The 57,427-nt window shown below is 63.8% G+C and carries 46 protein-coding genes and 3 pseudogenes (1 of these 49 only partly in view); 23 read left to right on the top strand and 26 right to left on the bottom strand.

Going from position 1 to position 57,427, the window contains the following annotated elements; genetic code table 11:
- Positions 1 to 7 precede the first annotated feature (7 nt).
- Both ACD578_RS24885 and ACD578_RS24890 read left to right on the top strand, forming a co-directional pair.
- Positions 8 to 2,178: pseudogene (locus tag ACD578_RS24885) on the top strand (TRAP transporter permease).
- Between the two features lie 284 nt (positions 2,179 to 2,462).
- Positions 2,463 to 3,158 (top strand): tellurite resistance TerB family protein, encoded by a 696-nt coding sequence (locus ACD578_RS24890; protein WP_404289429.1) that lies wholly within the window; start codon positions 2,463 to 2,465, stop codon positions 3,156 to 3,158.
- A gap of 87 nt (positions 3,159 to 3,245) precedes the next feature.
- Here the strand turns inward: ACD578_RS24890 and ACD578_RS24895 are convergent, their stop codons facing one another.
- Positions 3,246 to 3,845 carry a hypothetical protein gene (locus ACD578_RS24895; protein ID WP_404289431.1) on the bottom strand — a complete coding sequence of 200 codons (600 nt, stop codon included), beginning with the start codon at positions 3,843 to 3,845 and terminating at the stop codon, positions 3,246 to 3,248.
- Between the two features lie 237 nt (positions 3,846 to 4,082).
- Here ACD578_RS24895 and ACD578_RS24900 point away from each other — a divergent pair, with 237 nt between their 5' ends.
- The 5 genes from ACD578_RS24900 (at position 4,083) to ACD578_RS24920 (ending at position 11,430) form a co-directional block, all read left to right on the top strand.
- A complete protein-coding gene (locus tag ACD578_RS24900) occupies positions 4,083 to 5,891 on the top strand; it encodes an IlvD/Edd family dehydratase (RefSeq protein ID WP_404289433.1) in 1,809 nt (602 codons plus the stop codon).
- Between the two features lie 26 nt (positions 5,892 to 5,917).
- Positions 5,918 to 6,661, top strand: a complete 744-nt coding sequence (locus ACD578_RS24905; RefSeq protein ID WP_404289435.1) for an SDR family oxidoreductase — start codon at positions 5,918 to 5,920, stop codon at positions 6,659 to 6,661.
- 822 nt (positions 6,662 to 7,483) lie between these two features.
- Positions 7,484 to 8,422, top strand: coding sequence for an AraC family transcriptional regulator (locus ACD578_RS24910; protein ID WP_404294034.1), 939 nt, complete (start codon positions 7,484 to 7,486; stop codon positions 8,420 to 8,422).
- A 538-nt stretch (positions 8,423 to 8,960) separates the two neighbouring features.
- Positions 8,961 to 10,028 carry an AraC family transcriptional regulator gene (locus ACD578_RS24915; RefSeq protein ID WP_404289437.1) on the top strand — a complete coding sequence of 356 codons (1,068 nt, stop codon included), beginning with the start codon at positions 8,961 to 8,963 and terminating at the stop codon, positions 10,026 to 10,028.
- A 376-nt stretch (positions 10,029 to 10,404) separates the two neighbouring features.
- Positions 10,405 to 11,430, top strand: coding sequence for an AraC family transcriptional regulator (locus ACD578_RS24920; protein WP_404289439.1), 1,026 nt, complete (start codon positions 10,405 to 10,407; stop codon positions 11,428 to 11,430).
- 43 nt (positions 11,431 to 11,473) lie between these two features.
- Here ACD578_RS24920 and ACD578_RS24925 read toward each other — a convergent pair whose 3' ends face one another.
- The 8 genes from ACD578_RS24925 to ACD578_RS24960 form a co-directional block, all read right to left on the bottom strand.
- Complete coding sequence (locus ACD578_RS24925) at positions 11,474 to 12,439, bottom strand: 2-hydroxyacid dehydrogenase (protein WP_404289441.1); 966 nt, start codon at positions 12,437 to 12,439, stop codon at positions 11,474 to 11,476.
- Between the two features lie 24 nt (positions 12,440 to 12,463).
- On the bottom strand, positions 12,464 to 12,766 hold the full coding sequence (locus ACD578_RS24930) for a TfoX/Sxy family protein (RefSeq protein WP_404289443.1): 303 nt from the start codon (positions 12,764 to 12,766) through the stop codon (positions 12,464 to 12,466).
- Entirely contained in the window at positions 12,763 to 13,686 is a 924-nt protein-coding gene (locus ACD578_RS24935) for a DMT family transporter (protein WP_404289445.1), read from the bottom strand. The genes ACD578_RS24930 and ACD578_RS24935 overlap by 4 nt, the downstream gene beginning before the upstream one ends.
- Before the next feature lie 82 nt (positions 13,687 to 13,768).
- Positions 13,769 to 14,299 (bottom strand): MarR family winged helix-turn-helix transcriptional regulator, encoded by a 531-nt coding sequence (locus ACD578_RS24940; protein WP_404289447.1) that lies wholly within the window; start codon positions 14,297 to 14,299, stop codon positions 13,769 to 13,771.
- A gap of 102 nt (positions 14,300 to 14,401) precedes the next feature.
- Positions 14,402 to 15,244 (bottom strand): ABC transporter permease, encoded by an 843-nt coding sequence (locus tag ACD578_RS24945; protein ID WP_404289449.1) that lies wholly within the window; start codon positions 15,242 to 15,244, stop codon positions 14,402 to 14,404.
- Entirely contained in the window at positions 15,244 to 16,023 is a 780-nt protein-coding gene (locus ACD578_RS24950; RefSeq protein WP_404289451.1) for an ABC transporter ATP-binding protein, read from the bottom strand. The genes ACD578_RS24945 and ACD578_RS24950 overlap by 1 nt, the downstream gene beginning before the upstream one ends.
- A 36-nt stretch (positions 16,024 to 16,059) precedes the next feature.
- Entirely contained in the window at positions 16,060 to 17,064 is a 1,005-nt protein-coding gene (locus ACD578_RS24955) for an ABC transporter substrate-binding protein (RefSeq protein WP_404289453.1), read from the bottom strand.
- 1,202 nt (positions 17,065 to 18,266) lie between these two features.
- On the bottom strand, positions 18,267 to 19,838 hold the full coding sequence (locus tag ACD578_RS24960; RefSeq protein WP_404289455.1) for a glucan biosynthesis protein: 1,572 nt from the start codon (positions 19,836 to 19,838) through the stop codon (positions 18,267 to 18,269).
- 644 nt (positions 19,839 to 20,482) lie between these two features.
- On the opposite strand from ACD578_RS24960, the gene ACD578_RS24965 reads away from it, so the two are divergent.
- Together ACD578_RS24965 and ACD578_RS24970 are read left to right on the top strand one after the other, a co-directional pair.
- The gene (locus ACD578_RS24965; protein WP_152710397.1) at positions 20,483 to 21,637 is read left to right on the top strand and encodes a type III PLP-dependent enzyme; all 1,155 of its coding nucleotides are present in this window, start codon (positions 20,483 to 20,485) and stop codon (positions 21,635 to 21,637) included.
- 183 nt (positions 21,638 to 21,820) lie between these two features.
- Positions 21,821 to 22,393, top strand: a complete 573-nt coding sequence (locus tag ACD578_RS24970; RefSeq protein ID WP_404289457.1) for a GNAT family N-acetyltransferase — start codon at positions 21,821 to 21,823, stop codon at positions 22,391 to 22,393.
- A 6-nt stretch (positions 22,394 to 22,399) separates the two neighbouring features.
- Here the strand turns inward: ACD578_RS24970 and ACD578_RS24975 are convergent, their stop codons facing one another.
- On the bottom strand, positions 22,400 to 23,629 hold the full coding sequence (locus ACD578_RS24975; RefSeq protein WP_404289459.1) for a nitrate/nitrite transporter: 1,230 nt from the start codon (positions 23,627 to 23,629) through the stop codon (positions 22,400 to 22,402).
- 266 nt (positions 23,630 to 23,895) lie between these two features.
- Here ACD578_RS24975 and ACD578_RS24980 point away from each other — a divergent pair, with 266 nt between their 5' ends.
- Together ACD578_RS24980 and ACD578_RS24985 are read left to right on the top strand one after the other, a co-directional pair.
- Positions 23,896 to 25,323: a homospermidine synthase gene (locus tag ACD578_RS24980; RefSeq protein WP_404289461.1), complete on the top strand. Its 1,428-nt coding sequence runs from the start codon at positions 23,896 to 23,898 to the stop codon at positions 25,321 to 25,323.
- Positions 25,324 to 25,435: 112 nt separating this feature from the next.
- Complete coding sequence (locus tag ACD578_RS24985; RefSeq protein WP_404289463.1) at positions 25,436 to 25,774, top strand: hypothetical protein; 339 nt, start codon at positions 25,436 to 25,438, stop codon at positions 25,772 to 25,774.
- Positions 25,775 to 25,917: 143 nt separating this feature from the next.
- Here the strand turns inward: ACD578_RS24985 and ACD578_RS24990 are convergent, their stop codons facing one another.
- Genes ACD578_RS24990 through ACD578_RS25000 form a run of 3 tightly spaced genes read right to left on the bottom strand, consistent with a single transcriptional unit; the run spans position 25,918 to position 27,746 of the window.
- Complete coding sequence (locus tag ACD578_RS24990) at positions 25,918 to 26,439, bottom strand: DUF2937 family protein (protein WP_404289465.1); 522 nt, start codon at positions 26,437 to 26,439, stop codon at positions 25,918 to 25,920.
- 12 nt (positions 26,440 to 26,451) lie between these two features.
- Positions 26,452 to 26,730 (bottom strand): hypothetical protein, encoded by a 279-nt coding sequence (locus ACD578_RS24995; RefSeq protein WP_404289467.1) that lies wholly within the window; start codon positions 26,728 to 26,730, stop codon positions 26,452 to 26,454.
- A gap of 8 nt (positions 26,731 to 26,738) precedes the next feature.
- Positions 26,739 to 27,746, bottom strand: coding sequence for a WD40 repeat domain-containing protein (locus ACD578_RS25000; protein WP_404289469.1), 1,008 nt, complete (start codon positions 27,744 to 27,746; stop codon positions 26,739 to 26,741).
- A 287-nt stretch (positions 27,747 to 28,033) separates the two neighbouring features.
- Between ACD578_RS25000 and ACD578_RS25005 the strand changes: the two genes are divergently transcribed.
- Complete coding sequence (locus tag ACD578_RS25005) at positions 28,034 to 28,288, top strand: hypothetical protein (RefSeq protein WP_404289471.1); 255 nt, start codon at positions 28,034 to 28,036, stop codon at positions 28,286 to 28,288.
- Between the two features lie 23 nt (positions 28,289 to 28,311).
- Here ACD578_RS25005 and ACD578_RS25010 read toward each other — a convergent pair whose 3' ends face one another.
- From ACD578_RS25010 to ACD578_RS25035, 6 genes are all read right to left on the bottom strand, one after another.
- Entirely contained in the window at positions 28,312 to 29,274 is a 963-nt protein-coding gene (locus ACD578_RS25010) for a CobW family GTP-binding protein (RefSeq protein WP_404289473.1), read from the bottom strand.
- Between the two features lie 152 nt (positions 29,275 to 29,426).
- A complete protein-coding gene (locus ACD578_RS25015; RefSeq protein ID WP_404289475.1) occupies positions 29,427 to 30,356 on the bottom strand; it encodes a metal ABC transporter substrate-binding protein in 930 nt (309 codons plus the stop codon).
- Between the two features lie 24 nt (positions 30,357 to 30,380).
- Entirely contained in the window at positions 30,381 to 31,247 is an 867-nt protein-coding gene (locus ACD578_RS25020; protein ID WP_404289477.1) for a metal ABC transporter permease, read from the bottom strand.
- 12 nt (positions 31,248 to 31,259) lie between these two features.
- Positions 31,260 to 32,006 carry a zinc ABC transporter ATP-binding protein AztA gene (aztA, locus tag ACD578_RS25025; protein ID WP_404289479.1) on the bottom strand — a complete coding sequence of 249 codons (747 nt, stop codon included), beginning with the start codon at positions 32,004 to 32,006 and terminating at the stop codon, positions 31,260 to 31,262.
- A gap of 3 nt (positions 32,007 to 32,009) precedes the next feature.
- Positions 32,010 to 32,168, bottom strand: a complete 159-nt coding sequence (locus ACD578_RS25030; RefSeq protein ID WP_404289481.1) for a hypothetical protein — start codon at positions 32,166 to 32,168, stop codon at positions 32,010 to 32,012.
- 92 nt (positions 32,169 to 32,260) lie between these two features.
- Positions 32,261 to 33,838 carry a glucan biosynthesis protein gene (locus ACD578_RS25035; protein ID WP_404289483.1) on the bottom strand — a complete coding sequence of 526 codons (1,578 nt, stop codon included), beginning with the start codon at positions 33,836 to 33,838 and terminating at the stop codon, positions 32,261 to 32,263.
- 170 nt (positions 33,839 to 34,008) lie between these two features.
- On the opposite strand from ACD578_RS25035, the gene ACD578_RS25040 reads away from it, so the two are divergent.
- The 3 genes from ACD578_RS25040 to ACD578_RS25050 all read left to right on the top strand — a co-directional run bounded on the left by ACD578_RS25040 (position 34,009) and on the right by ACD578_RS25050 (position 37,716).
- On the top strand, positions 34,009 to 34,962 hold the full coding sequence (locus ACD578_RS25040; RefSeq protein ID WP_404294037.1) for a TAXI family TRAP transporter solute-binding subunit: 954 nt from the start codon (positions 34,009 to 34,011) through the stop codon (positions 34,960 to 34,962).
- Positions 34,963 to 35,056: 94 nt separating this feature from the next.
- Positions 35,057 to 37,351, top strand: coding sequence for a TRAP transporter permease (locus ACD578_RS25045; RefSeq protein WP_404289485.1), 2,295 nt, complete (start codon positions 35,057 to 35,059; stop codon positions 37,349 to 37,351).
- A complete protein-coding gene (locus ACD578_RS25050) occupies positions 37,348 to 37,716 on the top strand; it encodes a DUF1850 domain-containing protein (RefSeq protein WP_404289487.1) in 369 nt (122 codons plus the stop codon). The genes ACD578_RS25045 and ACD578_RS25050 overlap by 4 nt, the downstream gene beginning before the upstream one ends.
- Here ACD578_RS25050 and ACD578_RS25055 read toward each other — a convergent pair.
- Positions 37,713 to 37,910, bottom strand: a complete 198-nt coding sequence (locus ACD578_RS25055; protein ID WP_404294040.1) for a hypothetical protein — start codon at positions 37,908 to 37,910, stop codon at positions 37,713 to 37,715. The genes ACD578_RS25050 and ACD578_RS25055 overlap by 4 nt on opposite strands.
- 279 nt (positions 37,911 to 38,189) lie before the next feature.
- Here ACD578_RS25055 and ACD578_RS25060 point away from each other — a divergent pair.
- Positions 38,190 to 39,784 (top strand): annotated as a pseudogene (locus ACD578_RS25060) (gamma-glutamyltransferase family protein).
- Here the strand turns inward: ACD578_RS25060 and ACD578_RS25065 are convergent.
- Positions 39,781 to 40,797, bottom strand: coding sequence for a nickel/cobalt transporter (locus tag ACD578_RS25065; RefSeq protein WP_404289489.1), 1,017 nt, complete (start codon positions 40,795 to 40,797; stop codon positions 39,781 to 39,783). The pseudogene ACD578_RS25060 and the gene ACD578_RS25065 overlap by 4 nt on opposite strands.
- Complete coding sequence (locus ACD578_RS25070) at positions 40,788 to 41,438, bottom strand: DUF1007 family protein (protein WP_404289491.1); 651 nt, start codon at positions 41,436 to 41,438, stop codon at positions 40,788 to 40,790. Before ACD578_RS25070 ends, ACD578_RS25065 begins: the two co-directional genes overlap by 10 nt.
- A gap of 225 nt (positions 41,439 to 41,663) precedes the next feature.
- On the opposite strand from ACD578_RS25070, the gene ACD578_RS25075 reads away from it, so the two are divergent.
- Positions 41,664 to 45,149: an indolepyruvate ferredoxin oxidoreductase family protein gene (locus ACD578_RS25075; RefSeq protein ID WP_404294042.1), complete on the top strand. Its 3,486-nt coding sequence runs from the start codon at positions 41,664 to 41,666 to the stop codon at positions 45,147 to 45,149.
- 124 nt (positions 45,150 to 45,273) lie between these two features.
- On the opposite strand, the gene ACD578_RS25080 is transcribed toward ACD578_RS25075, so the two are convergent.
- Entirely contained in the window at positions 45,274 to 46,479 is a 1,206-nt protein-coding gene (locus ACD578_RS25080) for an aromatic amino acid transaminase (RefSeq protein ID WP_404289493.1), read from the bottom strand.
- A gap of 103 nt (positions 46,480 to 46,582) precedes the next feature.
- A complete protein-coding gene (ung, locus tag ACD578_RS25085) occupies positions 46,583 to 47,290 on the bottom strand; it encodes a uracil-DNA glycosylase (RefSeq protein ID WP_404289495.1) in 708 nt (235 codons plus the stop codon).
- A gap of 305 nt (positions 47,291 to 47,595) precedes the next feature.
- Between ung and ACD578_RS25090 the strand changes: the two genes are divergently transcribed.
- From ACD578_RS25090 to ACD578_RS25110, 5 genes are all read left to right on the top strand, one after another.
- A complete protein-coding gene (locus tag ACD578_RS25090; protein WP_404289497.1) occupies positions 47,596 to 49,107 on the top strand; it encodes a bifunctional metallophosphatase/5'-nucleotidase in 1,512 nt (503 codons plus the stop codon).
- Between the two features lie 245 nt (positions 49,108 to 49,352).
- Positions 49,353 to 51,548, top strand: coding sequence for a sensor histidine kinase (locus ACD578_RS25095; RefSeq protein WP_404289499.1), 2,196 nt, complete (start codon positions 49,353 to 49,355; stop codon positions 51,546 to 51,548).
- A 142-nt stretch (positions 51,549 to 51,690) separates the two neighbouring features.
- The gene (hemH, locus tag ACD578_RS25100; protein WP_404289501.1) at positions 51,691 to 52,752 is read left to right on the top strand and encodes a ferrochelatase; all 1,062 of its coding nucleotides are present in this window, start codon (positions 51,691 to 51,693) and stop codon (positions 52,750 to 52,752) included.
- A 59-nt stretch (positions 52,753 to 52,811) separates the two neighbouring features.
- Positions 52,812 to 53,798, top strand: a complete 987-nt coding sequence (locus ACD578_RS25105) for an SPFH domain-containing protein (RefSeq protein ID WP_152710378.1) — start codon at positions 52,812 to 52,814, stop codon at positions 53,796 to 53,798.
- Complete coding sequence (locus tag ACD578_RS25110; RefSeq protein ID WP_404289504.1) at positions 53,795 to 54,244, top strand: NfeD family protein; 450 nt, start codon at positions 53,795 to 53,797, stop codon at positions 54,242 to 54,244. The genes ACD578_RS25105 and ACD578_RS25110 overlap by 4 nt, the downstream gene beginning before the upstream one ends.
- Before the next feature lie 60 nt (positions 54,245 to 54,304).
- On the opposite strand, the gene ACD578_RS25115 is transcribed toward ACD578_RS25110, so the two are convergent.
- Both ACD578_RS25115 and galU read right to left on the bottom strand, forming a co-directional pair.
- Entirely contained in the window at positions 54,305 to 55,300 is a 996-nt protein-coding gene (locus ACD578_RS25115; RefSeq protein ID WP_404289506.1) for an SIS domain-containing protein, read from the bottom strand.
- Positions 55,301 to 55,364: 64 nt separating this feature from the next.
- Positions 55,365 to 56,231 (bottom strand): UTP--glucose-1-phosphate uridylyltransferase GalU, encoded by an 867-nt coding sequence (gene galU / locus ACD578_RS25120; RefSeq protein WP_404294044.1) that lies wholly within the window; start codon positions 56,229 to 56,231, stop codon positions 55,365 to 55,367.
- 333 nt (positions 56,232 to 56,564) lie between these two features.
- Here galU and ACD578_RS25125 point away from each other — a divergent pair.
- Positions 56,565 to 57,427, top strand: a pseudogene (locus ACD578_RS25125) (lytic transglycosylase domain-containing protein) (its annotated part continues 60 nt past the right edge of the window); the annotation flags it as partial.

Consider the following 57,427-nt stretch of genomic DNA (forward strand, 5'->3'; position numbering starts at 1 on the left):
GCCCGCCATGTCCTCACCCGATGCCAATGTAATCATCGAGAACCGCAGTCTCGAGGAAAAATTCGATCCCGAGATGCGCTTCCGCCCCCTGCCTCCGACGACCGCCTGGCTCGTTGCGGGCCTGCTGCTGGCGCTCTCGTTCTTCCACTACTACACGGCAGGATTCGGATTGTTGCGGGAGGCTACCCATCGTGGCATCCACATGGCCTTCGTGCTGGGCCTGATCTTTCTCGTCTTCTCGGCCTTCAAGAGTGATCAGGAGCGGATCGCCCCATCGACCTGGTGGCGTCCGGGCAGCATTTCCGTGATCGACTGGGCTCTGGCCATCGCGGCCGCCGTCTCAAGCCTCTATGTGCCATGGATCTTCAGCGAGCTCGCCTTCCGGGTCGGCAATCCGTCGCCGACGGATGTGCTCATGGGGACGATCCTGATCGTGGTGCTGCTCGAGGCGACGCGCCGCTCCGTGGGCTGGCCGCTTCCGGTCATCGCCATCGGTGTGATGCTCTATGCCCATTTCGGGCCCTCCATGCCGGGCATTCTCCAGCATCCCGGCGCTTCCTGGTCGAACATCGTCAACCATCTCTACCTCACGAGCCAGGGCATCTATGGTATCGCTCTGGGAGTCGTCGCCACGTACGTCTTCCACTATGTGCTCTTCGGCGTGCTTGCGACCCGGGTCGGTCTCGGCAAACTCTTCATCGATCTCGCCACCTGCGTGGCGGGCCGCTATGCGGGCGGGCCGGCCAAGGTCTCGATCTTCGGCTCGGCCCTGTTCGGCATGATCTCGGGCTCCTCCATCGCCAATACGGTCACGGTCGGGTCCCTCACGATTCCGGCAATGATCCGCGTCGGCTATCAGCGCCATTTCGCGGCGGCGGTGGAGTCGGCGGCGTCGACCGGCGGGCAGATCACTCCGCCGATCATGGGCGCCGCCGCCTTCCTGATGGTCGAATTCCTGAACGTCCCCTATCAGACGGTGATCCTGGCGGCGATCGTTCCCGCATGCATGCATTTCTTCGGGGTGTTCATGCAGGTCCATCTCGAGGCCAGGCGCGCCGGGCTGAAGGGGCTGCCTGCCGAGGAGCTGCCCAAAGCCGCCAAGGTCATCCGCGAGGGATGGCAGACGATCATGCCGCTTGCCGTGCTGCTGATCGTGCTGTTCTCCGGCTTCACCCCTATCTCGCCGCCTTCTGGGGCATCACGGCCTGCCTTGTGGTGGGGGCCTCGCGCGTTCCCGCCATCACGCTCGGGTTCCTGGCCGCCATCGTGGCGGCGGTCGCCACGGGCATGCTCACGCATTTGGTCTTCGTCGCGCCGCTCCTCGGGCTGGTGCTGGCGCTTCTGATCACCACGTTCTTCAAGAGCGACGCCGGCAAGGCGCTCGTGCTCGACCTCGTCGATGCCTTCGTCGTCGGTGCCAAATACGCCATCGGCGTGGGGGCCGCCGCTGCAACGGTCGGCATCATCGTCGGCATCGTCACGCTCACCGGCGTCGGCTTCAAGATCTCCTTCATCGTCACGTCGTTTGCCGCTCAACTGGCGCAAAGCGTCATGGATCTCGTGCCGGCGGGCCTCTCCGACATGAAGGCCATGACGCTGTTCTTCACCCTGCTGATGACGGCCATCGTCTGCATCCTGCTGGGATGCGGTGTTCCGACGACGGCGAACTACATCATCATGGTCACCGTCGCCGCGCCGGCGCTCGGGCTTCTCGGCGTTCAGCCCCTCGTCGCGCATTTCTTCGTGTTCTATTACGGGGTGCTCGCCGACATCACGCCGCCCGTGGCATTGGCGGCCTATGCGGGGGCCAGCATGGCGGGGGCCGATCCGTTCAGGACAGGAAACACGGCCTTCCGGCTGGGCTTGGGCAAGGCGCTCGTGCCGTTCGTCTTCGTGTACGGTCCGGCCATGCTCATCGTCACGCCGGAATTCACCTGGCCGAGCTTCCTCTTCGTCACCACGGGAGCCGTCATCGGAATCATGTTCCTGTCGGCGGCCTTCGCCGGGTACGGGCTGACGCCGATGCGGGCCTGGGAGCGCTGGCTCATCGGGCTCGCCTCCCTGCCGATCATCGCACCCGATGTGGAGACCACTCTGATCGGATTGGTGATGGCAAGTCCCGTTGTCGTGTCGCAGCTTTTCAGGGCACGCTCCGCCATGGTGCCGAAGCCTGCCTGACGCTCGAGCATTGCTTCCAGTTGTGGAGGCCGGTTTCGGAGTCGGACCCGATGCTCACGTTCCTGAACAGCCCATCGTTCGGCTCCGCACGGTGCGCCGGCAGGACAACCTGAACCATTCTGCGGCCCTCCCGTTGTTCTTTGCTGGATTAAAGACAACGGGAGAGCCTTATGGTCGATTACAGGAAGCTTTTGGACGCATTCGTTGGAGCCATCGGCCGTCCTGATCATCGGAGCTCCGGCCAGTCCAGCCAGGGAGGTATGAGGCAGCAGGCCGAGAAGAGCGTGACACAGGTCACGGGCCAGTCGCCCGATCAGCTCCTGCAGAAAGCCAAGGATTTCGCCACCCAGCATCCGGGGCTGACCCAAACGGCCCTTGTCGGCCTGGCAGGCCTTCTGTTCAAAGGGCGCAAGAAGGGCAAGCTGACCGGCAATCTTGTCAAGCTCGGCGGTCTCGCCGTGATCGGTGGGCTGGCCTACAAGGCTTATCAGAATCAGCAAGCGGCCAAGGCGCCGGCCGGAGGCGGGACCAATGCGTCCGCCGTTCCGGCAACCGGCTCCGACGAGGCCGTCGCCCAATCGGCGCTGAGCCTGCCGGAAACGTCGCGCTTCCACCCGGTTTCTCAGACGGAGGACGATGCGCTCCTCTTCCTCCGCACCATGGTGGCGGCGGCCGCTGCCGACGGGCATATCGATCAAGCCGAGCGGGCGCGCATCGTCCGGGGCCTGACCGAGGCCGGCATCGATCCTGAAGCGAGCCGTTGGCTAGAAACTGAAATGGCCTCGCCCGCAGATGTCGAGGAGCTTGCCGCCAACGTCAACGATCCGGACAAGGCGGCACAGGTCTATGCGGCCGCCCGCATCGCCATCGATCCCGACACGATCCAGGAGCGCGAATTCCTGCATCAGCTGGCCGAGGCGCTGGACCTCGATCCGGCGCTGCGCTCGCAGATCGACGATACGGTCGGTGGCTTGAGCTAAAGCGCGGTCTTCATTCGGGCGTATCGTGCGGAACCGAAGGTCCGCGTCAGCGAAAAGTGGATTCGGTTTTCCGCTGCAAACGATGCACTAGAGTGGAGAAACCCGCCCCAGCGGCTTGATGCTCTGGTACTTGATGGTGGTCTGCGTGCCGCCCTTCTCCTCGTAACGCTTCGCCAGAACGAAGCCGAGCTCGGGCGAGTAGAGGTCCGTGTGTTCGGAAGTCATCTTGCCGTCCGCGTTGAGGAAGCGGTTGCGCACCACCAGGACGTTGTAGGAGCAGGAGCCGAGCTGGAGCTGCTCCTGACCGGTCACCGCCAGTTCCAGTGAGATCAGGGCGCCCACCTTGCCCGGCTGGGCCGGGGCATAGGTCAGGGCCCGGCGGGCCTTTGGTTCGAGTGGAAAGACGGTTCGCAGATCGGAGACGGGAATGTTGATGCTCCGGGCTGTGTCGTCGAAACGGCTGATCGGGAAGAAACCCCGATAATAGATCACGTCCTGTTTTTTCCCGCCGGGATACGAGTTCACCACATGGACGAAGTGATCCGAAGCGGGGCGGACCTCCGCAATCGTTCCTTGACGCTCCAGAACGAAACCCAGCTTCGCAGTCTGTACCGTTGGGCAATCGTCGCCGAAGGCAGGAGATGCAAGGAGAGCCGTTGCGGCGAAAGGAACAACGTGTCGAAACATGGCAGGGCCGCCCGGCGTTATCAGATGAAGAAGAGGCGTCGGGGCAAATCTCGGCGCTGAAATTGTATAACAGGTCATCGGCCGAAGTGGAAAGCGGATCTTGGATCGCTGCCGAACCCAGGCACCGTTTCCGCCCATCGAAAGGCAGCTACTTTAGTCAGGGGACGGTTGATCTTATCCCCTGTCCTGGATCAAATACCGCCACTGCGTTTACGGATGCCCGAAAGGATATGAAGAATGGCTGAGAGGCCTCACCGTCGCACTCCCGATCAGCTTCGCTCACGGCTCTGGTTCGACAACCCCGACAATCCCGGCATGACGGCGCTCTACCTGGAGCGCTACCTGAATTTCGGCCTGACGAGCAAGGAGCTGCAGGGCAAGAAGCCGATCATCGGCATTGCGCAGACGGGATCCGATCTGTCTCCCTGCAACCGGCATCACCTCGAGCTCGCCAAGCGCGTGCGTGACGGCATCACGGCCGCGGGCGGCGTACCGTTCGAGTTCCCGTGCCATCCGATTCAGGAGACGGGAAAGCGCCCCACCGCCTGCCTCGACCGCAATCTCGCTTATCTCTCCCTCGTCGAGGTTCTCTATGGCTATCCGCTCGACGGCGTCGTGCTGCTGACCGGCTGCGACAAGACCATGCCGGCCTGCATCATGGCGGCTGCTACCGTGAACATTCCGGCGATCTCGCTCAATGTCGGTCCCATGCTCAACGGCTGGCACCATGGCGAGCGCACGGGCTCGGGCACCGTCGTCTGGAAGGCGCGCGAGCGCCATGCTGCGGGCGATATCGATTACCAACAATTCATCGACATCGTCGGCTCGTCCGCACCGTCCGTCGGCCATTGCAACACCATGGGCACGGCCTCCACGATGAATGCGCTGGCGGAAGCGCTCGGCATGTCCCTGCCAGGCTCCGCAGCCGTGCCTGCGCCTTATCGCGAGCGCGGACAGATGGCCTATGAGACCGGCCTGCGCATCGTCGACATGGTGTGGGAGGATCTGAAGCCCTCCGACATCATGACCCGCGAGGCGTTCGAGAACGCCATCGTGGCCAATGCGGCGATCGGTGGCTCCACCAACGCGCCGATCCATATCAATGCGATCGCCAAGCATATCGGCGTGCCGCTCGATTGCGACGATTGGGAGCGTATCGGCTTCGAGATCCCGCTTCTCGTGAATGTGCAGCCGGCGGGCGAATATCTCGGCGAGGAGTATTTCCGCGCCGGCGGTCTGCCGGCCGTGCTGGCCGAGCTGATCGGCGCCGGAAAGATCCATGAGAATGCGCTGACCTGTACCGGCACCACCATCGGTGAGAACTGCAAGGGCAAGTTCACCTGGGATCGCGACGTGATCCGCTCCTACGACAATCCGCTGAAGGAGAAGGCGGGCTTCCTGAATCTCAAGGGAACGCTCTTCGATTCCGCGATCATGAAAACGAGCGTGATCAGTCCGGAATTCCAGGAGCGCTATCTCAACAATCCGGAGGATCCGAACGCGTTCGAGGGACGTGTCGTGGTGTTCGACGGACCGGAGGATTATCACCACCGCATCGATGATCCGTCGCTCAACATCGACGAGCACACGATCCTCATCATGCGCGGCGCTGGCCCGATCGGTTATCCCGGTGCCGCCGAGGTGGTGAACATGCAGCCGCCGGGTGCGCTCATCAAGCGGGGCGTTCTCTCGCTGCCGTGCATCGGAGACGGACGCCAGTCCGGCACGTCGGGCACGCCGTCGATCCTCAACGCTTCGCCGGAGGCGGCCGTGGGCGGCGGTCTGGCGCTGCTGCAGACGGGCGACCGCATCCGCGTCGATCTCAACAAGCGCAGCGCTGACATTCTTCTGGCGCCGGAAGAGCTTGAGAGGCGGCGCGCCGATCTCGAGGCCAAGGGCGGCTATGCCTACCCGGCGAGCCAGACGCCCTGGCAGGAGATCCAGCGCTCCATGGTGGATCAGCTCTCCGAGGGCATGACCCTGAAGCCGGCGGTGAAGTACCAGAAGGTCGCGCAGACTTTCGGCGTGCCGCGCGACAATCACTGATCTGCAAAAAGGGAACGGGGGCTGGCATGAACAGACTTCAAGGAAAGACAGCCCTCGTCACGGCGGCAGGGCAGGGGATCGGACGCGCCATCGCGGAGGCTTTCCTTCGCGAAGGCGCGAAGGTCTGGGCGACGGATCTCGATGTTGCGAAGCTGGAGGGTCTTGAGGGTGCCGAGAAGCGCAGGCTCGATGTTCTCTCAAGCGCGGATGTCGAGCAACTCGTCGCCGAGGCCGGATCCTTCGACGTTCTCGTCAATGCCGCGGGCTTCGTGCATCACGGCACGATTCTCGAATGCTCCGACAAGGACTGGGATTTCTCGTTCGACCTGAACGTGAGATCCATGCACCGAACCATCAAGGCCGCGCTGCCGGGCATGCTGGAGAAGGGCCGGGGCTCGATCGTCAACATCGCGTCCGGCGCCTCCTCCGTGCGCGGCATCCCGAACCGCTATGTCTATGGGACGTCCAAGGCGGCGGTGATTGGCCTGACCAAGGCGGTCGCGGCCGATTTCATCAAGCGTGGTGTCCGTGCCAACGCCATCTGCCCCGGCACGATCCAGTCGCCCTCGCTCGACGAGCGGATCGCGGCGCTTGCCGCGAGTTCCGGTCAGAGCCTGGAGACCGTGCGCCAAGCCTTCGTCGATCGCCAGCCGATGGGCCGGCTCGGCACGGCCGAGGAGGTGGCCGCGCTCGCCGTCTATCTCGCCTCCGACGAGGCAAGCTACACGACGGGCCATATCCACCTCGTCGATGGCGGGTTTGCGCTTTAAGCGATTGCCCTGGTGCCTGAGATCGGAAAGATAAGCCCGTGCGATGGGCGATCACCGCCCTGGTTTTTAAGGCTCATCGACCAAAGAAAAAAGGCAGGCTGTAAAGCCTGCCTTTTCAGTTTGCCGTGGTTTTGATGAAAAGCGGATTGTTCCTTGTTCCCTATCGGCTTTACCCCCGCGCGTCTCTGCTGTTGGCGCGCTCTGCTTTGGCAATCCATGCCGCCGCCCCACGGTGCCTCCAATCCATCCGCAATACCAAACTAAAGTCTCGGATGGAGCCGTTATACTGGCTGAGGCCATACAATACGATTCCACGAACAAAATAGAACTTCACCAAAAACGTCGTCAAAGAGGTTGCTCTTGGGTTGTAGCGAGATACCACGTGGACATTTTCACCGAGCATCAAGTCCATAAGACTGAGCATGACTGACTGTCTGGTACTTGTGGTTGTAGTAGCCATTTGACGCCTCAAGTGAAAGTAGTAACGCGGTCTTTGGGTGAAAAGTGTTTTTCTTCTGCTTTGACTTGTTGAAGTCGCCTTTAATTTCTCACAGGGATTACCTTGCGGAAATCGGAGGAGCGCAAGGCTTGTCGGAAAAACGCAGACATCGTACTTTTCCGAGACATCGAACACTTTGGGAAAAGCATCGATAGACCCAAACGGCCCCTGGGACGGCTGTCGAGACGGGCACGATCATGACGAATGCCTATCCGGAGATGGAGAAGACGCCTCCTAAAGAGGGTGATGGCTCCGGCGCAAAGCCTGCCGGTCACGCTGGATCCGTGGTCGACCTTGTGATCAGGTCGACTGAGCTCGATGAGATGGAGGATCTTACAAATTCGCTGATCTCATCCCACAGGTTGAGGCCTTTAACGAGCGATGGTGTCTTCGACAGTACCTTGCAGATTCACGGGGTGCAGGATTTTTGTGGGTTTACGATCTCCTATGGACGTTCAGTGGAGGGCCGTCTCGAAGATGTGTCACCCGATGAGCGGATGGCGTTTGTCATGGCACCCAAGGGAAGAGGCCAACTCACCCTGAACCGGCAGGAGTTCGGTATGTCCGGCGAGCGTGGCGTGGTGTTCCCCACCGGCCCTCTCAAAATACTGAACCACAGCGACGATTGCGAGATTTCCGTTCTCCTGATGAACCGGCACAAGGCCGCAGAGCAATGTGCGAGGCTGCTGGCTCGCGATCTCGACCAGGATCTCCAGTTCGACACCGGCTTCGATCTGAACAGCGCCAACGGACAAAGCTGGGTCCGGCTGTTCCAGTATGCCACCGCAGAGCTCGCCAACCCGCATTCCCTGTTCCGAACCATGGCCGCCGCCCGTCAGCAGCTGGAGCAGACGGTGCTGGCGGGCTTTCTGCTCAGTCAGACGCACACCTACTCGGACGCGCTGCTTCGACCGCAATCCGCTGCAGCGCCTTTCTACGTCAGGCGGGCCGAAGCCTTCATCGAGGCGCATTTTCCCGAGCCCCTGTCCCTGGCCGACATTGCCGCGCAGGCTGGCGTGAGCGCGCGAAGCCTGCAGAACGGTTTCCAGAACTTCCGCAACATGACGCCGATGGCCTTCCTTCGTTCGGTCCGGCTGCAGCGGGTGCATCGTGTGTTGCTGACAGCTGACCCGGGCACCGCGAGGGTGACCGAGATCGCGCTTGCCTGCGGGTTCAATCATATGGGCGAGTTCGCGTCGGCCTACCGGCGCACCTTCGGCGAGACACCCCGCGAGACTCTGGTGCGGGCACGAGCCCGCTAGAACGTCACAGAGAGTCCCGGGAGAGCAGGACTTCGGACATCGTGGTGCGCTTCTCCTTTCGCGACGATGAAGTTTCAGACATGGGCGTCGATAGCGCCGTACCACGACCTGCAACATATGGTTGCTGGAAGCGAAGCTCCTCAATCATCAGGCGTGCGTAACGCGGGTGTAGCGGAAGCCTCGGTGCTTCATGTCGATCATGGTCTGCCGCAGGATCCGCCTCTTTCCCTATCGCGCCGTGGAATCGCGAGCGTGGCGAGTGCCAACACACCCGTCAGCACCTGCTCGTCCCGAGCAATTCCCCCAGCATATTGATCATAACATGATTATATTGCATAAACCGGGAGCGTACAGAATGTCGAGATTCCGCGGGAATCGGTTCCAGAACGTTGAGATTCGGACGGCTATCACATGGAGCAGGGCAAAAAAATCTGCGGATTGAATGCGGTGCTTCAGCTCCGATTGCCGATCCCTGTTGCGCCTTCCGCAGGATCGTCGAACTTGTCTCAAGGCAGACCCTGTCCGGGGCGGTATAGCCATGGCAGGTGCCTTGAAGCGCAATCCACGGAGAGGCCTGTCACCGCCCGCGCAGGAGCAGACCCGTGACAGGAAGGAGCGCAGCGGGCCGGTCCTCGAGCATTCCTATCGTTCTTCGAAGATCGATGAGATCGAGCATGTGGTCAGCACGCAGATTACGCCCCACAAGCTCGTTCCCTTAAGCCGCGACAGATCTGTCGACAGCGCCTTCCATTTTCACGGAGCGAAAAACCTCGCGGTTTTCGACATTCGCTACGGCAGTCGGATCGCCGTCGAGTTCGAGCATTACGAAGCCGGCGACCTTCTGGGCTTCGTCATGGCGAACGAGGGAACGGGCAGAGTCCGGTTGGACCGCGAGGAGTTCGGAATCTCGCAGAGTGAAGGCGTGATGATCACTTCAGGACCCCGCGAAACTCTCCAATACGCAGAGGATTGTGAAACGCGCGTGCTGCTGATGAACCGCAGCAGAATTGCGGAATATTGTGCGAAGCTGCTCGGGCGGGAGGTCGGGAAACCAGTCGATTTCCAGGCGCATTTCTCCCTCGAGTCCGCGTCCGGACAGAGTTGGCTGCGCCTAACGCAATATGTCGCCTCCGAGTTGCAGGAGCCGCATTCGATGCTGAAGCTTCTGCCGGCAGCCCAGCAACAGCTCGAGCAGACCCTGATCACCTCGCTTCTCCTCGCCCATCGCCACACCTATTCCGATGCATTGCTGAAGCCCCAATCCCCTGCGGCGCCGTTTTACGTCAAACGGGCGGAAGCCTTCATCGAAGCCCATTTCAGCGAGCCGCTGTCCCTCGCCGACATCGCCGCGCAGGCCGGGGTGAGCGCCAGAAGCCTGCAGAACGGTTTTCAGAGTTTCCGCGGGATGACCCCTATGGCGTTTCTCCGGTTGGTGCGGTTGAGGCGGGCGCAAGAGGCTCTCCTCCGGGCGGATCCAGCCTGCACGACAGTGACGGAGATTGCGATCAGCTGTGGCTTCGGCCACATGGGCGAGTTCGCCAGCCTCTACAGGCGCACTTTTGGCGAGACGCCCAAGCAGGCCTTGGGAAAGACGGTTTATCGCTGAGGCTCTCCGTGATCCGGTTTGCGGCGAGAAATCCATCGCAGCCAGGACGCGTAAGAGTGTTCAGTCCGTGGAAGGTCGTGAATGTCGACTTAATCCCTACGGCTTCAACGATGTTCTGTTCGAAGGGCCCTTTTGCAAAGTCGTCAGGGTGTTCCAGACGCCTGGGCCACAACAAAGGCCGTTAACACTGACCATTTGGATGCATGGCATGTGCAAACAGGCCCACTGCGCAAGCAGCATGCACGCACGTTGCTGAAGACGCCATTCCGCTGTGGCAAGAGAAAAAGCCTATGACTTGTCAAGTTTACTTGGAAAATCTACCGTTTTGAAATTCTTCAGGAAGATACCCCAAGAATAGGCAACAGAGTATCCGAGCATGGTCGACGAAAGTTCTGTGGCCAAGCCTGCTGTCCAAAGCAATGGTGCTGTCGGCTTCTCGTTGCAATCGCCCCGTCTCGATGAGATCGAGGACCTCTGCAACAGATTCGTCACCCCTCACAGGCTCACCCGTGCATCCCGGATCCAGGAGGCGGACAGTAAGCTCAGCGTTCATGGCATAAAGGATCTGGGGATCTTCACCGTCGCCTATGGGGCAGAGCTGACGGCGCAAGTTTATCCGACTGATATGGACGACCGGTTGGCATTCGTCATCGCGGAGAGTGGCGCCGGGCATGCAAAGATGGAGGGGCAGGAATACGCTTTCACGGCCGAGCAGGCAGCCATCCTCCCTTCCGGCCCGGAACTGTTGATGCACTACCAGGACAATTGCGAAACGCTGACGATCTTGCTCAGCCGTGGCAAGCTCGCGGAGCAATGCGCAAAGCTGCTGGGTCACGAGATCGAACGGCCCCTTGAGTTCAACCGACAGACTCTCTTGCAGGGCGGCGCCGGACAAAGCTGGCGGCGCCTCGGGAGCTACGTCGCTGGTGAATTAAGCGATCCCTTCTCCATGACCCAGCAGGTATCGGCTGTTGCGCAGCAGCTCGAGCAGATGGTCAGCACGGCCTTCCTGCTCGGACACTCCCATACCTATTCGGACGCGCTGCTGCGGCCGCAATCCGCTGCCGTGCCCTTTTACGTCAAACGCGCCGAAGCCTTCATCAAGGCGCACTTTGCCGAGCCCCTGTCTCTGGCCGACATCGCGGCCCATGCCGGCGTGAGTGCCAGGAGCCTGCAGAACGGCTTCCAGAACTTCCGCAACACCACGCCAATGGGATTTCTGCGATCGCTGCGGTTGAAGCATGCCCATGAGATGCTGCTGCTGTCGGACCCGAGCACCGTCACAGTCACCGAGATCGCCTTGCGCTGCGGCTTCGGCCATCTGGGCGAGTTCGCCACCGTCTATCGACACACCTTCGGCGAAGCACCACGGCAGACTCTGGCGCGGGCGCGGGTCGGATGAGGCTCACGCCGTGCAGGTCTCTCCGATGGGTTTCGAGATCGGCTTATTTCGAACGCCAGGGCGTCTCCGCCACCGGCGTCAATGGACCCTTGCCGTCGAACCATGAGATCAGGTTGTCGGCCACCAGCTTGCCCATGGCGTTGCGGGTATGAACGGACGCGGAGGCGATATGCGGCAGAAGCACCACGTGCTCCAGATCGATCAGCTCCTGCGGAACGCGCGGCTCGTCCTCGTAGACATCGAGGCCCGCACTCAGGATCGTGCCCGACTTGAGCGCATGGATGAGCGCCTGTTCGTCCACGACGGTGCCGCGGGCGACGTTGATCAGGACGCCGGTCGGCCCTAGGGCCTTCAGCACTTCCGCATCGATGAGGTGCCTGGTCGACGCGCCGCCGGGCGTGATGACGATCAGCACGTCCGAGGCCTCTGCAAGATCGGTGACGGTCGGGTAATAGGAATAGGCCACATCGTCCTGCTGCGTGCGCCCGTGATAGGCGATGCTCACATCGAAGCCGGAAAGCCGCCTCGCGATGGCCTTGCCGATGCGTCCGAGGCCGACGATGCCGACCTTCCTTTCGCGTAGCGTCGCCGACAGGGGGAAGGACGCCTTCAGCCATTTCCCGTCGCGCAGGTAGCGATCGGCCTGCGGAATCTTTCTCAGCGTTGCGAGAAGCAACCCGAGGGTAAGGTCGGCCACCTCGTCGTCGAGGACGCCGGGCGTGTTGGTGACGACGATGTTGCGCTTGGCGGCTTCCGCCGCATCCACATTGTCATAGCCGACACCGAAGCTCGAAACGATCTCAACATTGGGCAGGCGATCGAGGAGGCTAGCGTCCACGCGGCCGAAGAGCGTGCTGGTCGCCACGCCGCGGATGCGGGGGCCGACCTCCTTCAGAAAGGCCTCCTTGTCCGTCTGCTCCCACAGGCGGTGGAGCGTGACGGCCTCATCGAGCGTTTCGATTACGATCGGCATCATCGGCGCTGTCATCAGGATGTCGGTTCGGCTCATGGCGTTTCCTATTGTGATGTCGGGTTAAAGAGCACAGCGTGCGACGCCGCCCCGTCGAAAGGCTTCGTCGGTGATCTTGGCCTGCTCCTGGAGCGCGGTCTTCACGTCCTGCGGCAGGTCGAGCCAATGGCAACTGCGTAAAGCGGCTTCCAGGGCGTAAAGCGCGTTGAGGCTCACCTGCCGGGGCAGCATGAATTTCAGCCGGCGGTAGGCCTCGACCGATCCCATGGACCGAAGATCGCCGACGGTGCGGATCCCGGCGTCTGCCAGCCTGCTCTGCGTGACGGGACCGATCCCGGGCAGGGTGTCGATGGCGGCATCATTCACGAGGACGACTCCGGCTTTCGATGCTTCACACGCTCACGGTAGAGCAAATAGAGCCCCGATGCGATGACGATGCCAGCCCCGACGAAGGTCCAAGAATCCGGCCAGTCGCCGAAGAGGACATAGCCCAACACCAGCATCCAGACGATCTGACTGTAGATGAAGGGCGCCAGGATCGCCGCCGGAGCCCGGGCATGGGCGAGGACCAGAAGCCAGTGGCCGAAGGCTCCGTAGAAGCCCGTCGTCGCGAGAAGGAACCAGACGAGAGGCGAGGAGGGTGTAGACCACACCCAGGGGAGGACAGGGGTGACGAAGACGATGCCGGCGACACTCGAATAGAGGGTCGTGGTCGCAATGGAATCGCTCGAGGCCAGCATGCGCGTCACGATGTTGTAGAAGGCGTAGGATACGGAACCCGCCAGCGACAGCAGGGCGGCAGGATGCATGGTGCCCAGGCCTGGCCGTGTGATCACGAGAATGCCGATGAAGCCAACGCCGATGGCGGCCATGCGCTGCCAGCCGATGCGTTCTCCCAGAAGGGGACCTGCAAGCAGTGCCACCAGCAGCGGCGTCGCGAAGATGATCGATTGCGTCTCGACCAGCTGCAGGTATTTCAGGGCGAAGAAATTGCAGAGGGTCGAGGCGAAGAGCAGGAACGAGCGGAGGAGCTGCAGCGGGAGCCGGCGCGTCCTGAGGGCTCCCGGCTGGGTCCGGGGATTGATGACGAGAAAGGTGAGAAACGCTGCCGAGATGTAGCGGGCCCAGACGGTGACCATGGGATCGACGGAGCGGTTCACCCATTTGGCCGTGGCATCGAGGCACGAAAAGCAGAACAGCGCCGCACACATGAGGGCAATGCCCACCATCCGGTTCTGGCGCTGCGCGACGGTCTTGGGCGAAGAAATGGGGATGCTATCGGCCATGCAGGGAATGCTAGCCGCTTCGCCGTCCCGATGCGAATGTCCGCCACGCACGACCCTCGTGCGCAGCACACAGGGGTTGTGATCAGGCCGTCGCGGCCATCTCCGGCTCACTGGCGGCTTCCAGCCCATCGGCCTCGTCATCGGTCTCGAAGCCGGTCTGATCGGCTCCGGTAAGGCCCGCGAGATTCTTGGCGGCTTTGCGCAGGAGCTTGCGCAGGCGCTTGCGGTCCTTGGCATCAAAGCCCTGGAGCAGCTCGCCCTCGACCTCGTCCCACAGGGCGTCGATGGCGGCCGCCTTGCGCTTGCCCTCCTTGGTCAGCTTCACCCGTACGATTCTGGCGTCGCCCGGTTCGGTGTGGCGCTCCACCAGTTTGAGGGCGGAAAGGCGCGAGACGGTCTTGGATGCGGTCGGCGGGCGCACGCGCAGGATGGCCGCCAGCTCGCCCATGGTCATGGGGCCGGAATTGCCCAAAGCCTGAAGAACCTGCTCCTGGCCGGCGAAGAGGCCGAGTTCCGAGAGCTTGTCGCCCGTGCGGCTTCGATGCAGGCGTGAGGCTTGAACCAGAGCCCATCCGACGCTCTTGACGCCAGGATGCTTGTTGTCGGTATCCATGGTCCCTCGCTGTTCGAAGCGTTCCCTCATACCATGGACGGGACTCATGACGGTACGATGACAAGCCGGCGCACTATTAACAGGCTAAATAACGCGAAGTGCTCAGGCCTCCCGATCGAGGGCGCTCTCGTGCCAGCGGCGCAGGAGGACATGGTTGAGGGCGGCTAGGACAAGAAACAGGCCGATGCCGGTCAGGGCCAAAAGCACAAGAGCTGCAAAGAGACGCGGAATGTTGAGCCGATACTGGCTCTCGATGATGCGGTAGGCCAGCCCCGAGCCCGCCCCTGCCGAACCTGCGGCCATCTCGGCAACCACGGCACCGATGAGGGAGAGCCCGCCCGCAATCCGCAAGCCCGCCAGGAAAGCCGGGAGAGCTGCCGGACGACGCAGATACCACAGAGCCTTCAAACGCGCCCGGAGGCGCGCCAGCGGGTCTTGCGAGGCGGGGGCGCCATAAAGCTGGAACAGCTCCATGAGGTTCCGATCGACGGATTGCAGGCCGAGCATCGTGTTCGAGAGGACCGGAAAGAAAGCGACGAGCCACGCGCAGGCGAGAACCGCCACACCCTGGGGCATGTAGATCAGGAGCAGGGGCGCGATGGCGATGACCGGCGTCACCTGCAGCACGATGGCGAACGGATAGAGCGAATATTCGACGATCCTCGACAGGCTCAATAGCACCGCCAGCACCACACCCCCGAGAACCGCAAGGACGAGGCCGGCGAGCGTGGTCTCGAGCGTCGTCAGGAGCGAGGCCGAGAGCAGCGACCAATCGGCCTCGAGGGTTCTGGCGATCAGGCTCGGCGCGGGCAGGATGTAGGGCGGGACGCCCTCGATGCGCACGATGGCCTCCCACGCGGCGATGGCGGCCGCGAAGACGACAAGCGGCAGAGCGATTTTCAGGGCATTGCCCTGACGGCGTGCGGGCACGGGAGTGAAGGCCATCACAACCGCTCCTCTGTCGTCTGATCGAGCAGAACCTGCGAGATCTGTGCGCATAGCTCGGCATAGCGCGCGCTGGTACGAAACTCCTTCGAGCGCGGCCCGGGCGCTTCGCCACTGATGTCCGCGACGATGCGGCCAGGACGCGATGACATGACGGCGATGCGGCTCGACAGATAGGCGCTCTCGTAGACCGAATGGGTCACGAACACGATCGTGCAGCGCAGGTCACCCTGCAGGCGCAACAGGTCGTCATTGAGCCGGAAGCGGGCGATTTCGTCGAGGGCCGCGAAGGGCTCGTCCATGAGAAGCAGTCTGGGCTTCAGCGACAATGCTCGCGCAATCGACACGCGCATTCTCATGCCGCCGGAGAGCTCGCGCGGATAGGCTTTCGCGAAGTCGCTCAAGCCGACGAGGGCAAGGCTCTCGGCGATGCGATCCCGTGCGTCGCGCTTGGATACGCCGCGCAGGCGCAAGGGGAGCCACACATTGTCCGCCACATTGGCCCAGGGCATCAGCGTCGGATCCTGGAACACGAAACCGATCTCGCCGCGATGATCGTCACCGGTCGAGCCCGGCCAGGTGACGCTTCCTCCCGTCGGCTGCGCGAGATCCGCGATGAGGCGCAACACCGTCGACTTGCCGCATCCCGATGGACCGAGGATCGACACGAACTCGCCTGCGAACACATCGAGATCGAAGCCGGCAAGCGCCGTCACGCCGTTGGAGAAGATCTTCGTGATCTCTCTCAAGGAAACTAGCGCGGGCGAAAGCTGCGTCATCGGTGCGGCGATACGGGAAACGGCGTCGCTCTCCTCTTACTGCTTCAGGTTCAGACCCACGCCCTTGTTCACGAACCGGAGCGTATAGGCTTTTCGGTAATCGAGATCCGCCTTGAAGAGACCGGCCTTCACCATCTTGTCGAAGAAGTCCTTCATGCGTGCATCCGTCATGGCGCCGATGCCGAGGCTTGTGGTGTCGCCGGAATCGACGATGCCATATTCCTTCATCTTGGCACGGGAATAGGTAAGCAGTTCGTCCGTCATCTCCGGATTGTCGCGCTTGATGAGCTCCTTCGCTTTCGTGTTGTCGCCGTAGAGATAATGATACCAGCCGATGGTCGAGGCATCGACGAAGCGCTGCACGAGATCGGGATACTTCTCCACGACCTCGCGGCGCGTCTCCACGGTGGTGGAATAGGTGCTGAAACCATGATCGGCGAGCAGGAACACGTTGGGCTTGAAGCCCGCAGCCTTCTCGATGGTCAGCGGCTCGGAGGTGACATAGCCCTGCTGCACCGACGCCTTGTTGGCGATGAAGGGCGCCGGATTGAAGCCGTAAGGCTTCACCTGCTCGTCCTTGAAGCCGTACTCGGCCTTCATCCACTGGAAGAAGGTGGCGACACCATCCTTGGACAGGAGAATGTCATTTGACTTTTTGAGGTCGGGGAAGGTGTCGAGCCCCTGGCCCGGATGGCTGAGGAGGACCTGCGGCTCCTTCTGGAAATGGGCTGCGACCACGACGGTGGGAATGTCCTTCTCCACCGCCGAGAAGGCCTGGATCATGCTGCCGCCCATATAGAAGTCGAGCTTGCCGACAGTCATGAGCATGCGGTTGCTGGCCCGAGGGCCGCCGGGCACGATGGCGACCTTGAGGCCATATTTCTCGTACGTCCCGTCGGCGACGGCCTGGTAATAGCCGCCATGCTCGCCCTGCGCGATCCAGTTGGTGCCGAAGGTCACCTCCGTCAGCGGCTGCTGCGCCAAGGCGCTTCCACCCAAGCAGGCTGCGATCGCTCCCGTGATCCAGGCGTTCAGCTTCATCGGCACTCACTTTCGGCCAGGCAGGACAAACGGCCTGCGATCCGAGGCACAGCTTCTGCGCGGTTCAGCCGTGCTTGGCAAGGTCTTCGTGCCGCCCTGGGGATGGAGGAGGATCCACTGGAACGCCCTCTCCACGTTGTCACCCGGTACGGGCCGGTGATACCTGTCTTCGCGCGCTTTGCCCTCATGCTGAGAGGTCGGCCGCTCTTCGGCACTCTCCCCAGCCCTTTATCCTGCAAGTTTGGCCTGGGTTCGGCGTTCCTAAGCCCTCTCCCTGAGGAGCGAAGCGTCTCGAAGGACGAGGGCGCCTCCAGCGTGCACTGGAGCCTCCTTCGAGACGCCGCTTGCAGCGGCTTCTCAGGGTGAGGGCTATGTTTGAAAGCGCGGATCGGTGGACTACGTTCGGTCCTCGCACCCTCCGGCGTCATCACCGGGCTTGTCCCGGTGATGACGTTGGATCGAAGCGCTGCGCATTTCCGCATCGGGATGGTCGGGACAGGCCCGGCCAAGACGTGGTGGGTGTAAGGTCGGGCGCGGGAATGATGTGTGTCACAGAGCCAGCACCTGTGGGCCCAGGGCTTGGGAGCCCTGAGCCTGAGATTGATCGAGGGTGGCGCGAAGGGCAGCCCGGCTCGATGGGTATGGTGGAATGGAAGAGCCGGAGTGCCTCTTCGCGCACGGCTTTTTTAGGCGGACAGGAGAGGCAAGCTCAGTCAACCGCCGCAGGCGTGGTCCGTCTGCTCGACGGGGGCCTGCGACCGATCCCGACTACCCGCCCACATCCTGGGCCTCCCGTCGACAGGGGTGCGAACCCTGCCACGGGACCGTGCCTGCTTCCACACTGCGACGCCTCGCGAGCGCGCCCCTCTCAGAAGCAGATCTGTGCAACGATATAGCTCAGGTGAAACATCGTGTCAAGAACAAAGTGAGAACATTACATATCGCCCCGTTATCATCTCCCGTCATCACCGGCCCTGTGCCGGTGATCCCGATCCGTCAAGCGCAGCGCCTCTCAGCATCGGGATGGCCGGCACAAGCCCAGCCATGACGGGGGAGAGGATGCACGGGAACCAGCAGATGTCATTCCCGCCAGGCGCGCAGAGAAGGGAACGGAAATCCCTAAGCTCAGCGGCTGCTCGTGGGTCTCCTCCCGGTCCTCCCGGTCCTGCTGACGGCCGGGATGACAAGACGTCAGCGGCGGATCACTCCACGAACCAGGGATAGGTCCAGGTCTCCGTCAGCGCTCGGTTGCCGGCGCGCAGGAAGGCGCGCAGATCCGTGGATTGTCCCGGCTCCAGCTTGACGTCGATGGCCGCCCTGAAGCCGTTCGTGTGGCTGTTGGGCATGATGAAGGTATTGGTGATCTGCCCGGCCGAGGTGGAGGGCACGAGCTGCACCTGCTCCGGAGCGCCGAGATAGTAAGGCAGGGTGCCGCCCGCGAAGTCGACGATGAAGCGGCGGTGCCGGGGGTCGCTCGGCGCATTCGATCCGCTGGCGCGGGGAGGCGCCTGGAAGGTGTTGATCACCTTGCCGCCCGGATGCATGGCCCCGATCGCCGATGCGGCGCGCAGCCGATAGGACAGGACGACCTCCTGCCCCGGCTCGAAGGGCCGGTTCGGCTGCCAATAGGCCACGATGTTGTCGTGGGTCTCGTCGGGGGTCGGGATCTCGACCAGCTCGACCCAGCCCTCGCCCCATTGCCCGATGGGCTCGACCCAGTAGCCGGGACGCTGATGGTAGGTGGCTTCGAGATCCTGATAATTCTCGAACATCCGGTCGCGCTGCATCAGGCCGAAGCCGCGCGGGTTGTTGTCGCTGAAGGACGAGATCGTCTTGGCGTTCGGATTGCGTAAAGGCCGCCAGATCCACTCGCCCGCGCCCGATTGCATGAGAAGCCCGTCCGAATCGTGGATTTCGAGGCGGTAGTCGTCCGTCGGTTTCCGGTCGTTCTCACCCTCGAAGAACATGGACGTGAGGGGAGCCACACCCACATTGGTGATGGTCTGGCGTGGGAACAGCGTCGCCGTGACGTCGAGGGTCGTTTCCTTGGACGGGTAGATTTCGAAGCGATAGGCGCCCGCCACGGATGGGCTGTCGAGAAGCGCGTAGACGATGGCCCGCTCGTCGTTGGGCTTGGGCATCTCGACCCAGAATTCGCGGAAATGCGGAAACTCCTCCGCTTCGCCGCCTTCCACGTTGATCGCGAGGCCCCGCGCCGAGAGGCCGTATTTCTGCTCCGATCCCAGGAAGCGGAAGTAGCTCGCGCCGAGAAAGGCGATGACCTCGTCCAGCACCTTCGGATTGTTCAGAGGGTAGTGGAGGCGAAAGCCTGCAAAGCCGAGATTGACGGGCAGCGGCCGCTCGATCTTGTTGCGACCGTAATCGAACAGCTCCCGCTGATACGGCACAGGCGTGGGCACCCCGTCGCGGATGATGTTCACCGTCACCGGGCGCTGGTAGAGGAAGCCGAGGTGGAAGAGCTGCATCCGGAACGGCCCGTTGCCGGACCCGAGCAGGGCCTTCTCGGGGCGGAAGCGGATGTCCCGGTAATCGTCGAAGCTGAGCCGGTTGAGAGGCTCGGGCAGCTGTCCCGAAGGGGCCTCATACGGCACGGCCGCCAGTTCGCGGGCCCGGCGCACCACATCCTCGTAACGGAACGGATTGGGCGCCGGCACGCCGGTCTGCTGCTGCGCCCAGCTCCGCCGGTATAAAGCGGGCAGCGCGGTGGCTGCGAGCAGGCTTTGCAGGAGGATACGGCGGGACAGGTTCGTCATGGCTGCGGAGCGTTCTCGTCTCAAGAGGAAAATGGCCGGAATTCAGGGATAGCAATATGGGGCCGGACCCTCTTCCGTGTACCTGTCCCGCTTAATGGAAGGTGAATGGTGATGCCGGCAAGACACAGGTCCCGGCAGGGTTAAAAAAATCCTGGGAGGGGTCCGAAAAACTCTTGTGGTGGGGGGCGAATGCGCTTATCTCAGCCTTGCCCAATTTCGCACGTGCCTGTGGTCGTGTGTCGGTTGGTGGGCATCCGGACAAGAGGCCGGACAGCCGCCCGAGAGCGAACTAGCTCTCGATACCCCTAACCGGCAGCCGGAGGCGAAAACCGGCGCACCTCGTTCTCAACGGGGGACGCGACTTAAAGCAACGACGAACGGGCTTTTTTGGTCTCGTTGGCCCTCCAAAGGTCAACACCGAAGAGGCTTGTTTATCATTGCCAGGCGTGCGGATGGAGTATCCCCCATCCAATCCAAGGCAGCATCGTCGGGTGAAGAGCCCATCGCGCCATTCGTGTCTCCATCGCACGAAGCGGGATGCCATCTTCCCTCGCTGACGCCGGACGGCAGGAGTTCCTGATCGTCTGAATTTCAATCCGGAGGCTCCACAAGACCTCCATTGAACCTTTGGTGGGGAGAGCGCCATGACTCAGCGCATCCGTGAATTCCTGCGCAACCGACGTGAGGACGGCCCTTGCGTCGTCGTCGATCTTGAGGTCGTGCGCGACAACTATTCCAAGTTTGCCCGGGCGCTCCCCGACACGCGCGTGTTCTACGCCGTGAAGGCCAACCCGGAGGCGCAGGTGCTCAAGCTCCTGGCCGAGCTCGGCTCGTGCTTCGACACGGCATCCGTGGTCGAGATCCAGCTCGCGCTGGATGCCGGCGCGACGCCTGACCGCATCTCCTTCGGCAACACGATCAAGAAGGAGCGCGACATCGTTCGCGCCCTCGAGCTTGGCGTGCGCCTCTATGCGGTCGATTGCGAGGCCGAGGTCGAGAAGATCGCCCGCGCAGCTGCGACGGCTGGCATCGACGCTTCCGAGGTGAAGGTGTTCTGCCGCATCCTGTGCGACGGCGCCGGCGCCGAGTGGCCGCTCTCCCGCAAGTTCGGCTGCGTGCCCGAAATGGCCGTGGACGTGCTGGAGCATGCTCACCGTCAGGGGCTCGAGGCTTACGGCGTGTCCTTCCACGTGGGCTCGCAGCAGCGGAACACGGAAGCCTGGGATCAGGCTCTCGGTTCCGCTTCGGCGATCTTCCGTGAATGCGCGCATCGCGGCATCCACCTGTCGATGGTCAACCTCGGCGGCGGCTTCCCGACGAAGTACCTGAAGACGGTTCCCATGGTCGAAGCCTACGGCGAGTCGATCTTCCGGGCGCTGTCGAAGCACTTCGGCAACCGCATTCCGGAGACGATCATCGAGCCGGGCCGCGGCATGGTCGGTAACGCCGGCGTCATCGAGACCGAGGTCGTCCTGATCTCGAAGAAGAGCCAGGACGAGGACGAGGTGCGCTGGGTCTATCTCGACATCGGCAAGTTCGGCGGTCTCGCCGAGACGATGGACGAGTCGATCCGCTACCCGATCCGCAGCGAGCGCGACCACGACCGCAAGGTGCCGTGCGTGCTCGCGGGTCCGACCTGCGACTCGGCCGACGTTCTCTACGAGAAGGAGCCTTATCCGCTCCCTATCTCGCTGGAGATCGGCGACAAGGTGCTGATCGAGGGCACGGGCGCCTACACGACCACCTACTCGGCGGTGGCGTTCAACGGCTTCCCGCCGCTCAAGTCCTACGTGATCTGATTCACGTCCCGCCTGCCTCGTGAAATGAGGCAGGCACCAACCCCAACAGAGTTGTCCCGGACGGCCGTCTGGCTTCAAAGGGCGCATCGGATGACCGCGAAACCGGCATCCACTTTTGCGTCCGATGCTGCGAGTCGGTGCGAGGGCTGTCGCTCACCCCACGTGTTTTGGGAGGCCACGGCCATGATCACGATCCGCGAAGAAACCTTCCGCGATGTCGAGGCGCGCGAGGCGCTGCTCGATGCCTGCTTCGGACCCGCCCGGTTCCAGAAGACCTGCGAACGCCTGCGCGAGGGCAGGATGCCGGCCGACGGTTTGTCCCTGGTCATCGACCGGGACGGCGAGATCATCGGTACGGTGCGCCTGTGGCATGTCTCGGCCGGTCCGAATCGCCCTGCGCTCATGCTCGGTCCGATCGCCATCGACCCGGCCGTGCAGAGCCTCGGCCTCGGCGGAAAGCTCATGCGCGAGGCGCTGAAGCGCACGGACGCTCTCGGTCACAAGGCGGTGCTGCTGGTGGGCGATGCGCCCTATTACCAGCGCTTCGGCTTCTCTACGACGAAGACCGGCTCCCTCTGGCTGCCCGGGCCGTACGAGCGCAACCGCTTCCTGGCTCTCGAGCTCGAGGCGGGCGCGCTCGACAATGCCCGCGGCCTTGTCTCCGCGACGGGTTCCTTCGAGCAGAAGCCCGATCTCGGCGCCCTCGTCGCCGCTGCCGCGCAGGGTGCGCTGGCGGGCCTTCGCACGGCGCTCTGACGCCGCCTATCCTTCCGAGGGCTGCAAACGCGCGGCCCTCGGGTTCGGCAGCGCGAACGTCACGGCGGCGGCTGCGACCATGTAGGCGGAAAAGCCCAGGCAGATCGCTTCGAGACTCACTCCGGCATCGAACAGAAGCCCGATGGCGCCCGGCGTGGCGGCCGAGGCCACCACCATGATCGCGCCGGCGAGCGCGCGGATCCTGCCTAGATGCGTTGTGCCGAACAGCTCGGCCAGAACGGCTGCGATCACCACATTGGTGCAGCCCGACGTGAGGCCGATCAGGCCGAAGAACACGAGCGGCAGAAGCGGTCCGTCGAAGGTGGCAAGAGAAACGGATGCCGCCGTCATGCCTGCGAGATAGAAATGGCTCAGACGCACGGCGCCGAACCGATCGACGAAGCTGCCCGCGCTCATGGCGACCACGACGGACACCAGGGCAAAGAGCGTGATGCTGCTGGCCAGAAGCTCCAGGGACCAGCCCTTCAGGTCTGCGATCAAGCGCTGGTGGAAGAAGTACGCCGTCATGATCGCCGGATAGCCGATCATGGTGGGGATGAGCGCGAGAAAGCGCCAGTCGCTTAAGATGTCGTTCCAGCGCAGGCCCGTATCGTTCAAGGCCTTTTTCCGTGTCGATCCCTCGAGGTCCGAATCCTTCGTCGTGAGAAGGAAGCCGAGCAGCCAGCCGATTGCCAGCGCCACCACGATCACGATCGCGGCAACGCGCCAGGCGCCGGTCCATCCGAAAGCCGCGATCAGCGTGAGGGCAAGGGCCGGAAGGGTCGCTTCGCCGGCCGGAAAGCCGAGCGCCGCCACACCCAGCGCCCTGCCGCGTACGCCATCATGCAGGCGCGCGGTGCTCATCACGCCCGCATGGCTGAGCATCCCCTGGCCGAAGAGGCGCAGGGCGAACAGGCTCAGTCCCAACGCGATGATGTTGGGCGCGAAGGACAGGCTGATGGCCGCTGCCGCCAAGCCAAGCATGGCCATGGTGGCATAAAGCCGGATATCGACCCGGTCGATGACGCTGCCGACCCAGATCATCAGAAGGCCGGAGGACAGCGTCGCAAGCGAATAGATCGAGCCGAAGGCGCCGTGCGTCAAGCCGAAGGCCTCGCGGATATTCGGACCCGACAGAGAGATGAAGAAGGTCTGGCCGAAGGAGGACAGGAAAGTCAGTGCGAAGCCGAGGCCGATGACGCGCCAATAATGCCTGAGAAGTTCGTGAAATTTCATCGGTCGCGGTTGGGTGAGAGACGAAGGGCCTGCGATCATGCAGCCTCGTTGCGCAATGTCGAGCGTCAAATCAGTAGGGCACGCAAATCAGTATGGCACGAATGTGTTTGTCATCTTGCGTTCGCCATCCGCAGGGAAATTGCCGTTCGAGCCCGACAGTCCGCCCCAGGCATTGACCCCAGGGCCTCCTCAATCCTAGATGCGCCCAAAATCGTTATCCGACGTTTACCCATTTCAATCTCTGCTTTGGCAAGGAGACAGATCTGATGACCACTTGGCCCGTTCACGGTCGCATCACCGGCCCCATCGTCATGATCGGCTTCGGCTCGATCGGCCAGGGCACCCTGCCGCTCATCGAACGCCATTTCGAATACGACAAGAGCCGCTTCGTGGTCATCGATCCGCAGGAGAAGCACAAGGAACTCCTCGACGAGCGCGGCATCCGCTTCATCCAGCAGGCCGTGACCAAGGACAATTACCGCGAACTGCTCACGCCGCTGCTGACCGCAGGCGGCGGGCAGGGCTTCTGCGTCAACCTCTCGGTGGACACCGGATCCGTCGACATCATGGAGCTGTGCCGCTCGCTCGACTGCTTCTACATCGACACCGTCAACGAGCCCTGGGCCGGTTTCTATTTCGACAAGAGCAAGGGTCCGGAATCGCGCACGAACTACGCCCTGCGCGAGATCACCATGGAGGCGCGGCGGCGCAATCCGGGCGGCACCACGGCGGTGTCCTGCTGCGGCGCCAATCCGGGCATGGTGTCCTGGTTCGTCAAGCAGGCGCTCGTCAACATCGCGGGCGATCTCGGCGTGACCTCTGACGAGCCCAAGAGCCGCGAGGAGTGGGCGCGCCTGGCTCGCCAAGTCGGCGTGAAGGGCATCCACATCGCCGAGCGCGACACGCAGCGCGCCAAGTCGGAAAAGCCCATGGGAACCTTCGTGAACACCTGGTCTGTGGACGGCTTCGTGTCCGAGGGCCTGCAGCCGGCCGAGCTCGGCTGGGGCACGCATGAGAAATGGATGCCGGAGAATGCCGGCACGCTCGGTCCCGATGCGCGGGCGATCTACCTGCTCCAGCCCGGCGCCGCCACCCGCGTGCGCACCTGGTGCCCGACGCCGGGCCCGCAGCACGGCTTCCTGGTGACGCACAACGAGTCGATCTCGATCTCGGACTATTACACCGTGCGCGAGAACGGGAAGGCGGCCTACCGCCCGACCTGCCATTACGCCTACCATCCGTCCAACGAGGCGGTGCTCTCCCTGCACGAGATGTTCGGCAATGCGGGCAAGGTGCAGGAAGAGCAGCACATCCTCGACGAGAACGAGATCGTGGACGGCATCGACGAACTCGGCGTGCTGCTCTACGGCCACGGCAAGAACGCCTATTGGTACGGCTCGCAGCTCTCCATCGAGGAGACGCGCCGCGTGGCGCCCTACCAGAACGCCACCGGCCTCCAGGTGACATCCGCGGTGCTCGCCGGCATGGTCTGGGCGCTGGAGAACCCGAATGCCGGCATCGTCGAAGCGGACGAGATGGATTTCCGCCGCTGCCTCGAGGTGCAGCTGCCCTATCTCGGTCCGGTGAACGGCTACTACACGGACTGGACCCCGCTCACCGACCGTCCCGGTTTCTTCCCGGAGGACATCGACACCTCCGATCCGTGGCAGTTCCGGAACGTTCTGGTGCGGTAACGACACCCGTCATGGCCGGCCTTGAGCCGGCCATCCACGTCTTCGATGTCTGAGCGCAGCAAGGCATGGATAACCGGGACAGGCCCGGGCATGACGATTGGAGTGAGTTGAGATGCCCCATTTCGAGGAATTCTACGCCGACAAGCTCCGCGGCGGCCTTGGCGTCGTCGATGCCGAAAGCGTGCTGGATCTACGCGGCGTGTCGCGTGAGCAGGCAGCCGCGTCGATCCAGGACATGCTGGAGCGCAGCCGCTTCGCTCAAGGAAAGTCGGTTGCCATCCGCCTCGACCCGCCGCCGGAAGGCGGCGGCGAGACCCTCTTCCAGCCGGTCGGCAAGGCTCTGCTCGAGGCCAAGAAGCGCGGCTGGATCGACCGGCTGCAGACGCTGCCGGCGCAGGACGGCCTGGGGTTCTACATCGTGCTGGCCGGAAAACCGGAACGCGAGGCTTAACCGATCAATCAACACCGAACCTCATCCTGAGGAGTTCGCGCAGCGACCGTCTCGAAGGAGGTTCCAGTGCCCGCTGAATCCTCCTTGGAGACGCAGACTTACGTCTGCTCCTCAGGATGAGGTGAGAGTTTGTTTCTGGCGGATCAGATTGAGGCTCTCACTGGCTGCCGCGGCCGCCGCCACAGGCTGCGGACGAAACCGATCAGCAGAAGAAGGCCGCCCCAGACCGCGACGAAGCCGATGGCCGTCGAGAGGACGCCCTCCTCGGTGACCGGCAGGGCGGGCTCGAAATCCCGGTAGACCGCTTCCATCACATCCCGGTCTCCGTCGCGCGCCATCAGGGCGACCCGGGCGAAGGGGCCGGCCTGCATCATGGTCTCTCGGTGGGTCTCAAGGTTTCGCAGGCGCTCCACATTCGCCTGCATGGCAGCGCCCTGGCGGCTGACGAAATCGTCGGTGTTGGAGCGCAGGCGGACGATGGCGCTTTCCCGGCTCTCGCCGCTGGCCTGGGCATCCGCATCGAATCGCGTGATCACCTGGCGCAACTCGTCGATCGCACCGCCGAGGCGCTGACGGTACTGCTGGGCGTATTCCGGGCCCTGCGAGGCGATGATGCCGCCGCACAGCCCACAACCGAAAGCGACGATGCGAACGATCCGGGACAAGCTTAACCTCGTTTAAGGGTCAAGAGCCTTCAGGATATCTTGTTCCATCACCTCGTCGAGGGGTTTGGCGACCTTTAGGGCCCTGGTCTTTTGGCCCGGCTCCATCACCAGGATCACGGTCTCGATCCCGGGGCAGCCGGGATCGGTGCAGGCGATCTCGTTGACGGCGAAGGCGGTGTCCGGCGAGACCCGAAGGGCCGCACGGGCCAGATCCTTCACCCGGTCGACGGCCTGCTTGTCGGGCTTCGGCAGACCAAAGGACCCCCTTAAGAAGGCACCGAACAGGGCCACGGGCGATCTCACGTCGGAAGAGTCAGGATGCCGGCCTGACCGTCCTCGCAGCCGAAGGCGAGGCGCCGGCCAGCCTTGTCCCAGGCCATGGCCGTGATGCCGCTGTCCTTGACGGCCGGCCGAACCAGGAGTTCCGAGGCGTCGTTGAGACGGATGAGCAGGATGCAGCCGTCCTCGTAGCCGACCGCCAGCACATAGGTGTTGGGGTGGAAGGCGACGCGGCTGACCTTGGCCGGACGCACGCCGCATTCCCGCGGCGCCTTGCCCATGGGGCCTTCCTTCGATTCGAAGGGCCAGATGATGGCCGCTTCGGCACCGGAGGTGGCGAACCACTTGCCGTCGCTGGACCAGGAGAAGGAGCGCGTCTTCGACGGGTAGCCGCTCATGCGCATGTGGCCCTTGTCAGGGATGAGCCGCCAGCCGTGGAGGGCGTTCTCCTGCATGGAGGTCACCACGAAGCGCGCATCGGGCGACCAAGTGACGTCGAGATGCGAACCCTTCCATTCGAGCACCTCGGGTTTGGCCTCCACATTGGGAAACCAGAGCGTCGCACCGTTGTAATGGGAAATCGCCAGCCGGTAGCCCTTGGGCGCGAAGGCGAGGCCGCGTGCGGCGGAGGGAACTTCGAGGGTCTTCTCCCGGCCCTTGTCGTCGCGCGCGACGACCCGCTTGCCGGCGCCATAGGCGAAGGCGCCACCGGGATTGACGGCGAGCGAGTCGATCCAGGCGCCCTTGGTCTCGGCCAGGGTCTTGGTGGAGCCGTCGGCGCCCGTGACGGCGATGCGGCCATCGTCGCCGCCGGTGAGGAAGCGCTCGCCGTCGCTCGCCGCCACCAGCACCCCGGCATCCCGATGCGCCTCGACGCGATGGCTCTCGCCGTCCTTGCTGAGCAGTACGCCGCCGTCGCCGAGGCCGAAGGCGGCCGTGCCCTTCAGCCAGCCGATGGCCGTGACATGCGCGCCTGCCGTCACAGGCATCACGTTCTGGGTCAAGGACGGAGCAGTTCCAGTACTCATCAAAGCGATCCCTTCATGCGCGCTGCCATATAGCATTGGACCCAAATGTGGACACCACTTTTGGGACCCATCCGATGCTCATTTCCAGACCAGCGCATCGTGACAGGCAAGAAACCAGGGCCACCTTCCGCACGATGCATTGGCTCAGATCGGACGAAGGGGGCTGGGGCATAACGAATTTTCCGAAAGCCGGGTGATCTACCAATGACCCCGGTGTTAGGCCTTTTGGGCTTTGGCCCATTCCAGGCATTTGGCTCACAATGCGCGCTCCATGAAGGAGACACTGAATGCGAGCCCTGCCTTTGGCTGCCTTTGCCCTTGCCGCGACGATATCTGCGCACGCGTTTGCCCAGGAGCAGAGCGTGGAACCGTCAGCGAAAGAGGCGCAGAAGGCGACCTGCCAGCAGGAAGCCAACCTGATCTACAGAACCGGAAGCAAGGGCATCGGCATGGGTGAGGACACCCGCAACCAGATCATCGCCGCCCGCAGAGCCCATGTGCGCGACTGCATGGCGAAAAAAGCGGCATCGGCCCCGGGCTGAACCGGGGCCGGCCTCTCAAGCGATCAGGCCGCGCAGGCCAGGAACCCTTCCTTGATCGCCTTCTCGTTCAGGTCGCGGCCGATGAAGACCACCTTCGAGGTGTGCTTCTCGCCCGGTTTCCACTCGCCCTGGACGTCGCCGTCCAGGATCATGTGAACGCCCTGGAAGACGAAGCGCTTCGGCTCGTTCGGGAAAGCCACGATACCCTTGCAGCGCAGGATGTTCGGCCCCTCGACCTGGGTCAGGTTCGAGATCCACGGCATGAACTTTTCCGGATTGACCTCGCCATCGAGATGCACGGCGACCGATTGCATCTCCTCGTCGTGATGATGGTGATGGCCTTCCTCCAGGAAGTCGGGCTCGATCTCAATGATCCGGTCGAGATCGAAGGCCTTGCGGTCGAGCACTTCCGAGATCGGGATGGCGCAGTTCTGGGTGCGGTGGACCTTGGCGTAGGGGTTGATGGCGCGGATGCGCGCCTCCACCTCTTCCAGCTCCTGCGGCGAAACGAGATCGATCTTGTTGAGGATGATCACGTCCGCGAAGGCGATCTGGTTCTTGGCCTCGGGCGCATCCCTCAGCCGGTCGGAGAGCCACTTGGCGTCGGCCACCGTCACCACCGCGTCGAGGCGGGCGGTGTCGGACACGTCCTGATCCATGAAGAAGGTCTGAGCCACGGGGGCAGGGTCGGCGAGGCCGGTGGTCTCGACGATGATGGCGTCGAACTTGCCCTTGCGCTTCATCAGCCCGTCGAGAATGCGGATCAGGTCGCCGCGCACGGTGCAGCAGATGCACCCGTTGTTCATCTCGAACACTTCCTCGTCGGCGCCGACGACGAGTTCGTTGTCGATGCCGATTTCGCCGAACTCGTTGACGATCACGGCATATTTCTTGCCGTGCTGTTCGGTGAGGATGCGGTTGAGAAGGGTGGTCTTGCCGGCGCCGAGATAGCCTGTGAGGACGGTGACGGGAATCTTATCGGTCATCGGAACTTCCAGTATTGATGGATGTCATCCCCAGGAGCCTGCCGTACAGGCCGGGAAGGGGATCCAGGCTTAGGGGGTTAACCTTACCTGGATTCCCTTCCCTCGCTGCGCTCGCCGGGAATGACACCAAGCGCCGCAGCGATCAGGGGCTTTCAGCTCGATAAGGCCGTGCTGAAAGCCCTTATATTGTGTCTCATCATGTCAATGTAAGTGCCGGCTGGGCCGTTCGGCTCCGAGAGGGCATCGGAATAGACCCGGGACCCGATCGTGGCGCCGGTTTCCTTGGCGATGCGCTCCATCAGGCGGGCATCGGAGACGTTCTCCACGAAGACGGCGGCGATCTTCTCGCGCTTGATCTGCTGGATGATCCGGGCCACGTCCCTGGCGGAGGCCTCCGACTCGGTCGAGACGCCCTGAGGCGCGACGACGTCGATGCCGTAGGCTTCCTCGAAATAGCGGAAGGCGTCGTGGGAGGTGATGATCCTGCGGCGTTCAGGTGGGATCTTGGCGACAAGACCTTTCACCTCCGCTTCCACTTCGTCGAGCCGCTTGAGGTAAGATGCGGCATTGGCCTGGTAAGTGGCCTTGCCCGCTTCGTCCGCAGCGATCAGGGCATCCCGGATATTGGCCACGTAGATCTTCGCATTGCCGATGCTCTGCCAGGCATGCGGATCGGAGCCGCCATGGCCATGATCGTGTCCATGCCCCTGGCCTTCTTCTTCACCCTTCAGCAGCTTCACGCCCTTGGCGGCTTCTACCTTCTCGGCTCTGGTGCCGGAGGATTTCACGAGACGGTCGATCCAGCCCTCGAACTTCAGGCCGTTGGTGAAGACGATCTTCGCTTCGGTCAGGCGCCGTCCATCGGCAGGTGTCGGGGAATAGACATGCGCATCGCCGTTGGGACCGACGAGGGTTGCCACCTCGACGCGCTCGTCACCGATGTTGCGCACCATGTCGCCGAGGATCGAGAAAGTCGCGACCACCTTCAGCTTATCGGCAGTCTGCGCGGCCACCGGCAGCGACGATGCGGCAAGGGTGAGGCATCCTGCCAGAAAGGATACGGCAGCTCTTCGCGTCAGCATGGGTCTCGATCCTTTGCGAGGGGGTCAGGCTTCCAAGTGCCTGCCCGGCCAGACGAGCCACAGCAGGCCGCCCTCGCGCCCGAGCACGAGGGAGATCACATAGACGGCACCGGCCGACAGGATGATCGCCGGTCCCGCAGGCAGTTCCGCGTGGAACGAGAGCAGCAGGCCGCTCAGTCCGGAGACGATGCCGATGGCGACGGACACCAGCATCATCACGGTGATGTCGCTGGTCCAGAACCGGGAGGCGGCGGCGGGCAGCATCATCATGCCGACGGCCAGCAGGGTCCCGAGCGCATGGAAGCCGCCGACGAGATTCATGACGACCAAACCTAAGAAGATCAGATGGGTCGGCGTACCGGCGTTGCTCACCGAGCGCAGGAAGATCGGATCCACGCATTCCAGCACGAGCGGGCGGTAGAGCGCCGCGAGCGCCAGAACGGTGATGGTGGAGATGGAGGCGAGGAGCAGCAGCGTGTCGTCGTCGAGGGCCAGCACCGTGCCGAAGAGCACGTGCAGCAGGTCCACGTTCGAGCCGCGAAGCGACACGATGGTGACACCGAGTGCCAGGGACAACAGGTAGAAGGCTGCCAGAGAGGCATCTTCCTTCAGCGACGTGAACCGGGAGACGAGGCCCGCCGCGACGGCGACGACGACGCCCGCGAACAATCCGCCGATGGTCATGGCCGGCAGCGACAGGCCGGCGACGAGATAGCCCACGGCCGCACCAGGGAGAATCGCGTGCGCCATGGCATCGCCGGTCAGGCTCATGCGGCGCAGCATCAGGAAGACGCCGACCGGGCCGCCGCCCAGAGCGATCGCGATCACGCCCACGAGGGCGCGCTGCATGAACTCGAATTCGGCGATGGGCGTATAGAACAGGTCGAGCATGGACGGGCGCTCTTACGCGACGCGACGGTGGCAGATATCCGCATGCGGATCGTATGCCTCGACCATGCGCCGGGCCTTCAAAAGGTTCTCCGGGCTCAGCACCTCGCCCGTCTCGCCCCAGGCCACCGGCTCGCGGGCGATCAGCAGGGTCTGCGGGAAGGTGCGCTTGACCATGTCGAGATCGTGCAGGACCGCGACCACCGTGCGGGATTCGTCGTGCCAGCGGCGAACGAGTTCGAGCAGGTCGGCGGTCGTCTTGGCGTCGATGGCCGTGAACGGCTCGTCGAGCAGGATCACGGGGGCGTCCTGCAGGAGCAGGCGCGCGAAGAGCGCCCGCTGCATCTGGCCGCCCGACAGGGTCGAGATCGGGCGCCGCTCGAAGCCGGTGAGGCCTACGGCGGCAAGCGCCCGCTCGATCTTCGTGCGGTCGTGCCGGGAAATGCCGCCGAACAGGCCGGAGCGGGACCAGAGGCCCATGGCCACGAGATCGTAGACCGAAAGCGGGAAGGACCGGTCGATCTCGGCGGCCTGCGGCAGATAGGCGATGCCGGGCGAGGCATTGAAACGGATATGGCCTTCGAGGGGCTTGAGCGTGCCGACGATGCCCTTGAGCAGGGTCGACTTGCCGGCCCCGTTGGGCCCGACCACGGCGATCAGGCTGCCGGCCGGGATCTCGCCGTCGAGGTGATGCACGGCGGGCCTGCGGCCGTAGCCGAGGGTCACTTCATCGAAACGGATGGCGGCCGAATTTGCGGACATGCGTTAACCCATCACCCCGAGGACCAGCAGCCACAAACCCGCCAGCACGACGGCGGTGCCAGCCAGACGCTGCCCGACCGAGAGGCGCAGGAGCGAAAAGGTCGGAGCGGCGGCTACCACCTGATGCTCGTGGGTATGATGATGGTGGTGGCCATGCGACATGGCCCCCTACATAGACCGGATCGGCCCGCATTTCCAGGGGCGTATAGTATTTTATACGCCCCTACCAAGCTTATGGTTTACTTAAGGATATCTCAGAACGTCGGGTGGTATTGGTAGAGCCAAGTTTCGCTCAAAACCTCATTCTCGTTGCGCAGGTAGCAGCGCATCTCCACCGGCTCGGTTCCGGTCACGGTGAGGTCGAACTGGGTGCGCCAATGGCCAGGCACGTTGTTGGGCACGGCCTCGGTGAGAATGTTCGAGAACTCGCCGCGGGAGGCGCTGAGCACGGGCTTGGGGATCACGCCGCTCGGCAGCTTGGTCAGAGGCTGGCCGATGAACTCCACCATGAATTTTCGCACGCCCTTCGGCCGATTGGTACCGGCCTGCCCGCCATTGCCGAGGCGGGTGGCGACAACCCGGGCGAGCGGCGTCGGATAGGGCTCCTCCGCCGCCCAGTGCATGCGATAACGCAGCTCGAGGGCCTGACCTGCGCGCACCGGCTCCGCCGGCACCCACATGGCGACGACGTTGTCGTGGATCTCGTCGTCGGTCGGGATCTCGACGAGCTGGATGGAGCCCCGGCCCCAGGTGCCCTGCGGTTCGATCCAGAGGGACGGGCGGCGGTCGTAATAGACGCCGTCGAGGAAGTGGTCGAAGTTCCGGTCGCGCTGGAGCAGGCCGAATCCCTTCGGGTTCTCGTCCGTAAAGGCCGAGGTGATGATGCGTGGCGGGTTGTTGAGCGGGCGCCAGATCCGCTCGCCGCTTCCGGTCCACATCGCGAGCCCGTCCGAGTCGTGGATCTCGGGGCGCCAGTCGATGGCGGTGGCCTTCGATTTTTCCGAGTACCAGTACATGGAGGTCAGGGGCGAGAGGCCGAGGCGGCTCACGTCCTGGCGCATGTAGACGGCGCTGTCGATGTCCATGATGACGGCCGCCGCCCGCTGCATGACGAAGCGGTAGGCGCCGGCGACGCTCGGGCCGTCGAGCAGGGCATAGACGGTGACCGTGTTCGAGCCCGGCTGCGGCGTCTCGAAATAGACATGGGTGAAGTCGGGGAATTCCTCGTTCTTCCCGAAAACGGCCACATCCACGGCGAGGCCGCGGGCCGAGAGGCCATACTGATAGAGTTCGCCGATGGCGCGGAAATAGGAGGCGCCGAGGAAGGCGACCCAGTCGTTCTTGCGCCAGTCGAGCTTGCCCGTGCGGGCCTCCTGGAAGCGGAAGCCGGCAAAGCCCGAATTGTCCGGCAGTTTCCGGGCAGGCGAATCCGCCGGCATGTCGAAATAGTCGCTGTCGTAGATGATTTCGCGGGCCTGTCCGCCCTCGACCACGTGCATGCGCACCGGCTTCTGGAAGAAGCGGCCCATGTGGAAGAAGGTGACGGGAAATTCGCTCGGGCCATTGGCCCAGAGCGCCAGATCCGTCTTGAACCGGATTTTGCCATGAGCGTCGTAGTCGATCTGGTACAGCACCTCGGGCGAGGGGCTCTGCGGCGCCACATAGGGCGAACGCGCCATATCCTGCGCCCGCTTCTTCAAATCGTCGAACGAGAAGGGGGCGGGGGCTCCCATCTTCAGCCCTTGCTGCGCCAGGGCCTCGCCGGAAAAGCCTTGCGCAGCAAGGGCGGCCGTGGCGGTTGCGGTTTGGAGGAAGCGGCGGCGATTGATCATGGGTGAGCGCATGTGTCTGTGGAAAGGACGCACCCCTACCGACCAAGGTGGCAGGATTAAGTCCCTCATAGCCTCTTGAGAAATCCTCGTCAGCCGTCAAAGTAGGCCCACACACAGGCGCGGCGACAGACGTGCCGTAATTTAGGGAGTACGCCATGTATCGAAAAGTCATGCGCCGCGTCATGGGCGCCGCGGCGGCCATTGCGCTTGCCGGAGCAAGCGTGCCCGCCCAGGCCCAGGATTTCATCAACGTCCTGACCGGCGGCACGTCCGGCGTCTATTATCCGCTCGGCGTCGCCCTCTCCAAGGTGTTCACCGACAAGGTGCAGGGCTCCCGTCCATCGGTCCAGGCCACGAAGGCCTCGGTCGAGAATCTCACGCTCCTGCAGCAGGGCAAGGGCGAAATCGGCTTCACCCTCGGCGACAGCCTCGCCATGGGCTGGGCGGGCGACGAGGAGGCCGGCTTCAAGAGCAAGCTCGACAAGCTGCGCGGCATCACCGCCATCTATCCCAACTACATCCAGGTCGTGGCGACGCAGGAATCCGGCATCAAGTCGCTCGCGGATCTCAAGGGCAAGCGCCTCTCCGTCGGCGCGCCGAAATCCGGCACCGAGCTCAACGCCCGGGCGATCCTCCAGGGCGCGGGCCTGACCTACAAGGATCTCGGCAAGGTCGAATACCTGCCCTTCGGCGAGTCGGTCGAGCTCATGAAGAACCGCCAGCTCGATGCCACCCTGCAATCGGCAGGCCTCGGCGTCTCCTCGATCCGCGACCTCGCCACCTCGGTGCCGATCGTCGTGGTGGAAATCCCCGCCAGCGTCGTGGACAAGGTCGGCACGCCCTACGTGAAGGTCACGATCCCGGCCAACACCTATGGGGGCCAGACTGCCCCCGTGCAGACGGCAGCCGTCGTGAACTATCTCGTGACCCATTCCGGCATGAAGGACGAGACCGTCTACCAGATGACCAAGGCGATCTATGACAGCCTGCCGGATCTCGCCGCGGCCCATGCCGCCGCCAAGGATATCAAGCTCGAGAGTGCGCTCTCCGGTATGCCGGTCCCGATGCATCCGGGCGCGCAGCGCTATTTCGACGAGAAGGGCGTGAAGAAGCAGGGCTCCTAAACCCTTCGACTGATTTACATCTGGGCCGGGGCAGGTGAACTGCTCCGGCCTTTTTCATGAGAATGAAGAACAATCATCGAGGAGACGCCGCGCCATGAGCCAGGGTGTGAACAATTCCGAACTCGCCCAAATGGAAGCGCCGGCCGAATCCGTGAATCCGGAACACGGCTTGCCGGAGAGCTTCGGCGAGGGGTCCCTCGGCCGGCTCCTGTTCTGGATTGCCGTCTCGTTCTCCACGTTCCAGATCATCACGTCCTTCGGCATTCCCCTCGATCAGCCCTTCATCGCGGGCTTGAGCCTCACGCATCTTCTCGCCGTCGCCATGGTGGCCTGGGCGGCCTGGCTGATCGGCCTTGTCATGCGCCGCCGCAGTATCGTCGATGGCATCATGGCCTGGATCGCCGTTGCCGCTGCGTTCGGGCTCGTCCTCTGGTTCGGCGGCAGCATGCCGAGCCAGGTCGTGCGCACCATCCATGTGGGCTTCCTGTGCCTCGTGGCCGGAGCGATGATCGCCAATCACCGGTCCGGCTCATCGTCCCTGCGCGCCATTGGCTGGATCGTCGGCTTTGCGAGTTTCCTGGTCGGCCTTTACCATTGGGTGCTCTACGAGGACTTGATCGTTCGCGCCGGTGAGCTCACCACACTCGATCTCGTCGTCGGCATCGCCGGGCTCGCGATCCTGATCTATCTCGTCTGGCGCGTGATGGGACCGGCTCTTCCCATCGTGGCCGGGCTGTTCCTGGCCTATTGCCTGCTCGGCAATTACCTGCCGGCTCCCCTCGATCATCGCGGCTATTCACTGGAGCAGGTGATCGAGCACATGTCGTTCGGAACGGAAGGGATCTACGGCACGCCGACGCTCGTCTCGGCGACATACATCTTCCTGTTCATCCTGTTCGGCGCCTTCATGGAGAAGGCGGGTGTCATCGACTTCTTCAACGACATCTCGATGGCGGTCTTCGGCGACAAGCAGGGCGGTCCCGGCAAGGTCTGCGTGGCGTCTTCTGCCCTCATGGGGACCGTTTCGGGCTCCGGCGTCGCCAATGTGGTGGCTTCGGGCCAGTTCACGATCCCGCTGATGAAGCGCTTCGGTTTTACCTCCGCCTTCGCCGGCGGCGTCGAGGCGACGTCCTCAATGGGCGGCCAGATCATGCCGCCAGTCATGGGCGCCGTGGCCTTCATCATGGCCGAGACCATCGACGTGCCGTATTCGAAGATCGTCGAGGCCGCGATCATTCCGGCCATCCTCTATTTCGCAGCCTGCTATCTGGCGGTTCATCTGGAGGCCGGCAAGCGCAACCTGCGCGGCCTGCCGAAGTCCGAACTGCCGAATGCCTGGACCGAGATGAAGAAAAAGTGGTTCCTCCTCGCGCCGCTCTGTGTGCTCGTCTATCTGCTTTTTGCCGGGTATACGCCGCTCTTCGCAGGTGCGGTCGGCCTGTCGCTCACTGTGGCGCTGATCCTCGGCACCGCCATCGTGGCGGGACTGGCCGTTCCGGCTCTACGCATCGCGTTCTGGATCGGTTTGGCGCTGGTGGCTGCCTATTCGCTCGCCTCGACCGTGACGCTCGTCGTGCTCGTCGTCGCAGCTTTGTCCCTGTGGAACGCTTTTTCCGGCCGGGGGCGGACCACGCTTCAGGCCTGCGTCGACGCCATGGCGGACGGCGCGCGCCAGGCTTTGCCCGTGGGCCTGGCCTGCGCAGTGGTCGGCATCGTGATCGGCACCATGACGCTCACAGGGCTCGGGACCATCGTCGGCACCTGGATGATCTCCATCGGCAAGGAGAACATCTTCGCCGCCCTCGTGCTCACCATGATCTTCAGCCTGATCCTCGGCATGGGCATCCCGACGATCCCGAACTACATCATCACCTCGTCGCTGGCGGCCCCCATCCTGCTGCAGCTCGATGTGCCGCTCATCGTGTCGCACATGTTCGTCTTCTATTTCGGCATCATGGCGGACCTGACGCCGCCGGTGGCGCTGGCAGCCTTCGCGGCCGCCCCGATGGCGAAGGAATCGGGCCTCAAGATCGGCATGCAGGCGCTCAGGATCGCGCTGCCCGGCTTCGTCATCCCCTACATGGCGGTCTACGACCCCACCCTGATGCTGCAGCCGGTGCCGGGGCTCGAAGGAGCGGGTTATTGGCTCGCAGTGGTCTATATCGTCATCAAGGCCACGCTGGCCATGGTGCTCTGGGGCGTGGCCTCCGTCGGCTATTTCCTGAAACCCCTGACTTGGTGGGAGCGGCTTTGGGCGGCTGTGGCGGCGGCCTTCCTGGTGGCGGCGGTGCCGCTCACGGACGAGATCGGCTTCGTGCTGTCGGCCGCCTTTGTCGGCTTCCATATCTGGCACTCCCGCCGGGTTCCCACGCCCGCCGTCAGCCGATGATCTGCCTTCTGGCCGGTTCGACGATGGTGCCCCTGATGGCGGGCGCGATCACCCTCGCCTGGACTCATTCGGTTGAGAAGATCGTCTGGGAGGAGGACTGGCGCTCAGGCCCGGCGGGGCTCGAGCTCGTCGAGGCGCGGGTGCGCGGGTCAGGGGCCGGCATGGAGCCGCCGCCGGACGCCAAGTTCGCCAACGGTGTCTGGTCGTGGAAACCGAACCTGCCGCCTCAAGCAGAGGTGATCATGCGACGCTCGGGCGCGACGGCGGATTGGCGGATCTGTATTTCAGGCCAATGCCGCCCGATGGAGGCTTATGTGCCGCCTGCGGCCGATCCGATCGTGATGAAGGCGTGCGAGGGCTCTTAGGCGCGCCCGGTCAGCGGCTCGACGGCAACGCAGCGGCGCCAGAGATTCACGAGGATGTAGAGGGCGAACAGGCTGAACAGGGCCATGAGCGCGTAGCCGACGTAATCGCCGAGCTCGAGCAGGCCCGCAATGGCCCAGCCGGCGGCGATCGCGACGCCGAAGACTTCCGCACCGACCAGAACCATGATGCTCATGATGGTGACCACGTTGCGCCAGTTGGTGCTTTTCGCCTGAGCCACTTTCGCTTAACTCCGTTTGAAGCATCGGACCCATAAGTGAATTGCACCATTGGGATCAATCCGATGCTCATTTTTCACTGGCGCATCGTTGGGCGCGGAACCAGAGATCCGCGTCAGCGAAGACCGGATCCACTTTTCCGCACGATGCGCTTGCAAAGGGGACTACCCTAAACGCCCCCTCCGGTGCAAGTTCTCCCCGAATCTCATTCTGTCGCGCCTCACATTCAAGGGACCATGGCTGAAACTCCCGTCTTCTCGACAGCCGCCGTCGCGGCTCCCCACAGGCTTGCCGCCGAGACCGGTCAGGCCATTCTCGCCGCAGGCGGCAACGCGGTCGAGGCCATGGTGGCCATGGCGGCGGCGATTGCCGTGGTCTACCCGCACATGAACGGGATCGGCGGCGACGGCTTCTGGCTCGTGCGGGAGCAGCGAGGCCGCATCCATGCCCTCGATGCCTCGGGGCCGGCGGGCTCGCTTGCGACCATCGGGCGATACCGGGACAAGGATTACGACGCCATCCCGCCACGTGGACCGGATGCGGCGCTCACGGTAGCCGGAGCGATCGCCGGGTGGGGGCTGGCGCTGGAGCTAGCCAAGGCGCTCGGCGGGCAATTGCCCCTCGATCTTCTGCTGGGAGATTCCATCCGTTTTGCCCGCAACGGCTATGCCATCGGCGCGGCCGAGGGGCGAAATGCTCTGTTGGAGCAGGATGCCCTGTTCGTGGCGCCCGGCTTCGCCGAGGCCTTCCTTGTCGAAGGTAAGCTGCCGGAAGCCGGCACCACGCGGCGCAACCTCAGGCTCGCCGATACGCTCGACCGGCTCGCCCATGCGGGCCTTGCCGATTTCTATCGCGGCGATGTCGGGCGCGAGATCGCCGCCGATCTGGAGCGCATCGGCAGCCCGATTACGCGCAAGGATCTGGAGAGCTATCGAGCCCGGGTCGTCCAGCCTCTGTCGGTCCGGTTGAAGCACTCGACCGTCTACAACCTGCCGCCGCCGAGCCAGGGGCTGGCCTCGCTCCTGATCCTCGGGATGTTCGAGCGCCTGAACGTGAGCCGGGCCGAGACGGCGGAGCACCATCATGGGCTGATCGAGGCCGCCAAGCGAGCCTTCGCCATCCGTGACCGGGTCGTGACCGATCCCCGCGAACTCACCCGCAATCCGGCGGATTTTCTCAAGCCAGACGCCCTCGAGCGGGAGGCTGCCCTCATCGAGGCTCGCCGCGCCGCGCCTTACCCGCCGCGCTCGGCCGAGGGCGATACGATCTGGATGGGGTGCATCGACAAGGACGGATTGGCGGTGTCCTATATCCAATCCGTCTACTGGGCCTTCGGCTCCGGCTGCGTGTTGCCGGCGACCGGTATCCACTGGCACAACCGGGGCCTCGGCTTCTCCCTCGATCCGAAGAGCCGCAACCCGTTGGAGCCGGGCCGCAAGCCTTTCCACACCCTCAATCCGGGGCTTGCCGTCTTCAACGATGGCCGCGTGCTCTCCTATGGCACCATGGGGGGCGAGGGGCAGCCGCAGATCCTCGGCCAGATCTTCACCCGCTATGCCGATTTCGGCATGAGCCTGGCTGACGCGGTGGACGCCCCGCGCTGGCTCCTCGGCAAGAGCTGGGGGCGCCCTCCGCAACCTTGAAGGTGGAGCATCGCTTCGATCCGGGCCTGCTGCGGGCGCTCTCGAGCTTCGGTCATCCGATTCAGGAGTTGGGCAAGTCCTATGCCGATGCCGTCGGTCATGCGGGCATGCTGGTGAAGCACCCGCGCAACGGGCGCGTCGAGGCTGTGCACGATCCGCGCTCGGATGGCGGATCACTGGGGCTTTAGGCCGTCGCCCAGAGGCCGTAGAGGAGGCTTGCTCCCAGCACCAGCACGAAGGCTGACGCCAGAAGTTCGAGGCCAGCGATGGCGATGGCGCCCGAGGCCCCGCGTCCGCCGGCGACCCTCAAAGCCATTGTCTTGAAGAAGACTGCGAGGGCCGCGATGGCGCTCGTGGTGAGCGCGGTGCCGAGCGCCATGGCGAAAGTCGCCGCGATGCCCGCCGCGAACAGCCCCTGGGACAGGGCGAACACCAGGACGATGAGGGCCCCCGCGCAGGGGCGGATGCCGGCCGCGATGGCCACCCCGGCCATGTCGCGCCAGCGCGTCATGCGGCTGAGCACTTCGGGCGGCGGCATGTGGACGTGGTCGCAATCCTCCTGGACGGAGGCATGAGGATTGCGGGCCAGCGCCATGACGCCGAGAACTTTTCCCGCCTTGCGCCAGGTGATGGCGGCGCCGAGCAGGGTCACGGCGATGAAGCTCGCCAGCTCCACGTTCATGGCGAGCTTGTTCATGGTGGAGGCGGTGGCGCGCAGCACCAGGCTGACGATGAAGACGATCCCGATGGCGACCAGCGCCTGCACGAGAGCTGCCGCCAGGCTCAAGGCAAAGCCCTTGCGCAATGCCTTCTCGTCGGCCACGAGATAGGCCGATATCACGCCCTTGCCGTGGCCGGGCCCTGCCGCATGGAAGACGCCGTAGGCGAAGCCGACGAGCAGCAGGGGGAACAGGGCGGAGCCATTCTGCTTCATCTCGCGCACGCCGGCCTGAAGGCTGCCGTAGAAGCCGGACTGCACGGACAGGATCCAGGCCCCGAGGCTCCCCGAGGGCGCCGCCTCGCGCAGGCCCATGCCGAACGGATTGCGCGGCGGTGGCTTGCTGATCGGCCCGATCCATAGCCCGATCAGTCCCATGGCCAAGGCGATGGTCGCGATGGCCGCCAGCATGAGGCCGAGCCGCCGCCACAGCGGCGGCCGGCCGGTGCCTGGAAGGGCAGGAGCGTCCGACGTCAGGGACATGCGATGATGGCCCTGTTGGAATATTCGACGCCGAAATCGGCTTTCGGCTGCGCCTGGAGCGCGCCCTCGTCCTGCAGGATCTGCTGCATGGTGGCATCGAGCGGCTTGGCCTTGGCGATGCTCGTCACGCAGCCCTGCGGCGCTTGGGCGAGCGATACGGCCGCCTGACCGTCCGACAGGCTGAAATAGACGAAGAAGGTCGGATCCTCGATCTCGATGGACACGGCCCCCGAGGGCACCGCCGGTGCCTTGAGCGGCAGGAAGAAGGACATGGAAACCTGAGACTTCTCCATGCTCATCCGGGCCTCGCGCGGCGAATCGAAGCTCTGCGGCTTGCCGCGGGCTTTCAGCACCGTGAAATAGTCGAACTCGTTCAGGGATGCGGCATTCTCGTTCGCGAGATCCTGGAGTTCTTCCGGAGAGAGCTTGCCGTCGTTGTCCTTGTCGAGGCCTTGGGTCACATAAGCCGTGTAGGCCTCATCGAAGGTCCAGTGATGGCGTACGCCCGTCACCCGCCCGTCGGGTGCGAAGACGACCTCCGCCTTGGCCGTCACCCACACATGGGGATGCGCGAGGGCGGGCGAGGCCAAGCCTATGCCTAAGGCTGCCAGGGAGGTTTTCAGACCAAGATGGCGTGTCATGCGTTGACCCTGGAAAAGCGACGCTTCCGGCTTAAGCCGGACCATAGGAGCGATATGCCGGTTTCGTGGTTAACAGAGGCGAAACGAAGGCGCCTGCTCGAGAGGCTCGATTGACGCATTCCGGCATTTATGTCAGCATTACTGACATATCTCATAAGATGAAGACCGGCATACCGGCAGCGGGGCAAAGGCCCCAGGAGGAAACGGGAAATGACCGACGGTCATATGGCGCTCCGTAACGTAACGCTCGACGACAAGTACGACCTTTCCAAGGAAAACGTTTTCATCACCGGCACGCAGGCCGTCATCCGCATGCTGCTCATGCAGCGCGAGCGGGATCGGCTCGCCGGCCTCAGCACGGCCGGCTTCGTGTCCGGCTATCGCGGCTCGCCCATCGGCGGCCTCGACCAGAATCTCTGGCGCGCCCGGAAATGGCTGGAAGCTTCGAACATCGTCTTCCAGCCCGGCCTCAACGAGGAACTCGCCGCCACGGCGATCTGGGGCTCGCAACAGGCTGAAGTTCGCGGCGACGGCAAGTATGACGGCGTCTTCGGCCTCTGGTACGGCAAGGGCCCTGGCGTCGACCGCTCAGGCGATGTGTTCCGCCATGCCAACATGGCAGGCTCGTCGAAACACGGCGGCGTGCTCGCCCTCATGGGCGACGATCATACGGCGGAATCCTCGACCGTCGCACACCAGTCCGAATTCCACTTCGTCGACGTGATGATCCCGATCCTGAACCCGGCAGGCGTTCAGGAGATTCTCGATTACGGACTTTATGGCTATGCCATGAGCCGTTTCTGCGGCACCTGGGTCGCCTTCAAATGCGTGAAGGACAACATCGAGTCGACCGCTTCCGTCGACGCGTCGCTCGACCGCGTGAAGATCGTCCTGCCCGATGATTTCACGATGCCGCCCGGCGGCCTCAACATCCGCAACCGCGACGGCGTGCTCGATCAGGAGGCACGGCTTCAGGACTTCAAGCGCGATGCCATGCTGGCGTTTGTCCGCGCCAATAATCTCAACCGCATCGTTCTCTCCGGCGGCCGCAATCCGAAGATCGGCATCATCACCGTCGGCAAATCCTATCTCGACGTGCGCCAGGCCCTCGACGAGCTCGGCCTCGATGAGGTCAAGGCCAACGACATGGGCCTGCGCCTCTACAAGGTCGCCTGCCCCTGGCCGCTCTCGCAGCGCGAACTCGTCGATTTCGCGCAAGGTCTCGACAAGGTTATCGTCGTCGAGGAGAAGCGCTCCCTCATCGAGGTGCAGCTGCGCGAGGAGCTCTACGGCACCGCCAACCAGCCGCTCTGCATCGGCAAGAAGGACGAGGAGGGCCGCTGGCTCTTCCCCGTGAAGGGCGCACTCGATTCCAACGACATCGCCATCGTCATCGGCGAGCGGCTGCTCGCCTATCACAACAACGACGATCTGCGCGGCCGCGTCGCGCGGCTTCGCCATGCGCAGGACGTGCTGGCGACGACGGGCGACGTGGCAACCCGCGTGCCGCATTTCTGCTCCGGCTGTCCGCACAATTCCTCGACGAAGGTGCCGGAAGGCATGCGCGCCTATGCGGGCATCGGCTGCCACTACATGGTGCAGTGGATGGACCGCTCCACCGAGGGCTTCACGCAGATGGGCGGCGAGGGCGCGAACTGGATCGGCGAGGCGCCGTTCTCCAAGCGCGGCCACGTGTTCCAGAATCTCGGTGACGGCACCTACAACCATTCGGGCATCCTGGCCCTGCGCTGGGCGATCCACACCAAGACCAACGTCACCTACAAGATTCTCTTCAACGACGCGGTCGCCATGACCGGCGGGCAGAAGCATGAGGGCGGGCTCACCGTCGACATGATCGCGCGTCAGGTGCGCGAGGAAGGCGCGGATCGCATAGCCCTCGTCACCGACGAGCCGCACAAATATCCGAAGGAGATCCGTTGGCCTGACCGAATGACGATTCATCACCGCAGCGAGCTCGATTCCGTTCAGCGCCAGCTGGCTGAAATTCCCGGCGTGACGGTGATGATCTACGATCAGACCTGCGCGTCCGAGAAGCGCCGCCGCCGCAAGCGGGGCGAGTTCCCGGATCCGGACAAGCGAGTTATCATCAACGATCTCGTCTGCGAGGCCTGCGGCGATTGCTCGGTGCAGTCGAACTGCGTTGCCGTGCAGCCGGTGGAGACCGAGTTCGGCCGTAAGCGCCGGATCGACCAGTCGAACTGCAACAAGGATTTTTCCTGCGTCAACGGCTTCTGTCCCTCCTTCGTGACGGTGCATGGCGCCAAGATCAGGAAGGCCGTTCCCGAAACCGTCTCGGCGGAAGGCGTGACGTTCAAGCCGCTGCCCGATCCGGCAATTCCCGCCATCGACCGCACCTTCAACGTGATCGTGACCGGCATCGGCGGCACGGGCGTGGTGACCATCGGGGCGATCCTCGGCATGGCGGCGCATCTCGAAGGCAAGGGCCTGGGCATGATCGACATGGCCGGCCTCGCCCAGAAAGGCGGTGCGGTCTACAGCCATGTGCGGCTCGCCAACAACCAGGACGATATCCATGCCATCCGCGTGAGCGCGGAATCGGCCCATCTCGTGCTCGGCTGCGATCTCGTGGTGACGGGCACGAAGAAAGTGCTGGCCTCCGTGAAGGAAGGGCAGACGGCGCTCGTGGTGAACACAGCGGAAGTGATGCCGGGCGAGTTCACCCGCAATGCCGATTTCTCCCTGCCGACGGAACGTCTCAAGCGCGCGATCAAGTCAGCCGCGGGTCCAGACGGCGTGTCCTTCGTCGATGCCACGGCGATCGCCACGGCGCTTCTCGGCAATGCCATCGCGGCCAACATGTTCATGCTGGGCTATGCCTACCAGACCGGCCGCGTTCCGCTCTCCGCTGCTGCCATCGAGAAGGCGATCGAGCTCAACGGCGAGGCGGTGAAGATGAATCTTGCCGCCTTCACGTGGGGCCGCCGTGCGGCGTTCGAGCCCGATCTCATCACCGCCATGATGAGCGAGCTGAAGGCGCCGGCGGAATCGCGCAAACTGTCCGAGACCCTCGACGAGGTGATCGAGCGGCGCGTGGCGTTCCTGTCCGACTATCAGAGCCAGCGCTATGGCCGGCGCTATCGCAGTCTCGTCGAGCGCATCCGCGGGGCGGAGGACAAGGTTGTCCCCGGCTCGACCGCGCTCGTCGACGCGGTGGCGCGCTCGCTGTTCAAGCTCATGGCCTACAAGGACGAATACGAAGTGGCGCGCCTCTACACGAACGGCCATTTCGAACGCCAGGTCGCGTCAGCCTTCGAGGGCGAGAACCTGCGTTATGAGTTCCATCTCGCGCCGCCGCTGCTCGCACGGAGGGACCCGGCCACGGGCCTTCCGCGCAAGATGAGCTTCGGGCCGTGGATGATGAAGGCTTTCCGCGTCCTCGCGGGTCTGAAGCTCCTGCGCGGCACACCGCTCGACGTCTTCGGCTATACCCACGAGCGCCGCGCCGAGCGCCAGCTCGTCCGTGAGTTCGAGGGGCTGATTGAGGAAATCGTGACGAAGCTGAATGCCGACAATCATGCGGTGGCCGTCGGTCTTGCCAACATCGCGCAAAAGATCCGCGGCTTCGGTCACATCAAGGATCGCAACCTGAAAGCCGCGAAGGCGGAGGAGGCAGATCTCCTCGCCAAGTTCCGCACCGAGCCGCAGCCACTGCCGGTCGCGGCGGAGTGATAGCTAAAACGGTTCTTGTCATGGCCGGGCTTGTCCCGGCCATCCCGATCCTATGAGGCGCTGCGCTTCAAGTCATCGGGATCACCGGCACAAGGCCGGTGATGACGTCTGAGATGCGAGAAACTCAACCCCTCGCCTGGCTCACCTCGACAAAACTCTTCGCGACCTTCGGCACATTCGCCTCGTTGAGCCCCGCCACGCACATGCGGCCGGAGCCCACGAGGTAGACGCCGTCCCGCTCGCGCATGACGTCGACCTGCTGTGTGCTCAGCCCCGTGTAGCTGAACATGCCGCGCTGATTGAGCAGAAAGCCCACATCGACCTCGTTCGACAGGGCGCGGATCTGCTCGGCGAGGAGCTTGCGCATGGAATCCATGCGTGCGCGCATGGTCTCGACCTCGCTCACCCACTGCGCGCGCAGGTCGTCGTTGCCGAGCACGGTGGCCACGAGAAGTCCACCGGTCATCGGCGGGCTCGAATAGCTGCGGCGAACGGCGAGCTTCAATTGCCCGAGCACGCGCTCGGCTTCGTCCGCATCGCGGCAGACGACGCTCAGGCCGCCGCAGCGCTCGCCGTAGAGCGAGAAATTCTTCGAGAAGGAATTGGCCACGAGGCAGCTGGCGCGCTCCGCATAGCGGCGCACGAAGGCGGCATCGTCGTCGAGGCTGGTGCCGAAGCCCTGATAGGCCATGTCGAACACGACGATGTGGCGCTTGGCGAGAAGCACGTCGCTGACCGCGGCCTGCTGGCGCTCGTCGAGATCGACGCCGGTCGGGTTGTGGCAGACGGGCTGGAGCACGACAATGGAGCCGTTCTCCGCCGCCTCGAGCGCCTTGACCATGCCGTCGAAATCAACGGACCGGTTGGTGCGATCCCAATAGGGATAGGTCGTGGTCTTGAAGCCCGCCCGCTGGAACAGCCCGTGATGGTTCTCCCAGGTCGGATCGCTGACGAGAACGGTCCGGCTGGGGCAGTGCTTGGCCAGGAAGTCGGCCGCGATGCCCACCGCACCCGTGCCGCCGAGAGTCTGGATCGTAGCGACGCGCTTCGCGGCAAGCGCCGGATGTCTGTCGCCGAAGACGAGCTTCTGCACGCCCTCGCGGTAGAGCGCGTGCCCTTCCATGGGAAGATAGGGCCGCTCGGCGAACCCGCTCCGTTCGTAGGCGGCCTTCACCGCGCCGAGCACCGGGATGCGGCCCTTCTCATCCGTATAGACGCCGATGCTGAGATTGACCTTCTCGGCCCGAGGATCGGCCTTGAAGCTGTCGTTGAGGGAGAGGATCGGGTCGCCGGCGAACGCCTCGACCTGTCCGAACAGGGATTCCGTCATGCTGATCTCCAAGACCGTCGCGGCAGCAGGTTCGCGGCTGCATCGTTCATGCCGCGAGACCTAGCCCCTCCGGTGCCTTCTCGGCAAGGTTCTTCATGGAAACTCACGTGTCCAGCCGCCAGTCCACCGGCTCCAGCCCCTTCTCGACGAGCCAGGCATTGGCGCGGCTGAAGGGACGGGTCCCTCTGAAGTCGTTGAGCCGGTTGAGCGGGGAGGGGTGTCCGGCCTCGATCACGAGGTGCTTCGTCCGGTCCACCAGCGCCGCCCGCTTGCGGGCCGGGCCGCCCCAGAGCAGAAAAACGACAGCGGGCTGCTGCGCCGAGATGGCCGCAATGGCCTGATCGACCAGGGCCGACCAGCCGAATTTCATATGCGCTCCCGATTGTCCGGCTTCGACCGTGAGTGAAGTGTTGACGAGCAGCACACCCTGTTTCGCCCATTTCGACAGATCGCCCGATTTCGGCATCGGCACGCTCAAATCCTCCGCCATCTCGGCCAGGATCGTGCGCAGCGAGGCCGGCAGTCGCCGGGAGCCGCGATAGGAGAAGGCGAGCCCGTGGGAATCGCCCGGCGTCGGGTAGGGATCCTGGCCGAGGACGACCACCTTGACCTTGTCGAGAGGCGTCAGGGAGATGCTGGTGAACACGGCCTCGGGCGGAGGCAGCACCTGCGCGCCCGAGGCAACGACGGCATCGACCTTGGCGGCCACGGTCTCAGCGCTTCCATCCTGGAAGAACGGCAGCTGAAGCCACCGGGCAGCCTGGGGCTTGGTGCGGAAGTCGGCGAGGGCTTGGCTGATGGGGCCAGTCATGAAGAAGGCATGCCTTTCAGTATGGTGCAGGCTCTGTGGCTGCGCCGGCTAAATCGGTTGGCCGCAGGAGCATCGGTTGGATCCTCGTCCGGGACCCACCCGACGCCCAGTTTCTTAAGCGGCGCATCGTTCGAAGCGGAAAACCGGGTCCCCTTTTTAGTACGATGCGCTGTCGCTGAAAAAGACATCAGAGGTGCCGCTGATCTGGGCGCTGAGGCCGTCGACAGGATGTTACTTCTGTGACACGTTGCCGGTCTAGGTTCCATGGCCTTCACCCATGGTTCCAACCTGCTACGAGGACTTTCATGATGTTTCAGAGCCGCCCTTCCGCTGCGTTTCGCGCCGGGTTTCTCGGATTGTCCATGCTTCTGTCGGGCACCGCCCTGGCGCAGGAAGCCGTGACCATCCGCTTCGTCCAGACCAACGACATCGACCGCATGAGCGCCGAAAAGGGCCGCGGCGGCTTTGCCAAGCTGGCCACCGTCATCAAGGAGGAGAAGGCGAAGGGCAATGCCTTCTTTGTCCATGCCGGCGACACCATCTCGCCCTCCCTCCTGTCGGGCTTCGACAAGGGTGCCCACATCATCGACATCCTGAACCGTATGGGCGTCGATGCCATGGCGCCCGGCAACCACGAATTCGACCTCGGCGACGCAGCCTTCCGCGCCCGCATGGCCGAGGCCAAGTTCGACGTGCTCGCTACCAACATCGTCGACGGCAATGGCCTACCGGCCAACACAAAGCCCGACAAGATGGTCGAGGTGCAGGGCGTGAAGATCGGCTTCTTCGGCCTCACCACCGAGGACACCCCGATCGCGTCGAGCCCCGGAACCATCAAGTTCTCCTCTACCATCGACACGGCGCGCGCCAAGGCCAAGGAGCTGCGCGAGAAGGGCGCCGACATCGTCGTCGCGGTCGCCCATACGCCGCTCGAAGTCGACATGATCATCGCCCGCTCCGCCGGTGTGGATCTGATCATTGGCGGCCATGACGAGCACCTGCTCGCCTTCTACGACGGCAAGGTCGCCCTGACGGAATCGGAATCGCAAGCCAACTACATCAACGTGGTCGAGCTCGCCGTCACCAAGGCGACGAAGGATGGCAAGACTACCGTCACCTGGACGCCGAACTTCCGCATCGTCGACAGCGCCACCGTCACGCCCGATCCGGAGATCGAGGCCGTGGTGAAGGGCTATGAGGACAAGCTTTCCAAGGAGCTCGACGTGGAGGTCGGCGTGACGGAAACGCCCCTCGACAGCCGCCGCGCCACGGTGCGCGGAGGCGAAGCCGCCATGGGCAACCTCGTGGCCGATGCGCTGAGAGCCTCGGTCGGCGCCGATGTGGCCATCACCAATGGCGGCGGTCTGCGTGCCGACAAGCAGTACGAGGCCGGTCAGAAGCTGACCCGCCGCAACATCCTGGCCGAAATGCCCTTCGGCAACACCACCGTTCTGCTCGAGGTCACCGGCGCCCAGATCAAGGCTGCGCTCGAGAACGGCGTCAGCCAGGTTCGCGAGCTGGGCGGCCGCTTCCCTCAGGTCTCCGGCATCGTGGCGGAAGTTGATGTGAAGGAGCCGGTCGGCAGCCGTGTGAAGTCGGTCAAGATCAACGGCCAGCCACTCGATCCGGCCAAGACCTACAAGCTTGCCACCAATGACTTCATGGCCCGCGGCGGCGACGGATACCGAGTGTTCACCGAGGCCAAGTCGCTCGTCGACGTATCCGCCAGCCAGCTCATGGCGACACAGGTTATCGACTACATCGCCAAGGCCGGCAAGGTCGCGCCGAAGGTCGAGGGCCGCGTCGTCCTGCGCTGATCCGACCGACAACTTCTCTTCTTTGGGCCGGGGCTCTCACGAGCTCCGGCATTTTCATGGGACGATGTTGCCGACGTGACGTTCGGGCGCATTTTTTACCCGTCCGCAACACGATAGTTCGCCCGCCTCTGGTCAATAGGATTTCGAGGCGTAAATTCCCTCTCCATCAAAGGCGTCTGCTGTGCCATTCTGGCCGCGCAACGGCGAATCTCCCACTCAAAAGCGATCTCTCCTTGCAATATTACATGCGCCCAGAATCGATCAGCCTGTCCCAGAAGCGGCGTCGCCGTTCCCTCGCGCGCGGTCGGCTGACCCTGTTCATGGGCCTGTTCGGCGTTGCATTCATTCTCCTGACTTTCGGCTACATCGCCTGGGAGCAGCGCAACCGCCTGATCCAGCGCAATGAGGATGACCTCAGAAATGCAGCCTTCTTCCTGGCGGATCATACGGCCAGGCTTCTGGAGGTCACGGACCTGACCCTGAAACAGGCCGCTGCCCTGATGCAGGGGCAGAGCTGGGACCAGATCGAAACCTCGAAGCCTCTCTGGCAGCAGCTTCATGCCATCCAGGCGGCGCTGCCTTTCATCGAGGATGTCTGGCTCAACGATCCGAGCGGACGCCTGCGCCTCACATCGGAACAGTTTCCAACGCCATCGTCGAACGTGTCCGGGCGCGATGCCTTCAGCGCTCAGGCGGCGGGCGATCAGGGATTGTTCATCGGCGAACCGATTCTCGGGCGTGTGACAAAGACGCCGACTTTCATGATCAGCCGTCGCCTCCAGAATGGAAGCGCGGAATTCGGCGGCATCGCAGCGGTCACCGTCTCCCTGTCCTACTTCTACGATTACTGGTCGAAGATCCGACTGCCGAAAGGCAGCCGGGTCGCTCTCCTGCGCGCCTCCGATGCAACGGTGATCGCCCAGTATCCTCCGCCGCCCGATGGTCTCTCCTTCGCACCCATCGACAAGTCAGCCTTCGACACGGCGCTTGGTTCAGCCTCCCAGGCCGGCCTCTACCCCTTCATCAGCATGGGTCAGGAGCGTGCCGGAGCCTATCGTCAGGTCGGCGCGATGCCGCTCTATCTCAATGTCAGCATGCCGGAGGATGCCTATTGGACGCCTTGGTTCGTCCAGACGCGGCTCTATGGCGCTTTCGCCCTGATCGCCCTTTTTGCCTTGCTCGCGCTGACGGCCTTGGCCTCCGAGCAGTTCCACGAACAGGCCGCCGATGCAGCCCTGCTCGAGCGGCAGGTGGCGCTGCGGACAAGCGAGCTGCGCACGGAAACCGCAGCGCTGGAAATTCTCAACCGCACGGGCAGCGTTCTTGCGGCCGAACTGGGCCTCGACCGCATCATCGAGAGCGTTGTCGACGCCGGAATCGAGTTGACCGAAGCGCAGTTCGGCGCCTTCTTCTGCGGCGCATCCCAGGGTGGGAAAGAGCATTACGGGAAATTCGAGCCCGCAGGTCTCCGCGATACTTTCGCCGCCCTGAACATCCGGGACATCGGCGCGCCAGCTTTCCAGGAAGGCAAGGCGATCCTCCTGGACAATATTGCCATCGAGCAGGGACATGACGGTACGCCTTTTACGCTGGATGCCACTTCGGATACGCCCGTGATCCGCAGCATCCTGGCCGTTCCCGTGGTTCTGCGGACCGGAGAGACACACGGCATCCTCGTCTTCGGGCACGAGAGGGCGGGAATGTTCAACCGGCGCTCCGAGCGCCTGCTGGCGGGCCTGACGGCCCAGGCGGCCATCGCGCTCGAGAACAGCCGCCTCTACCGCAATGCACAGAGCGAGATCGAGGAGCGCAAGCAGGCCCAGACCCAGCAATCCCTGCTGATCCGCGAACTCCATCACCGGGTGAAGAATACGCTGGCCACCGTTCAGGCGGTGGTGGGCGCGACGGCGCGCTCTGCGGTCAGCATCGACGACTTCTATCAGGCGTTCGTCGGGCGCATCATCTCGCTTGCCAACACGCATTCCCTGCTGACCGAAGCCGTGTGGCAGACTGCATCCCTGCGCGAGATCCTGGAAAAGGAACTCCGGCCCTACAACGATACCAGGGGCGAGAGGATCGTTCTCAACGGTCCCGCCGTGGATCTACCCTCCGAGGCGGCCGTACCCATCGGCATGGCAATCCACGAATTGACCACCAATGCTGCCAAATATGGTGCCCTTTCGATCCCCGGCGGCAAGGTTGCCATATCCTGGGAGGCCGAGCCGGCAGAGGACGGAACGCGGTTGAAGCTGGTCTGGGAGGAGCGGGCAGGGCCCGCCGTCTCGGCTCCCACACGCCAGGGTTTCGGCTCGCGCCTGCTCCACCGGGTGCTGGCCACTCAGCTCAACGCCAAAGTCGACACCGACTTCCATCCGACGGGATTGCGCGTTGCCATCGATGCCGTGCTCAAGCAGGCGCGGTTCCCGGAGATGGGCGTCTGACCCGCTTTCGCGCAAGACCGGCTTGCAATCAATCCCGACGATGCGATGAGGCGTCCTGTTGGCGGAACCGTCCGAAAATCCTATCTAGGGCGGCATCGAGAGCGGGATTCGGTTCCCGGATCCTGCGGCCAAGGGGCTTTTCATGAATGAGAGTGTGAGTCTGACGGATCTTCGCCAGGGTGTGCGCCCGGTGGACCACCCGGCTGTTCGAACCGGGCGGATCGGTGTGCTTCTTCTGAACCTTGGGACGCCAGAGGGCACCAGCTACTGGCCCATGCGCGCCTATCTGAAGGAGTTCCTCTCCGACCGGCGCGTGATCGAGACTCCGCGCCTCCTCTGGTGGCCGATCCTCAACCTGATCATTCTGACCAAGCGCCCCGGCCCCAAGGGCCGCGACTACGCTTCGATCTGGAACAACGAACTCAATGAGGGTCCGCTCAAGACCATCACCCGCAACCAGGCCGAGAAGGTGACCGAGCATCTGAAGGCCATTGCCGGCGACAGGATCACGGTCGATTGGGCCATGCGTTACGGCAAGCCGGAGGTGCGCGAGCGTATCCAGGCGCTCCTGGATCAGGGCTGCGACCGCATTCTGCTGGTGCCGCTCTATCCGCAATATGCGGCCGCCACATCGGCGACGGCCTGCGACCAGGCCTTCCGGGCGCTGATGGACATGCGCTGGCAGCCGTCTGTACGGGTCTCGCCGCCCTATCACGACGATCCCGTCTACATCGATTCCGTGGTCTCGTTGATGAAGAAGGAGCTGGCGAAGCTCACCTTCGAGCCGGAGGTGATCCTCGTCTCCTTCCATGGCGTGCCGAAGGAATACCTGCTCAAAGGCGATCCCTATCACTGCCAATGCGTGAAGACCTGGCGCCTGATGCGGGAGACCTTCGGCTGGTCACCGGACAAGTTCCGCATGAGCTTCCAATCCCGTTTCGGCACGGCGGAATGGCTGCAGCCCTATACGGACAAGACCGTGGAGGCGCTCGCAAGGAGCGGCGTGAAGCGCATGGCCATCGTGGCGCCCGGTTTCTCGGCCGATTGCCTGGAGACCCTGGAAGAGCTCGACGGCGAGAATCGCGAGATCTTCATGCACAACGGCGGCGAGGAATTCGCCTATCTGCCCTGCCTCAACGACAGCGATGACGGCATGCGGGTGATCAACCACATCGTGGAGCGCGAGCTTCAGGGTTGGATCTAGGACTCCAAGCCTCTTTGCGCTAGCGTGAGCCCTCTGCAACTCGGTTGCCTGGGGGGCTTATGCCGCTGAGTGGTTTCGATATCTTCGTCATCGTTCTGGTGCTCGTCGTGGTGGTGACGATCGCCATGGGCATCAGAACGGTTCCGCAGGGCTATGCCTATACGGTGGAGCGGTTCGGGCGCTATTCGCGCACGCTCACTCCGGGGCTCGGCCTGATCGTGCCCTATATCGATCAGGTCGGCAAAAAGGTGAACGTCATGGAGCAGGTGCTCGACGTTCCGAGCCAGGAGGCCTTCACCCGGGACAATGCGGGCGTCACCATCGATGCTGCCGCCTTCTACCAGATCCTCGACGCGGCCCGGGCCTCCTACGAAGTCTCGGATATGAACCAAGCCCTGCTGGTTCTGACCATGACCAATATCCGAACGGTCGTCGGCTCCATGGATCTCGACCAGCTCCTGTCCCACCGGGACGAGATCAACGAGCGCCTCTTGCGGGTCATGGACGCGGCGGCGTCTCCCTGGGGCGCCAAAGTCACCCGCGTCGAGATCAAGGACATCCTGCCGCCGCAGGATCTCGCCGGCGCCATGGCGCGGCAGATGAAGGCCGAGCGCGAGAAACGCGCCGCCGTGCTCGAGGCGGAAGGCCTGCGACAGGCGGAGATCCTGCGGGCGGAAGGCCAGAAGCAGTCGCAGATCCTCGCCGCGGAGGGCCGGAAGGAAGCGGCCTTCCGCGATGCGGAGGCCCGCGAGCGGCAGGCGGAAGCCGAGGCGAAGGCCACGGGCATGGTCAGCGAGGCCATTGCGAAGGGCGATCTCGCCGCGGCCAACTTCATCGTGGCGGAGAAATACATCGACGCCATCCGGGCGCTCGCGTCGGCGCCGAACCAGAAGGTAGTGATCGTGCCCATCGAGGTGGCAGGGCTTGCCGGAACGCTGGGTGGTATCGCCGAACTCACCAAATCCGTGTTCGGCGAGGGCGGGGCAGGTCTCAACAAGCCCGTGCGCAGCGTTCCCACGGTCGCCGGCGGAGCCGAGCGCTCATGATCGCCGACGCGTTCATCGGCCTAGGCGCCTGGGCCTGGATCATCCTTGGCGTCATCCTGATCGGCGTCGAGCTTCTCGCTCCAGGCTCGTTCTTCCTCTGGCTCGGTCTCGCGGCCATCGCCACCGGATTGCTGGATGCCCTGCTCGGCCTGTCCTGGCAGGCTGCGGCACTCCTCTTCGCGCTGCTCTCCGTGGGAGCGGTCATCCTGGGGCGGTTCGCCACCCGTTCGACGACGCAGCCCGATGCCGAGGCCACGCCGCTCAATCAGCGCGGCCAGTCCCTCGTCGGACGGGTCTTCACCCTCGAGACCCCCATCAAGGACGGAGAGGGTCGCATCCGAGTCGACGACAGCTCCTGGCGGGTGACCGGCGCCGACCGGTTCGCTGGCGCCAAGGTGCGCGTGGTGCGGGTCGAGGGCTCGACGCTCGTCGTCGACGATCCGTAAGCATTTTCAGGCGAAGTGGACACCGGTACGCCGCCTGGGCAATGCGACGAGCAAGAACCTCTACGCCGCGCCGGCGCGCAGCAGGTCGAGATAATGCACGAGGCCGATGGGCCGGTCGTCCTCGACCACGATCAGGGCCGTGATCCGAGAGGCCTCCTCCATCTCCAGGGCTGTGGCGACGAGGGCGTCTGGCGCGATGGTCCGCGGCGTCTTCGTCATGATCGCCGATACCGGAAGGGTCATGAGGTCGGGCTTGAGATTCCGGCGAAGGTCGCCGTCGGTGACGATGCCCGCGAGCGTCCCATCGTCGTTCACCACGATCACGGCGCCGAAGCCCTTGCGGCCGATCTCGCCGATGGCCTCGTCCATGCGGGCGTCGATGCGGACGACTGGCAGGCGTTCGTCCTTGTGCATGATGTCTCGCACGAGCTTGAGCCGGGCGCCGAGCTTGCCGCCGGGATGGAAGACCTTGAAATGCTCTGCCGTGAAGCCGCGCTTCTCCAGCAGGGCAACCGCCAGGGCATCGCCGAGCGCGAGCTGGATCGTGGTCGAGGTGGTCGGCGCGAGGCCGTTGGGACAGGCCTCCTTGGCCCTCGGCAGGGTGAGGCAGATGTCGGCCGCGCGTCCGAGGGTCGATTCCGCGTTCGAGGTGAGCGCGATCAAGGGCACCCGGAACCGCCGCGAATAGCCGATGATGTCGGCGAGTTCCGCGGTCTCTCCCGACCAGGACAGGGCGATGATCACGTCGTCCGTCTGGATCATGCCCAGGTCGCCGTGGCTCGCCTCCGCCGGGTGGACGTAATGGGCGGGCGTGCCTGTCGAGGCGAAGGTGGCGGTGATCTTGCGCCCCACATGGCCGGATTTGCCCATGCCGGTGACGATGACCCGCCCCTTGGCCGCCGCGAGGGTTTCGACCGCAGCCGTGAAGACGGGGCCGAGGCCGTTGCCGATGGCGTCCATCAGGATCGTCAGGCCGTCCCGCTCGGTTTCGAGCGTGCGCAGGGCCGAGGCGATGGCTGGATCGGGCGAAAGGGGGGCTGTTCGTGCAAGTGCCATGGCCGCCCTCTAGCACAGACGGGCGGCCATGAGGAACCCTTGCATGAGGATCCCTGGAGCTTGCTTACTTCTGCCGCAGCAGGGCTTCGAGCTCCCGGCGGAAATCGGCGGACAGCTCCTCGCGTTCCAGGGCATAGGCCACGTTGGCCATGAGGAAGCCGATCTTTGAGCCGGTGTCGTAGGTCTTGCCCTGGTACTTCATGCCGAAGAACTGCTGCTGCTTCATCAGCCGGATCATGGAATCCGTGAGCTGGATCTCGTTGCCGGCGCCGCGCTCCTGGGTGGAGAGCAGGTCGAAGATTTCGGGCTGCAGGATGTAGCGGCCGGAAATGATGTAGTTCGAGGGTGCGGTGCCCTTCGGCGGCTTCTCCACCATGCCGGTGATCTCGAAGGTCTGGCCGAATTCCTGGCCCACCGAGACGATGCCGTACTGATGCGTCTGGTCCTCGGGCACCTCCTCGACCGCGATGATGTTGCCGCCATGCTTGTCATGGGCCGCGATCATCTGCTCCATGGAGCCGCGGCTGAGCATGTCGGGCAGGATCACGGCGAAGGGCTCGTCGCCCACGAGTTCGCGGGCGCACCAGACCGCATGGCCGAGGCCGAGCGGCTCCTGCTGGCGGGTGAAGCTCGTCTGGCCGGCCTGGGGCTGGTCCCTGGCCAGAAGCTCCAGCTCCTTCGTCTTGTTGCGGCTCTCCAGCGTGCGGTTCAGCTCGTAGGCAATGTCGAAATGGTCCTCGATCACGGCCTTGTTGCGGCCGGTGACGAAGATGAAATGCTCGATACCGGCGGCGCGCGCCTCATCCACCACATGCTGCACGACGGGGCGGTCGACGACGCAGAGCATCTCCTTGGGAACGGCCTTGGTGGCAGGCAGGAAGCGGGTGCCGAGACCCGCGACGGGAAGGACTGCTTTGCGGATACGCTTCATTGATTGGGCCATGATTGAGCATCAAGAGGGAAGGGTAATCTAAGTCAGGACCGGGAAAAGGGAACCGATAACTGTCAAGCTTCGGCACCGTCCAACGCGGCAGTGCTTCTGATGTTCCAGCGTTGCATGCGCCTCGTTGCGGCTCCCGACCTGAATTGGAGCTGACGTGTTGTGGTTAAGCTGCCAACAAAGGCGGTTTTGAGGAGGCCAGTCAGCCTGCCCGCCCGTGGACACATAAGGACGCACTACCAACATGGGGAGCTATCAACCGGCTGTTAACCTGCTTAGTGTCGCATTGGCAGGGCAGATCTGTCCTGTTCGTGAGCGACTTCCATGCGCCAGCCGCTTTCTCTGGTGTGCCGCCTTTCCGGCGCACTCCTTCTCGGTTTGAGTCTCACCGTGGGTGCAGGCGGTAGCGTTCCGCCCGTGCAGGCGCAGGAATCCTCCCAAGCCGGCTTCCAGCGCTTCGTCCAGGGGCTCTGGCCCGCCGCCAAGGCGCGAGGGGTGTCGCGGGCGACCTTCGAGGAGGCGTTCCGGGGCGTCGAGCCCGATACCAAGATCATCGCTCTCACGAAAAAGCAGTCCGAATTCGTCCGCCCGATCTGGGACTACATCAACGGCGCCATCTCGGCCCAGCGCCTGAAGCGCGGCCAGGAGATGGCGGCCGAATGGTCCAAGACCCTGGCTGTCGTCGAGCAAACCTATGGGGTTCCGCGCTCTGTCGTTCTCGGCGTCTGGGGCATGGAGACCAATTTCGGCAGCTTCACCGGTTCGATCTATGCGGTGCGGGCGCTCGCGACCCTGGCCTATACCGGCTACCGGGGCGATTTCTTCAAGGAGGAACTGCTCACTGCGCTCCAGATCCTGGAAGGCGAGCATATCGACCGCTCCAAGATGCTGGGCTCCTGGGCCGGCGCCATGGGCCAGACCCAGTTCATGCCCTCGAGCTTCATGAAATTCGCCGTTGACGGCAATCGGGACGGGATTCGGGATATCTGGTTCTCGGTGCCCGACGCCATGGCCTCCACGGCCAATTACCTGCGCCAGCACGGCTGGGAGGCGGGACTGCCCTGGGGCTTCGAGGTGGCGTTGCCGCGCGGGTTCGATTACCGGCATTTGAGGCAGGATTTCGCCCGATGGCAGGCTGTGGGCGTGCGGCGCGTTGATGGACGGGCCATGCCCCGCTCGGGCGAGGC

The organism is Microvirga sp. RSM25, assembly GCF_044784385.1.
GTDB lineage: Bacteria > Pseudomonadota > Alphaproteobacteria > Rhizobiales > Beijerinckiaceae > Microvirga > Microvirga tunisiensis.

Bases quoted from the DNA above. Each gene is read 5' to 3' on its own strand.
- ACD578_RS24895 (WP_404289431.1), bottom strand. From the start codon at position 3,845: ATGTTTCGACACGTTGTTCCTTTCGCCGCAACGGCTCTCCTTGCATCT.
- ACD578_RS24900 (WP_404289433.1), top strand. From the start codon at position 4,083: ATGGCTGAGAGGCCTCACCGTCGCACTCCCGATCAGCTTCGCTCACGG.
- ACD578_RS24905 (WP_404289435.1), top strand. From the start codon at position 5,918: ATGAACAGACTTCAAGGAAAGACAGCCCTCGTCACGGCGGCAGGGCAG.
- ACD578_RS24910 (WP_404294034.1), top strand. From the start codon at position 7,484: ATGGAGGATCTTACAAATTCGCTGATCTCATCCCACAGGTTGAGGCCT.
- ACD578_RS24915 (WP_404289437.1), top strand. From the start codon at position 8,961: ATGGCAGGTGCCTTGAAGCGCAATCCACGGAGAGGCCTGTCACCGCCC.
- ACD578_RS24920 (WP_404289439.1), top strand. From the start codon at position 10,405: ATGGTCGACGAAAGTTCTGTGGCCAAGCCTGCTGTCCAAAGCAATGGT.
- ACD578_RS24925 (WP_404289441.1), bottom strand. From the start codon at position 12,439: ATGAGCCGAACCGACATCCTGATGACAGCGCCGATGATGCCGATCGTA.
- ACD578_RS24935 (WP_404289445.1), bottom strand. From the start codon at position 13,686: ATGGCCGATAGCATCCCCATTTCTTCGCCCAAGACCGTCGCGCAGCGC.
- ACD578_RS24940 (WP_404289447.1), bottom strand. From the start codon at position 14,299: ATGGATACCGACAACAAGCATCCTGGCGTCAAGAGCGTCGGATGGGCT.
- ACD578_RS24945 (WP_404289449.1), bottom strand. From the start codon at position 15,244: ATGGCCTTCACTCCCGTGCCCGCACGCCGTCAGGGCAATGCCCTGAAA.
- ACD578_RS24950 (WP_404289451.1), bottom strand. From the start codon at position 16,023: ATGACGCAGCTTTCGCCCGCGCTAGTTTCCTTGAGAGAGATCACGAAG.
- ACD578_RS24955 (WP_404289453.1), bottom strand. From the start codon at position 17,064: ATGAAGCTGAACGCCTGGATCACGGGAGCGATCGCAGCCTGCTTGGGT.
- ACD578_RS24960 (WP_404289455.1), bottom strand. From the start codon at position 19,838: ATGACGAACCTGTCCCGCCGTATCCTCCTGCAAAGCCTGCTCGCAGCC.
- ACD578_RS24965 (WP_152710397.1), top strand. From the start codon at position 20,483: ATGACTCAGCGCATCCGTGAATTCCTGCGCAACCGACGTGAGGACGGC.
- ACD578_RS24970 (WP_404289457.1), top strand. From the start codon at position 21,821: ATGATCACGATCCGCGAAGAAACCTTCCGCGATGTCGAGGCGCGCGAG.
- ACD578_RS24975 (WP_404289459.1), bottom strand. From the start codon at position 23,629: ATGAAATTTCACGAACTTCTCAGGCATTATTGGCGCGTCATCGGCCTC.
- ACD578_RS24980 (WP_404289461.1), top strand. From the start codon at position 23,896: ATGACCACTTGGCCCGTTCACGGTCGCATCACCGGCCCCATCGTCATG.
- ACD578_RS24985 (WP_404289463.1), top strand. From the start codon at position 25,436: ATGCCCCATTTCGAGGAATTCTACGCCGACAAGCTCCGCGGCGGCCTT.
- ACD578_RS25000 (WP_404289469.1), bottom strand. From the start codon at position 27,746: ATGAGTACTGGAACTGCTCCGTCCTTGACCCAGAACGTGATGCCTGTG.
- ACD578_RS25005 (WP_404289471.1), top strand. From the start codon at position 28,034: ATGCGAGCCCTGCCTTTGGCTGCCTTTGCCCTTGCCGCGACGATATCT.
- ACD578_RS25010 (WP_404289473.1), bottom strand. From the start codon at position 29,274: ATGACCGATAAGATTCCCGTCACCGTCCTCACAGGCTATCTCGGCGCC.
- ACD578_RS25015 (WP_404289475.1), bottom strand. From the start codon at position 30,356: ATGCTGACGCGAAGAGCTGCCGTATCCTTTCTGGCAGGATGCCTCACC.
- ACD578_RS25020 (WP_404289477.1), bottom strand. From the start codon at position 31,247: ATGCTCGACCTGTTCTATACGCCCATCGCCGAATTCGAGTTCATGCAG.
- aztA (WP_404289479.1), bottom strand. From the start codon at position 32,006: ATGTCCGCAAATTCGGCCGCCATCCGTTTCGATGAAGTGACCCTCGGC.
- ACD578_RS25030 (WP_404289481.1), bottom strand. From the start codon at position 32,168: ATGTCGCATGGCCACCACCATCATCATACCCACGAGCATCAGGTGGTA.
- ACD578_RS25035 (WP_404289483.1), bottom strand. From the start codon at position 33,838: ATGATCAATCGCCGCCGCTTCCTCCAAACCGCAACCGCCACGGCCGCC.
- ACD578_RS25040 (WP_404294037.1), top strand. From the start codon at position 34,009: ATGCGCCGCGTCATGGGCGCCGCGGCGGCCATTGCGCTTGCCGGAGCA.
- ACD578_RS25045 (WP_404289485.1), top strand. From the start codon at position 35,057: ATGAGCCAGGGTGTGAACAATTCCGAACTCGCCCAAATGGAAGCGCCG.
- ACD578_RS25050 (WP_404289487.1), top strand. From the start codon at position 37,348: ATGATCTGCCTTCTGGCCGGTTCGACGATGGTGCCCCTGATGGCGGGC.
- ACD578_RS25055 (WP_404294040.1), bottom strand. From the start codon at position 37,910: ATGAGCATCATGGTTCTGGTCGGTGCGGAAGTCTTCGGCGTCGCGATC.
- ACD578_RS25065 (WP_404289489.1), bottom strand. From the start codon at position 40,797: ATGTCCCTGACGTCGGACGCTCCTGCCCTTCCAGGCACCGGCCGGCCG.
- ACD578_RS25070 (WP_404289491.1), bottom strand. From the start codon at position 41,438: ATGACACGCCATCTTGGTCTGAAAACCTCCCTGGCAGCCTTAGGCATA.
- ACD578_RS25075 (WP_404294042.1), top strand. From the start codon at position 41,664: ATGGCGCTCCGTAACGTAACGCTCGACGACAAGTACGACCTTTCCAAG.
- ACD578_RS25080 (WP_404289493.1), bottom strand. From the start codon at position 46,479: ATGACGGAATCCCTGTTCGGACAGGTCGAGGCGTTCGCCGGCGACCCG.
- ung (WP_404289495.1), bottom strand. From the start codon at position 47,290: ATGACTGGCCCCATCAGCCAAGCCCTCGCCGACTTCCGCACCAAGCCC.
- ACD578_RS25090 (WP_404289497.1), top strand. From the start codon at position 47,596: ATGATGTTTCAGAGCCGCCCTTCCGCTGCGTTTCGCGCCGGGTTTCTC.
- ACD578_RS25095 (WP_404289499.1), top strand. From the start codon at position 49,353: ATGCGCCCAGAATCGATCAGCCTGTCCCAGAAGCGGCGTCGCCGTTCC.
- hemH (WP_404289501.1), top strand. From the start codon at position 51,691: ATGAATGAGAGTGTGAGTCTGACGGATCTTCGCCAGGGTGTGCGCCCG.
- ACD578_RS25105 (WP_152710378.1), top strand. From the start codon at position 52,812: ATGCCGCTGAGTGGTTTCGATATCTTCGTCATCGTTCTGGTGCTCGTC.
- ACD578_RS25110 (WP_404289504.1), top strand. From the start codon at position 53,795: ATGATCGCCGACGCGTTCATCGGCCTAGGCGCCTGGGCCTGGATCATC.
- ACD578_RS25115 (WP_404289506.1), bottom strand. From the start codon at position 55,300: ATGGCACTTGCACGAACAGCCCCCCTTTCGCCCGATCCAGCCATCGCC.
- galU (WP_404294044.1), bottom strand. From the start codon at position 56,231: ATGAAGCGTATCCGCAAAGCAGTCCTTCCCGTCGCGGGTCTCGGCACC.